Origin of the sequence: Intestinibacillus massiliensis (genome assembly GCF_900155735.1) — a bacterium.
Taxonomy (GTDB): Bacteria; Bacillota; Clostridia; order Oscillospirales; family Butyricicoccaceae; genus Intestinibacillus; species Intestinibacillus massiliensis.
On sequence record NZ_LT707057.1, the window covers coordinates 114495 to 161542 of the forward strand.

The window sequence follows — 47048 nt, forward strand, 5'->3', positions numbered from 1 at the left end:
GCGGGAGTGCCGCGCCGACGGCGCGCTGCTCGACCTGACCCAGCGGGAATTCGACCTTTTGGCCGAGTTTATCCGCAACCAGGGGCGCGTGCTGACCCGTGAAATCCTGCTCAGCCGCCTGTGGGGCTACGATTTTCTCGGCGACGAACGTATCGTGGACAGCCACATTAAAAACCTGCGCAAAAAGCTGCCGGTCGATTGTATCGAAACCATACGGGGGGTGGGCTACCGTGCTGCGAAAGAAGCTTAAAGAAAGCCTGACCGTGCGCATTTTCTGCGTCACCAGCCTCATCCTGCTCGCTGCAAGCGCGGCCACCTTCGGCTTTATCGCCTGGGCCACGCCGATCACCTATACCACGGTGCAAACCGAAGAACTGGCGCTGAAATCCGAATACCTGGTAAAAACCCTACAGGAAACCGACTATACCGACGCGGCGCCAGTCATCACGGCCTTTGCCCGGGACGAGGCCGACGTCGCCATCGTCGGCCCGGACAGCGAACTTGCCGACACGCTTTCACAGGCCGCCATGCAGGCCTCCTATGCGGACGGGACGCTGCGCGTCGTCACCACCGTGCCGGACGGCACGGACGTGGCCGCGGCGGCCGGGGCGGAAGACGCGGTGGACAGCGCGCCCGCCTATTCGGTCACGATGGGCACGCCCCTCACCTTCTCCTTTGCCGACCGCCCCGGCCGCTATACCCTCTATGTCACGCCGCGCACGCAGGACGGCATCCGCCAGGCGCTGTCAGCCCTCGGCCGGGTTGCGCCCTACCTGCTCGTCGTCATGCTGCTGTTTTCCGTGCTGGGCGCGCTGTTTTATTCCCGCTACATCACGCGGCCGATCGTCCGCCTCAGCGGCATTTCGCAAAAAATGGCCGGCCTTGATTTCAGCTTCCAATACGGCGAGCGAAGGCAGGATGAAATCGGCGTCTTAGGCCGTAACCTGAACCAGTTGTCCGACCGCCTTTCCCAGGCGCTCGGCGAACTGCGCCAGGCGAACGAAGCGCTCCAGCTTGACATCGACCGTGAACGCGAGCTGGAGCGCCAGCGCCTCGCCTTCTTTTCCGCCGTATCGCATGAGCTGAAAACGCCGGTGACGATTTTAAAGGGGCAGCTTTCCGGCATGCTGGAGGGGGTCGACGTTTACCAGGACCGCGATCAATACCTGGCCAAGTCGCTCCGGGTGACCGCCCGCATGGAAAACCTGGTGCAGGAAATCCTGACCGTTTCGCGCATGGAATCGAGCGGCTTTGCGCTGCATCCCAAGCCGGTCGACCTCGGGCGGCTTGTCGCCGCCCTGCTTGTACAGGATGAAGGCCTGTTTGCCGCCAAACCGCTCCGCTTGGAAACCACGCTCCCCGAGGGGCTTGTCGTCCCCGCCGACCCCGCGCTCCTGAAAAAGGCGGTGGACAACCTGCTGTCAAACGCCGTGTTCTATGCGCCCGCGGGCGCCGCCGTCTCGGTTGCGGTTGCGCGCGAAGCCGGCGCGGTCTCCCTGTCCGTCGAAAACAGCGGCTCCCACATCCCCGAAGACGCGCTCCCCCATGTGTTTGAAGCCTTTTACCGCGCCGAAAGCTCGCGCAACCGCCGCACAGGCGGCAGCGGCCTCGGCCTGTACATCGTCCAAATGATCCTCGACCGCCACGGCGCGGCGTACCGGATCGAAAACACGGAAACCGGCGTCCTTTTCACCATCCGCTTCCCCGTCCCCCCGGCTCTGGGGACATAACCACAAAAAAGCACCGGAACCCCATATAGAGGGGTTCCGGTGCTTTTTTGTGCGGCGGCCTCCCGGCCATTTACCCGAGCGGCTCGACCGCGCCCGCCGGGCATTGTTCGGCGCAGTACCCGCAGTGCAGGCAGTGCGCAGGTATGATGCGGTAGGGCGTGCCCGGCTCGATGCAGCCCTGCGGGCAGCAACCCGCGCACCTGCCGCATTGCACGCACGCATCCGTGATCCGGTAGCCCTTCTCCCGCCGCGCCCATTGCCCGATGGTATAGGTCTCCCGGAAGACCGGATGCTTCCCGAGGTCGAAATACTCGACCTCCGCCCGGTCGACGCAGAACGTCTCCAGGATATACCGCGCCTGCCCCGGGTACACGCCGTCCATGGACGGGTTTTCCTCGAAAATGCGGTCCACCCACTCCTTTTGCAGCGCGTCCGGCACCCTGCGCGACATACCGGCCACACGGATCATTTCCCACGCCGGGGTCAGCACGGTCATGGCAAGCCCCCGGCCGCCTTGCAGCTCGCGGTAAAACGCCTTGCCGCGCGCCGTCACAAAATAGATTTCGCCCCGCGCCGGTTCCACATGCATGACGTCGATGATGCGCACCTGCGGCGCGCCGTCCGCATCCACCGTGGCCATGGCCACGCTGCGCGCCTCCCGCAGCTTTTCTATACAGGTTTTTGCGTCCATCCCCTGCGCCCCCTTTGCCCTTTTCTGCATCATACCCCTTGCGGGACGCAATGTAAAGTACGAACTTTTGCGTGCCTTAGTTACCGGACGGATACCGCTCCACACAAAACACAAACCCGCTTCAACCGCACTCCAAACAGCCCTGTTATGATGGGGACGGGAAACAGGGGAAGGGGGCGCCGCCGGCTCCGCCCCTTTCCCATACCGCACGCGCAATATTACGGCGTACCCGCGCCAGCGGGCGCCACGGAGGAGAAACAGCCATGCATATTTCCATCGACCATCTCACCATGACCTATCCCACGGGCAAGCAGGCGCTGCGCGACATTTCGCTCAGCCTGGAAAGCCCCAGCCTGATCGGCCTGCTCGGGCCGAACGGCGCGGGCAAAAGCACGCTCATGAAACTGCTTGTGGCCGCCCTGCTGCCCACCGCGGGCACGATTTCAGTGGACGGCGCGCCGCTCTTATCGCGTGAAAAGGAACTGAAGTCCCGGCTCGGCTACCTGCCCCAGTCCTTCGGCCTGTACGAGGAACTGACCGTTTATCAGTTCCTCGATTATATGGCTGCGCTCAAAAACATCCCAAACAGCCGCGACGCCATCCGGGCGGCGATCCGTTTTGCCAATTTAGAAGAAAAGCAGAAGGCGCGCATCCGCACGCTGTCCGGCGGCCAACGCCAGCGCGTCGGCATTGCGCAGGCGCTGCTGGGCGATCCCGCATTCCTGATCTTTGACGAGCCGACGGTCGGCCTGGACCCGGAGGAGCGCATCCACTTCCGCAACCTGTTTTCCCGCGCGGCGCAGGACAGGATCGTGCTGCTGTCGACCCATATCATCGAGGACGTCCAGTCGGTCTGCAACCGGCTGATCGTGATCAGCGGCGGGCGCATCCGGTTCACCGGCACGCCCGCCGAACTGATCCGCACGGCGCAGGGGCACGTGGGCGTATTCGAGGAAAGCGGCGCGGCGGACGGGACGGGCGGCCTGCACGTCATCTCCCGCCTCAATACCGCGCATGGCATCGTCTGCCGCGCGGTGGCGGACGAGCTGCCCGCCTTCGCCCAGCCTGTCGAACCCACGCTGGAGGACGCCTACCTCTACCGTATTTCGGGGGAGGCCGCGCTATGAGGAACGCCCTGCGCCTATTCCGCCTGGAGCTTGGCCGCCTGCTCCGCGGCCGCCCCGCCCTGCTCGTCATGCTGCTCACCGTGCTGTCCCCCGTCCTGGGGCTTACATTTTACCGGCCGCTCTATTCCACCAGCCAGGCCGGTTACGCCACCACCACACTGGGCGTGCACCTTGCGAACCCCGCGCTCGCGGGCGGGCTTGCGGGCGCGGTGCTGTTCGCCCTGCTCACGGTTGCGGAGCTGGACCGCGCGCGGCGCTCCGGCATCGACGTGCTCACCGACGCCATCGTTTCGCCGCTTACCGCCGCGCCCATCCGGCTTTTTTCGCTCCTCAGCGCCGCCGCGCTAACCCAGGCCGTTACCATGCTCGCCTGGCTGCCCTATACGGCATATGCCGCGGGGGCGGTATTCGACGGCGGCGCCTATGTGCTGTCCTACCTGCTCTTCATGTTCCTGGCGCTGCCCATCGCCATCCTGTTTGCGGCCTCGGCCTATCAGTTCACCCGCCGGTTTGACCTGTCGGCCGTCCTGTTCGCCGCCTTTGCCGGCCTCAGCCTTACCGTATGGAGCCAAAACTGGCAGCTCTGCTGGCTGAACCCCTGCGTCTGGGCAATATCGGACGATTTTTCAAACTTCCGCCTGTTCCGCTCGGTGGCGTATGTCCGCCTCACCTGGCTGCTGGCGCTGGCCGGCCTTTACACGCTGTCCTATCTCTGCATCCGGCGCTACGGAAAGGGGCTGCCTGGCTCGCTCGCCCGCAGCGCCCGCCGCGTTTACCGCCCCGCGCTCGCGCTCGCGCTGCTCTGCTGCGCTGCCGCGGCGTACATCCACCAACCCTTCATCGACCACAGCAAGGAGCTGATAGACGGCTCGTACTTTGACGTGGACGCGCTGGAGGGGGTCACCTGCTCCAGCCGCTACGCGGACGTGCATCCCGACCCCAAAACCGGCCGCCTGTACGGCAAGGCGTCCTATCAAATCCAGAACAACACCGGACATAGCCAGGACGTCCGCTTTGCCACCAAACCCGGCTACCGCATCACGTCCGTGCGTGCCAACGGCGTGGACGTCCCCTTTTCCATGGACACGGAAGAGGAGCAAAACGCCGTGCGCTTCACCGTCACCCTCCCCGACGCGCCTGAAATCGACCTGCAAATCGGATACGGCGGTTTCCCGCGCGATTGGAACATCGTTTCCACCATGCAGGGCGAGCCCGAAATCAGCGCGGATTATATGAAGCTGGAAAACTACGTGCTCGCCCCTGCGCCGTACGATTTCTTTTACCGGGACGACACCCTGCCGGCCGTCATGGACCTCACGCTCCCGGGGCAGATGACGCCCATCCTTTTCGGCGACGGCAAGGCTACCCTGCACCGCGAGAACGGCGACGGCAGCAAAACCTGGCGCATGGAGGACAACGGCTATACCATGATCGTCTATGCGGGCGACTACGTGCGCGAGGAGATCGAAGCCGCCGGCCTCACCGTCCACTTCTACTATGGCCGTAAGCACCAGCCCGTCATGGAGGCCGCCGGCGCAAAGGAGGCCGTCCGCCAGGTCATCGAATACTGCACCGCGCATTACGGCCCGCTCAGCGCCTACGCGGACGGCTCATTCAACCTTATCCAAAGCCGGGTTGCGGGCGGCGGCTATGCCGGCGGGGGCGCGAGCACGCTCGATGAAATCGACTTCACCGCTGAGAACCTCGCCAATGCGGGCAAGGGCGCGGCGCCCGCCGAGGTCATGATCCACGAGCTTGTGCACCAGTGGTGGGGGCTGGGCAATATGTTTGACTCCTACCGCTCGGACGGGTCAACCGCTTGGTCCTCCGAGGGGTTGACCGTCTATACCACCTACCGCATCGTCAAGCAACTGTACGGCGAGGAGACCGCCCGCCAAAACTACGTCGACCAGTGGCGCGCCAATGTGGATGGGTACTACAAGGATTTCTATGTCCGCCATCCCGAATATCTGGACGCGCTCCCGTCCAAATTCCAGGCCGATATCGCAAACAGCCTGTCCGGCATGCGCCACTACAACGAAATGCCGCTCAAGATCCTAAAAGCCGAGCAGCTTGTGGGCGGCGAGGCCGCCATGGACCGAATCCTGTACGGCCTGTTTAACCGGGAAATTGATTCTTCCTATCCCTACCTGACCTATCAGGAATTCTTAGACGCCTGCGGGCTGACGGAGGAGGATTTACGCCTTGATTAAAATATTCCGATATGAGTTCCGGCGGCTCGTGTGCAACAAGTTCTTTTTCGGCCTGCTGGCCATCACGCTGTTTTACGGCTGGCAGGTGCTCATGGGAGACGTGATCCGCGGCGTTTCGCACACCGCGCCGTTTTCGCCGTGGGGTTTTGGCTTCTACCTTTCGCAGGTGCTGCCGCTCATCTGCCTGGGCGAGTCCTTCTTCCTCTCCTTCTTTGTTTCCAGGGCGGAGCGCCGCGTTTCCCAGCTTACGGCGGCCACGCCGGTCGACCCGCGCCGCTACCAGCTTGTACGCGCCGCCGCCGTGCTGGCGGGCACGCTGCTGCTCGCGGCCTGCGCCGTGGCGCTGTGCCTTGGGTTTTACGCCGTCTTATTCCACGTCCTGCCCCTGGGCACGCTGCTCCCGCCCGCACTGCTCCTCCTGGTCCCCGCCCTGCTGTTCTGCCTGGCCGCGGGCTTCTTTGCAAGCCGCTTCCACCCCGCGGCGCTGTTCGCCGTCGCCGCCGCGATCCTGCTGCTGACCCTCCTCCCGCTGCCCGGCTTCGCCTCCTTATCCCTTTCCGGCTTCTTCCGTTCCTACCCGCTTGCCGCGGCCGTCCTCGATCCCCCGTTTGCCGTCCCCGCCCCCCTGCTCCTCTCCCGCGGCGCCTACCTGTTCCTCGCCTTCGTCCTGCTTAAAAAGGCGGGGACCCCGCGTTAATAAACCGCAAAAGCGGGGCGGGCAGCCCATACCGGCCGCCCGCCCCGCTTCTAATTGCCCCTGTTGGATCGCGCTCCCTCCTGCCGCCGCAACGCATCCCCTCACGAATACCCCTTGGCGGCCGCGCCGCTTTTTCCCTCGCCGTAGGGATACGCAAAACCCGCCGCTGTGGTAAGCGGCGGGTTTTCCCATCAAATATGCCGGGTTGTCGACCGTACGATCAGTTCCGGATAGAGCAGCATCTTCTGCGGGCTGGCGGGATGCCCTTTGCCCTCCGCCATATCGAGGATCATCTTGGCCGCCAGCTTACCAATCTGGTCGGCCGGCTGCGCGATCGTCGTCAGGTTGATCTGCGGCAGCGACGACGACTGGTCGTTGTTGAAGCCGACGAGGCCAAGCTGCCCGGGCACGTCAAGCCCCTGCTCCGCCGCCTTCTGGTATACGCCCAGCGCGCTGTTGTCGCTGCAGCAGAACACCGCGTCCGGCGGCTCGGGCAGGGACAGCAGGTGCTCCATCGCCTGGTACCCGTTTTGCAGGGAATAGTCGCCGTACCAGATATATTCTTCGCGCATCGGCAGCCCGCGCTCCTGAAGGGTGCGTTCAAACCCGGTCAGGCGCTGGCGCACCAGTTCCTCCCGGAACCCGCCGACAAACGCCAGCCGCCGGTACCCGCATGCGATCAGGTGCTCCGCCGCCATCGCGCCCGCCGCGTCGTTCTCGATATCGATATAGCTCACCGCGCCCTTGTAGCCGTGGCTGATAAGCACCGTGGGGATGCCGGTCTCCTTGAAAAAGTCCATATTATCGCTCACTGGGCGCAGGATGATCCCATCCACACGTTTTTCCATGGCAAACAGCAGCTTCTGCCGCTCGATCTCCGGATCCCAGTACGTATTGCACAGCATAATATTGTATTTGTGCTCGAACAGCTCCTTATCCGCCGTCAGGGCGATGCTGCATTGCAGGCTTTCCGTGATATCGGGGATAATCAGCGCGATAGTGTGGGTTTGCTGCGACGCAAGGCTCTGTGCAATGGCGTTCGGGCGGTACCCGACCTCGTCCATCACCTGCAGGATCCGCTTGCGCGTTTCCGCGTTGATGCCCGGGCGGTTGTTGATTGCGCGGGATACCGTGCCCGAGGAGCAACCCACGATATTCGCAATGTCCTGGATTGTTTTAACGCCCATTTCACACTACATCCTATCTTTTTTGTTCATTGAAATTATAACTTACCTAGCAGAAAAAGTAAACCTCTCAGGGGGCTCCCATTGCCCCCGCCTACCGTTATTGTAATCGCTTACACATCATTAATCAATCTATTTGCACAATTTTGCAGTAATATACAATTTATATTGCTGCATTTTGTATACAATTTCGTGCGCACCCCCTTGAAAAACCAGATAAAGATTGTTATGCTAAATGCATATACAGAAAGCGCTTACGAAATGTTTCCAACCGGTGTTATGCAAAAAGAGAAGAAAAGGAGTGTATCCCCGTGAAACGATTCTTATCCGCATTATTAGCGGCCGCAATGGCCTCCACCCTCCTGCTTTCCGGCTGCAGTTCCGCCGACGGGCAGAAGGACAGCGGCGCGGATGCCGGCAGCAGCAAGCCCGCTGCCAGCACGCAGCAGGACAGCGGGAAAACGTACAAGATCGGCATGACGTTTTCCTACCGCGCGGAGTTCTTCACCCGCATGGAAACCGCGCAGCACAAGATGGCGGATGAACTCGGCAACGTCGAGATGACCGTGTTTGACGCGAATAACGATATCCAGCAGCAGATCAGCCACGTGCAGACCTGCGCGACCGACGGCTACGACGCGATGATCGTCAACCTCGTCGACTCCAACAGCACGCAGGAAGTCATCAACGCCGCGGGCGACATGCCGATCGTGTTCGTCAACCGCCTGCCGGACGAGTCCCTGCTCGTCGACAACCGGTACGTCTACGTCGGCTCGGACGAAAACCAGGCCGGCCAGCTCCAGGCCGAGTATATCGAAAGCATCTTCCCGGACAAAAAGGAGCTCGATGTGGTCATGCTCATGGGCGTGCTCGGCATCCCGACGCAGGTGCTGCGCACGAATTCGGTCAAGGACAAGCTGACCGAGGACGGCTGGAAGCTCAACATGGTGTTCGAGGACGCATGCGACTGGGACCGCGCCAAGGCGATGGACAAGATGCAGCAGTTCCTGGGCACCGGCAAAACCTATGACGTCATCATCGCCAACAACGACGACATGGCGCTCGGCGCGCTTGAAGCGCTGACCAGCGCGGGCACGTCGGACTACCCGCCCATCGTCTCCATCGACGCGAACCAGGAGGCGCGCACCGCCATTAAGGACGGCCAGATGGGCGCGAGCGTGTTCCAGGATGCGGACGGCCAGGGCACCGGCTCCCTGCAGTGCGCGGTCGACCTGCTGGACGGCAAGGATGTGGGCGTCTACAACTGGATCCCCTTCCAGCTCGTCACCAAGGACAATGTCGCCGACTTTGACTGACTCTCATACCTTTTTCTCTTTGCCGCGGGCGGCCTTTGTGCCGTCCGCGGCGCATTTATGCGCACAAAGCGGGCAGCCAATACGGCTGCCCGCTTTATGGGGCTTATGGTTCCTGCCGTTGTTCACAAAACGTCTGCAGCGTGCGCAGCATGGCCTGCACGTCGAGCGGCTTGACGAGATACCCGTTCATACCCGCCGCCTGCGCCGCCGCTCGGTCCTCCTCGAACGCGTTTGCCGTCATCGCCAGGATCGGCACGGCCGCGGCGTCCGGATGCTGCAAGCCGCGGATCGCGCGCGTGGCGGCAAGGCCGTCCATCACCGGCATGCGGATATCCATCAGGATGGCAAAATAATACCCCGCCGGCTTGCCCCCGAAGCGCTCGACCGCCTCCTGGCCGTTGTCCGCCGTATCGACCAGGATGCCATGCATCTCCAGCAGGGAGCGCGCGATTTCCTGGTTGAGCTGGTTATCCTCCACAAGCAGCACGCGCTGCCGGTTAAAGCAGTACTGTTGGGGCTGCTCGGCCTGGTGCGGGTGCAGGCCGAGGTGCAGGAACGTATCGTAAAGCGAGGAGCGGAACAGCGGCTTTGCGATAAAGCAGGTTGCGCCCGCCTCAATCGCTTCCGCCTTGATGGTGCTCCAGTCGTAGGCGGAAATGATGATAATCATCGTGTCCTGCCCAACCAGCTTGCGGATGCGCCGTGTGGTTTCCACGCCGTCCATATCCGGCATGCGCCAATCGATCATGGCGATATCGTAAGTGTCGCCGCGCGTAAGGCTGCGGCGCACCTCCTCGACCGCCCGCGCGCCGGAATCCACCCAGACGGTGCGCGCGCCGATCTCGCCCAGGATTGCCGCCGTCTGCGCCCCGACCACCGCGTCGTCGTCCGCGACCAGCACATGCAGGCCGCACAGCAGTTCCTTGGACTTGCGCTCCTGTTCGCGGGCGTTATCGTCTTCCAGCAGCCCAAAGGGGATGGTGAACGTAAATGTCGTGCCTTCACCCTTCTTGCTGTTCACCTCGATCGTGCCGCCCATGAGCTGCACGAGGTTATACACGATGGATAGGCCGAGGCCGCTGCCCACCTTGTTGCGCGCACTATCGGCCGCCTCCTGCTCGAAGGGGCGGAAGATGCGCTGCTGGAACTCCTCCGACATGCCGATGCCGCTGTCCGCGACAGTAAACGTCAGATAGGCAAAGCCGTTCGTGCGCCGCTGCTCCCGGATCTGCAGCAGCAGCCTGCCGCCCGCCGGGGTAAACTTGAGCGCGTTGGACAGCAGGTTCATCAGTATCTGCTTGATGCGCAGCGCGTCGCCGATGTAGTGCCGCTCGAGCGGCTCCTCATGGTACAGCTCAAATTCCAGGCCGCGCTCGAGCGTCTGCGGGTAGATGATCGTGTTGATCTCCGCAATCAGCTCGGTAAAGTCGAACGCCTCCTTGGCAACCGTCATCTTGCCGGTTTCAATCTTGGACATATCCAGGATGTCGTTGAGCAGCGCCAGCAGATAGCGCGAGGACGCGTCGATCTTGGAGAAGCAGTCCCGCACGCTGGCCGGGTCCTGGTATTTGATCTGCCCGATGGTCGTCATGCCGATGATCGCGTTCATCGGCGTGCGGATATCATGGCTCATCCGCGAGAGGAATTCGGATTTTGCACTGTTTGCCGCCTGCGCGGCGGCAAGCGCGTCGCGCAGGAGCTGTTCCTGGCGCGCCTGTTCCGCGCGCTGCGCGTCCAGCACCTTGATCAGCTCTATGGCGAGCATATCGCCGTTGATGGGATTATCCACATAGATGAGCTGTATGGAAATCCAATGGTATTTGCCGTCGTACCCCTTTTGCTGCAGCTCCATATAGATTTCGCGTTCCCCGTTTGCAAACCGCTGCATCACCTGCCTGCGGTCGAACAGCGCGGCGAAATCCTCCCGGTAAGACGGGTAGACGTCCTCCACCGCGCGGCGGGCCATCTCGTCGAAAGAGCCTTGCCGGGCGCCAAAGCCGCACTCCTGCTCGTCAATAAAGCAATTATAGGTGTCCCGCGTCAGGTTCAGGCTCATGATCAGCGGGTATGCCGTGCAGATCGCGGCGCGCAGCGAACGGTTTTCGATCAGCCGCTCGCGCTCCTGCGCCATTTGCAGGCGCTTGGTCTCCGTGATGTCGCTGAACACCGCCTGGATCACTTCCAGGCCGTTGGCGTTGATCAGCCGCTGCATCACGACGCTGATCCAGACCTGGGAGCCGTCGTGCCGGCGGCTCTCCCGCGTATAGGAAACCGGGTCGCCGTCAAGCGCCAGCGCGCTGACCAGGCCTTCGATCCACGCGCGGTCGTTTTCCAACACAAGCTGGAACGGGTTCATGACCTCCGCGCGGTATTCCGCCTCGGAACCGTACCCGTAAAACTCCCAGACCTTGCGGTTCAGGTTGATGATCCTATGGGACGGGTCGCCCGTAAACTGCAGGATGCCAAACGGCACGGTATTGTACAGCTGGGACAGAAAGCGCGCCTGGTGCTGCGCCTCGCGGCTGATCCGTTCATTCTCCAACTGGCGCTTCTTGCTCTCGCTGATATCGGAAATGAAGCAGTTAATCACGTCCTCCCCATCGGCGTCCTTCGACTGCTTGCCGAAATCTGCCACCCAGAGGATATCCCCGCCCTTCCTGCGGACGCGGTACTCGGCGTAATAGGTATCGCCCTGCGCAAGCTCACGGCTGACCTGCTCGGCCATCGCGTCGTAATCCTCCGGGAGGATGAAGCCCCTGCACGCGTTACCGGTCGCGGACTGGTACTCTTCCGGGCCGCTGAACCCCAGCAGCTTGCAAAGGTTCGTGCTGATCCATTTGGTCGGGAAGCCGTCCGCCGGATAACAGACCTGCATGCCGCCCGGAAGCTGGGACAGCATCAGGTCAATCTGGTTGTCCTGCTGGACCAGCATACGTTCCAACCGCTCGTACGCCGCCCGCGCCTCCTGCACGGGGAACAGCTCGTCGTCGGCAACGCCGGCGTACGATACGGAGTTGTGGATATAGGCGGTCTTGAGCGCGCCGCCTATCCGCTTGAAGACGAAGGTACAGCGCTGGTGGTTCTTGAAATAGGCCGCCTGGCCTTCGCAAGTCTCGATCCAGCTATCCCCCTGGCACAGGTAACACCCGTCCGCAAGCTCTCGCGTCACATACTGCCCGTCGGACATCACGCAGGGCACGAGGTCGCCCACGCCCGCGCGGAAGCAGGCCGCGACCGCCTCGTACCCCTCCGCCTTCATCTTTTCGCCGCCGCCCAGCCATACGACGTCCGGCGCGAAGGTGGATATCAGGAATTCCACATCCGAGTCGCAAAAATATCTGCGGAGGATTTTGTCCGCGTACCCCTCTACTTCCAGCCTCGTCTTTTCTTCCATTTCCGCCAACCGCTCCTTTGGGGTTGCCAAACAGCGCATCCCTTGAATTTTGCCGCATTCCTTACCACATTTGATTTATTATACCACGTCGCGCCATACTTTGGAAGCGGGCCCTGTCAAAGAGGGGACGTGCGCCGCGTAAAAATACGCGGCGCCGCCCCTCCCATGGGGGCGGCGCCGCAGCGTGCCGTGCCTAGCCCTGTATCCCGAAAAAACGCCTGCCGTTCTCGGCCGTGATGCGTACGACCTCCTCGGCCGGCAAATTGCGGATCTCCGCGATCTGCTCGGCCACACGATAGACGTATAGCGAGGAATTGCGCTTACCCCGGAAAGGCTCCGGCGAGAGGTAGGGCGCGTCCGTCTCGACCATGATGCGGTCGAGCGGCGCCATCTCGATCACCTCACGCGCCTTCCGCGCGTTTTTGTAGGTGATCACCCCGGTAAACGACAGGTAATAGCCCAGGCCAAGCAGCCGCTTGGCCATTTCCGCGCTGCCCGAATAGCAATGGAACACGCCCATCACGCCCGGGTGCTGCTCCACCACGGTCAGCGTGTCGAGGTGCGCCTCGCGGTCGTGGATGATGACCGGCAGCCCCAGCCGCTTGGCCAGGCGCATCTGCGCATGGAACACTTCCTGCTGGTACTTGCGCTTTGCCGGGTCCTTCTCCCAGTAATAATCCAGGCCGATTTCCCCGATCGCGCGCACCTTGGGGTTCTCCCGCGCGAGCGCCTCGATCGCGTCCAGGTCGACGCCGCCCTCCAGGTTCTCCGGATGGTACCCCGCCGCGGCGTATACATGCGGGTAGGCCGCGGCGTACGCGGCGGCCTTGCGGCTCGTATCGAGGTCGCACCCGGGGTTCAGGATCAGGCCGACGCCGTTTTCCGGCATCGAGGCCAGCAGCGCGTCGCGGTCGCCGTCAAACCGTTCGTCGTCGTAATGCGCATGGGTATCAAACAGCATCGCTTGCCTCCCCTGCATCCCCGGCGGGACGCTCGAACACCAGGTCGAGCGCCTTGATGCCGCCGTAGCTGGAAAACCGCGTCGGCACAAAGCCGGCGAAGCGCCAGCCGTCCCGGGCGTAAGCGTCGATGATGGCGCGGTGGCCGCAGTCCGCGTTGTCAAAGAAAAAGCCGCCGCCCGTCTCTACCGATTCGTAACGATATTCGTAACGCATAGTCCCCTGTCCTTTCCGTACAAAAAAGGCCGCCGGGCGGCGGCCTTTTCCTGTTTTAGCAAAGCTTCGCGCCCGCCGGGATGCCGTCGTCCAGCATCAGCAGGTTCAGCTTGCCGTCCTTTTCAGCCGAAATCAGCATGCCGTTCGACTCCTGCCCCATCATCTTACGGGGCGGCAGGTTGGTGACGGCGACAACCGTCTTGCCGGCCAGCTCCTCCGCCTTGTAATATTTCGCGATGCCCGACAGGATCTGGCGGGGCGTGCCCGAGCCGTCGTCGAGCTGGAACTTGAGCAGCTTTTCGCTCTTTTTGACGTTCTCACACGCCAGCACCTTGCACACGGTCATATCGACCTTGCAAAAGTCGTCGAACGGGATATCCGGCAGGAAGGTGACCGCAGGCGGGTTCTTGGCCGCGTTTTCCGCCTCGATCTCCTCGAGCTTCTTCGGGATGTCGATGCGCTCGAACAGGATGGACGCTTCGCCGACGCTGCCGCCCACCGGCATGCCGTCAAAGGAGGCGAGGCCTCCCACGCCCTTGTCCGCAACGCCGAGCTGGGCGAAAACCTTGTCCGCCGTCTCCGGCAGGTAGGGGCGCAGCTCCGTCGCCGCGAAACGGATGGACTCGAGCAGGTTGTACAGCACCGTGCCCAGGCGCGCCTTCTTACTCTCGTCCTTGGCAAGCGCCCACGGCATGGTTTCGTCGATATACTTGTTCGAGCGGCGCAGCAGGGTAAAGATTTCGTCGATCGCGTCCGCGACGTGCAGGTCCGACATGCGCTTTTCGACCGCGGCGGGCAGCGCCAGCGCGATGGCCTTCAGCTCGTCGTCGAGCGGCTCCGGCGCGTCCGGCGCGGGGATCACGCCGCCGAAATACTTTTTGGTCATGGCGATCGTGCGGTTGACTAGGTTGCCGAGCACGTTCGCCAGCTCGGAATTGACACGCTCGCAGATCAGCTCGTAAGAGATCACGCCGTCGTTTGCAAACGGCATCTCATGCAGCACATAATAACGCACCGCGTCCACGCCGAACAGGCGCACCAGATCGTCCGCGTAGATCACGTTGCCGAGGGATTTGGACATCTTGCCCTCGCCCACCAGCAGCCACGGGTGGCCGAACACCTGCTTCGGCAGTTCCTCGCCCAGCGCCATCAGGAAGATCGGCCAGTAGATCGTGTGGAAGCGGATGATATCCTTGCCGATCAGGTGCACGTCGGCCGGCCAGAACTTTTTGTAGTGGTCGTCGTGGTTGCCGTCCGGGTCGTAGCCGCAGAAGGTGATATAGTTCGTCAGCGCGTCCAGCCAGACGTAAACGACGTGGCCAGGGTCAAAGTCGACTGGGATGCCCCAGGAGAACGAGGTGCGGGAAACGCACAGGTCCTGCAGGCCGGGCTTTAAGAAATTGTTGACCATCTCGTTCTTGCGGGATTCAGGCTGGATAAACTCGGGATGCGCCTCGATATGCGCCATCAGCCGGTCGGCGTACTTGCTCATTTTAAAGAAGTACGCTTCCTCCTCCGCGTCCACGACCGGGCGGCCGCAGTCCGGGCAGCAGCCGTCCTTGAGCTGCGATTCCGTCCAGAACGACTCGCAGGGCTTGCAGTACTTGCCCTTGTAGCTGCCCTTGTAGATATCGCCCTGCTCGTACAGCTTCTTGAAGATTTTCTGCACCTTTTTCTCGTGCATCGGGTCGGTGGTGCGCACAAACTTGTCGTAGGTCGTGTTCATCAGGTCCCAGATGCGGCGCACCTCGCCCGCCACGCCGTCCACGTGCTGCTGGGGCGAAATGCCGGCGGCTTCGGCCTTTTCCTGGATCTTCTGGCCGTGCTCGTCGGTGCCGGTCTGGAAATATACGTCAAAGCCCATCATGCGCTTATAACGCGCGATCGCGTCGGCCAGCACGATTTCGTACGTGTTGCCGATGTGCGGCTTCGCCGAGGTATAGGCGATGGCTGTCGATATATAATAGGGTTTCTTGTCCATTTCTCTTCCTCCATTGCATATTTGCTGTCTAACGTCTATGATATACCAAAACCGGTGGAATAATCAATAGATTTCCGCATTTTTCCGCCGAAAAAGCGGAAGAGGGGGCGAATCTACTTCGCCCCCTCCGGTTTATTCATCGTCCGGCCGCTGTCCCCCGCCGTCCGGCGCCGCCCCTTCGCCGGGCGCATCCGGCTCTTCCGGCTGCGCGCCGTCCGGCATATCCCGCCCCGGCTGGATCGCGGGCTGCCCCGCTTCCGGCTGCGCCAGCTCTGCGGGCTGCCCCGGCTGCGGCGCAAGGTATTCATACATCGCGAAAAACGACGTCGTCTGGTACGCGCCCAGGAAGCCGCCGAAGAAGATGGAGAGCACGATCGTGACGGCATAGGTGACCGCAAATGTCGCGACCTGCGCCGTGTCGCTGGGCATCGAGGACATCGAGGCAAACGCCATGATCGCCGCGACCACGATGACCACGCCGTAAAACAGCAGGTACCACGGCAAAAAGCTCAGGAAAAAGGTGAGCATATCCTTATAGCGCCCCTTGAAAACGGCGCCCGCCCGCTTGGTCGCCTGCCACGCGCCGACCTCCCCGTCGTCGTGCATCAGCACATAGCCCGGCAGGTACGCCGCCGCGCGCACGGCGAACAGCATAATCGCGATAAAGTACAGCACAAACAGCACGATCAGCGCCACCAGGAAGCCGGTCCCCGGTTCATTGCCGTAGGCCATGCCGACCGCCATGGGTACCATGAGCACGACCGCCAGCACGACGAATACCACGTAAGGCCCGATCAGCCACAGCAGCGTGCGGAACATTGTGCAGCACAGCATGCGGATGCTGCGCCAGATCGTGCGGATGGACGCAAACGGGTGGAACAGCAGGCCGATGCCCGGCCGCTCCCCGCGCTGTATGGCAATGTAAAAATTCATCAGCCCCAGCGTCAGCGGGCCTGCCACGGCGATTTCCAGCAGGATGATGATGACGTACCCGTTCATCATGCTGTTGGACAGGTGCTGCGACGCGGTATACGGGTCGTACAGCGCAAATGCGTTTGCCTGCGATAAGACGGTCAGCGTCATGATCCCCGCGCCCAGCAGGCCGATCAGGAAAACCGGCAGGATCATCAGCGCGGTCGCGCCAAAGCAGCGCCCGAGGTTTGCCATGACGTTCGCCTTCTGCTCCGCCTTGATGGCCTTGCGGATTTGTGCATTGTATTCCATTTAAGATATGTCCCCCTTAAAAACTCATTGAACCGGCGTGCCTTCCCCGCCCTTTTCATATTCCTGCTTCCAGAAATCGCGCAGGGCTTCCACATAGCCCATGAACGCCGCGCCGCGGTAGGCCACGACGAACAGCCCCAGCACGAAATCCACCACCGTGCCGAGCAGGCCAAACCCCAAATAGGTGAGCAGGTAGCCCGGCAGGCCGCATACGGCAATCCAGCCGAGGAAGCTGAAAATGAACACGAACAGCTCCCACAGGCGGCCGCGGAACATCTCCGACATGATGCGGATCGCCTGCCGCGGCTGCATACCGGGATCTTCGCAGAGAAGGTTATAGGCGCCGTCGAAAGTCTGCAGCTTGGTCATCACCCACGCGGCCAGGAAAATATACCCCGCCGCGCCCAGCAGGGCGAACAGGATGTTGAGCATCGACAGCACCAGCATGACGAGCGCGCCCGGGATCAGCAGCAGCCCCCACAGCAGGGAGTACAGCCAGACCCACAGGTTCGCCTTGAACGACCGCCAATAGGCCGCGCCGCCCGAAAAGCAATACATGGTCTCGGAAAGCTCCGGCTGCCCGCCGCGGTACAGCGCAAGCAGGTAGCGCTTGAGCCCCATATACAGCGGGCCCGTCAGCAGCAGGTCGATCACGGCCATGAGCAGCAGCACAAGGCCGAAACGTGCCATAAAAGTGTTATAGAGCGCCTCCACCTGCGGCATGGACGCGCCGGCGTCGGATACCATCGCGGCGATCTGGCCGGATAGCGCATCCAGCCCGGCAAGCGGGAAAATGAGCGCGGACAACAGCTTCGGCAGCGTACAGGCCGCGCAGGCCAGCATCGCCGGCCAGAACCTGCCGCTAACCCGCGCCTTTGCCGTCCCCTTGATTTCCCGCCGGGCCTCCGGATTATAATACATCAGTTTTTATCCCCTTCCCTATTCGGGGTCGCCTTCGCCCTGCTGCGCGCCGTCCCCGCCGCCGGACGCCGGCTGCTGCGCGGGGGGCGTTTCGGCCTGCGCCGGGGGCGCAGCCTGCACGGGCTTGGTGCCCACCAGGACAATCTTATCCTTTTTCTTATACGTCGAGGTGTTAGCCTTGACCGTCGTGGTTTTGCCGTTCTCGGTGATAACCTTGTAGGTTTCGACCTTGTATCCGGTCTGCCCCCCCTGCTTGACCTCGGTCTTGCCGGCGTCGATCGAAGCGTCCTTCTGCTCGACCGTCTCCGGCTCATAGGTCTTGACCACCTTGCGGTCGGTCGTGACGCTCTTATCGGTCGTCTTGGTGCCGATAATCGTCATGCGGAGCGTGCCGCCGGAGGAATCCGCAACGAGCTTGATCGGGTAGTCGGTGCTGTTTTTAAACCGGAAATCCAGCGAGCCGTAGGATACGGTCGCGTCCTCGCCCAGCGGGGTATAGGCCACGGTAAAGCCGTGGTTCGTGCGCTCGGTCACCGCCAGGTCGGCGCGCAGCACCGCCATGTACAGCGTCGAGGAGGGCTGGCACACGCCGCCGCCGACCTCGTCGACCAGCTGGCCTGCGACATACGCGCCCGCGGGCTTAAAGCCGCGCGCCGTCGTGCGCTCGCCGACCACGCCGTTATACGAGAACTCCTCGCCCGGGTTCAGGATGGTGCCGTTAATATACGAGGACGCGAGGCGCACGTTGTTCGCGCGCGCGGCGCCCGAGGAGGCGAAGCTCGTTTTGGAGGTCGCAAGCGTGTCGCGGAACAGCACCTGCCGCAGCGTATCGGCATTTACCGCCGCCGGGGTGCGCTTGATCGTGACGGAAACGCTGCGTTCGCCCGCGCCCGCCGCGTCCAGCGCCTTCTGCGCGGCGTCCAGGTCGACCTCGACGCCGTCGACCGCGTCGATGACGGTCTTGCCGTCGGACTTGTCGACGGTGGCGTTCTTGGCCTGCGCGTCGGCCGCCGCCTTGATCGCTTCCAGGTCGACGGGCTTTTGCGCCTCGGCCCGCACTTCCACTTCATACGGCTCGAAATCCATGGCGCGGATGCGCTCGGTCACCGCCCTGTCGACGGTGGCGCGGTCAAAGTCCACGCCCGGCTCGCCGCGGTCGATCACAAGCTGGTCGCCCGCAATGCTCCAGGTCGGGTCGACCGGCGCGGTCAGCGCCTCGGCGGAAATCTCGTCCAGCCGGGCGGTCAGCGCCCCGTGGTCGACCGCGACCGCGAGCGGCACTTCATGCCGCCCAAACAGCGCGGACAGCACATGGCCGACACGGGTGAAAAAGCCGCCCTCATGCGTATAGGCGTAGGCTTCCGCTGCGGTGCCCGCGCTGTCCATGCCCGTCGTAACCGCGCCGATCTCGACCGGGTATTCCTTGCCGTAGATCGACAGGGTGACCGTCTTGCCCGCGATAAGCGGCGCGCAGCCCTCGTCGATCGCGCGCGCGGCGGCGGCCTCGTCCATGCCGCCGATCGGCACGCTGCCCGCCTTTATCCCGTAATGGATATCCGGGTACAGATATGTATAGCCCGTCACGGCGGCAAGCAACGCCACCACGGCCGCCGCCGCGATGATGCCGGCCANCTTCATACCCCTATCTGCGGCCATCGGCCCAAAAACACAATACTACATTTACGATTGTATGACAAATTCCCCCCGATTACAACAACAAATCAGATACACATTTTCCCACTGTGCGCAAAAAAACGGGATGCATTCCCAAACTATGCATCCCGTCCTTTTATTATACGTTGAAGCGGAACAGCACGACGTCGCCGTCCTGCATGACATACTCCTTGCCCTCCGACCGCACAAGCCCTTTTTCACGCGCCGCAGCAAGCGAGCCGCAGGCCAACAGGTCGTCATAGCTGATGACCTCCGCGCGGATGAAGCCGCGTTCAAAATCGGTGTGGATCTTGCCGGCCGCCTGCGGCGCCTTGGTGCCCTTCTGGATCGTCCAGGCGCGCACCTCCTGCTCGCCCGCGGTCAGGTAGCTCATCAGCCCCAGCAGGTCGTAGCACACGCGGATCAGGCGGTCAAGGCCGGATTCCGCAAGCCCAAGCTCGGAAAGGAACATCTCCCGCTCGTCCGGCTCCAGGCTGGCGATATCCTGCTCCAGCTTCGCGCAGATCGGCAGCACCATCGCGCCCTCTTCCTCGGCGATCTTGCGCACGGCCTCAAAGCGCGCGGACTCCGCGGCGTCGCCGGTGAAGCCCGCCTCGTCCATGTTGGCGGCGAAGATCACGGGCTTTGCACTCAGCAGGTCGCTTTCCGCCAGCACGCGCCGCACGTCCTCGTCGTCCTCAAAGCCCGGGAAGGTGCGGGCGGTCTTGCCCTCCTCCAGGTGCGCCCGGAGCCGTTCCAGGACCTCCACGTCCGCGGCCAGCTTCTTGTCGGCCTTGGCGGCTTTCTTCGCGCGCTCGATGCGGCGCTCCAGGTGCTCCACGTCGGACAGGATCAGCTCCAGGTTGATCGTCTCGATGTCGCGCGCCGGGTCGACGCTGCCCTCGACGTGCACGATGTTTTCGTCCTCAAAGCAGCGCACGACGTGCACCACGGCGTCGACCTCGCGGATATGGGACAGGAACTTGTTGCCCAGCCCCTCGCCCTTGGACGCGCCGCGCACCAGCCCCGCGATGTCGACGAACTCGACGACGGCGGGCGTGGTCTTCTTCGCGTGGTACAGGTCGGTCAGCGGCTGCAGGCGGTAATCCGGCACTGCGACCATGCCCACGTTGGGGTCGATCGTGCAGAACGGGTAGTTGGCGCTCTCCGCGCCCGCGTCGGTAATCGCGTTAAACAGGGTGGATTTGCCGACGTTCGGCAAACCTACAATTCCCAGCTTCATGATAATGCCCTCCGGTTATATAATGGATTTATTTTGAACGAATTGGACCTGCGGCCTTGTAAAAGGCCAGGCGCTCCGTGCCGTCCGAAGCAAAAATGCGCCCGCACGGGGAAAACCCGCACTTTTGCAGCAGGGCGCGCATCGGCGCGTTGTTTTCGTGCGTATCGATGCGCAGGCTGCCGCACTGCGCAAACGCCCAGTCCAGGCAGAAGGCCGCGGCGCCGCGCGCCACGCCCGCGGAAACCAGGCGGTGCACCACGCCGTAGGGGCCGTCGTCCGGCCAGGCGCCGTCCCAGATTTCCGCATAGGTCGGGTCGTCCCCCAGGCGGAAGGCGAACGCCGCGGCGATGCGCCCGCCCTGCTCGCAGACGTAGCTTTCGCCCGCGCGCACATCCTGCGCGACCGTGCCGTCCGATGGGCGCGCCGCGCCCCACTGCGTCGGGTTGCCGTTTTCCGCCATAAAGCGGCGGGCGGCGGCGTACAGCCCGAGCAGCTCCCCTATTTCCTCTTCACGGGTTTTGCGTATCAGCATCGTGCCCCAAACCGTCCCCCAGCTAAAAATCCGGCTTTTCGCGTCCGCAAAAAGCCGTCTGTATTTTCCCACAGATAAGTATAGCGTTTTCTCTGGCTTTTTGCAAGAAGGAACGGTATAATGTTGCTTAGATACTGGAAGTTTCCTGTAAGGAGGTGTCCCCCTTGCCGTCCCTCGTCACCCACCACCATTTTGCCGTCATGGTGGAGCACGCCGCAGAGCCCGACCTCGCGCGTGCCTGCCACCTGTCCCCCATCGCTTACCGCTGGGGCGCACAGGGGCCCGATATCCTTTTTTACCATAACGCGCCCTTCGGCAGCCGCACCGCGCTGCTCGGCCACCGCATGCACCGGGAGCACATCGCCCCGGCCTTCCTCGCGCTCGTGCGCGCCGCCGCGCGGCTCAAGGACCCGGCGGCGCTCAGCTATGCCCTCGGCTTCTGCACGCATTACTGCCTGGACCGGCGTACCCATCCTTATATCCAAGACACGATCGAGACGCTGCTGATGCCGCATTACCAGTACGACGAGGACGCCTGCCACCGCCTGTGCGAGGCCGACCTGGACGCGCAGGTGATCGAGAACTACATCTCCGCCGAACAGGAGCGCTTCGAGGCGTTCCGCCTGCTCGACCCGCAGCCCATCACCTGCCGCCTGGTGGGCAAGATGCTCACCGAGGCCGGGGATGCGGTTTTCCGCATCCAGACGTCGCCCGCCAAGGTCGAGGCCGCCATGCGCTCCATGCGCACAGTCTACACCCTGCTGCACGGCGGCTCGGACGCGGCGCGCGCGCAGATCAAGGCGGTCGAGCGCCTGATCGGCAAGCCCGGGCTGCTCTCCACCATGCTGCGCCCGCGCCAGCCGCTGCCCGAGGACTGCGCCAACCTGTCCCACCGCGCGTGGCACAAGCCGCACGTCCCCGAAGTCACGCGCTACGACAGCTTCTTTGAACTGATGGAGGACGCCGTCCCCGCCGCGCTGTCGCTGCAGCGCGCGGTCTTCACGGCGTACCACCGCGGCACGCCGCTAAACCCCCTGTTCTTCCCCGCGGATTACAGCGGGAACCCGCTGGTCAACGATATCCTGTAAGGCAGGCGGCAAATTTGTAGTAATTGTGAACAAACTGCGACCATTCCGCGCTTTTACTTGACAAACGTTGGAATCCGTAGTATCATGTTTCCTGTTACCGATTTGTAACTAAGTCTGTCCAACAGGAAAGGAGCGGTCTGCCAACGTACGGAAACCGGCGGACATTTGATATGAAACAGCACAATCAAACCCCGCACCGCCATCCCATCCGGGAACGGCTCGCAGCACTGGCGTCGCCCCTGCTGCTCGTAGTTTCCCTGCTGATCATCCTGGCCATCAACCTGGCGCATGCGGCTTCCTTCCGCATCCGCGGTTTTTATTACGACCACCTATACCGCAGGCTGCGCGGCCTGCGGTCGGCCTTTGCCAGCATCCGCGCGCACCGCACGCAGTCGCTCGCGCTCATCATGACCCTCGTGCTCTTTGTGCCGATGGCCTCCATGATGCGCCCGGCGGTCGCCGTCAAGGTCGACGGCCGCGTGCTCGGCTTCGTCAGCGACGAGTCCGAGGTCTCCGCCGCCTGCCGTGAAATCGAGCAGGCTTCCTCCGAGGTCCTCGGCGAGCCCTTCCGGCTCGACGCGGACATTTCCTATGAGGTCGCGGTGACCACCCCCGGCCACCTGCTGGAGGCCGAGGATTTAAGCGACGCGATCGCAGGCTCGGTCGACAGCCTTTCCACCCTGGCGGTCGTCAAGGTCAACGGCGATACGGTCGGCGCGGTGCAAGACGCCGACGAGGTGCAGTCCGTGCTCGGCAAGCTCGAGCAGCAGTACCAGGACGGCGACAGCGAAGCCAAGGTCACCCTGCTCGACGACGTATCCGTCGAAACCATGCAGGCCCCGACGAAGCTCCTGCAGACCGGGGATGAACTCTTCAAGACGCTGACCGAGACCTCCATCCAGCCCGAAACCGTGGAGGCGGGCGAGGACGACACGCTCACCTCGATCGCCCAGGCGCACGGCATGCTGGTCGACGAAATCTTGGCGCTCAACCCGGACATCATCCCCGAGCGCATGGCGCCGGGCACCGAAGTGACCATCACGGCGGCCAAGCCGCTCGTATCCGTCGAGGTCGCCAAAAAGATCGACTACACCGAATCCATCCCGTACGATACGGTCACCCGCCGCAGCGACGACCTCGCCCAGGACAAGACCCAGGTGATCCAGCAGGGCGTGCCCGGCGAGGCCGCGATCGAGGCCGAGGTGGTCATGGTCAACGGCGTGGAAAAGGAACGCACCATCCTCAGCCGCACCGTGCTGTCCGACGCGACCGATAAGATCGTCGCGGTCGGCACCAAGAACACCGGCGTCGGCACCGGCTCGCTGCGCCGCCCCATTTCCGGCGGCACCATCACGTCGGGCTTCAAGTGGCGCTGGGGGCGCCTGCACAAGGGCGTGGACATCGCCGTCTCCACCGGCACGCCTGTCATGGCGGCCGATAACGGCAAGGTCATCGTCGCGGGCTATTCCAAGAGCGGCTACGGCAATTATGTCATCATCAACCACGGCAACGGCATGAAGACGCTATACGGGCACAATTCCGTGCTCAAGGTCAATGTCGGCGATACGGTTACAAAAGGCCAGACGATCGCGCTTTCCGGCAACACCGGCAATTCCACCGGCCCGCACTGCCATTTTGAAGTGATGATCGACGACGTGAACGTCGACCCCATGAAATATATCGGCTAAAAAATCCCCCTCCGCCGCGTTTGCCGGCGGAAGGGGATTTTTTCACACAGATTCCATGTAAATTCCCCCATTTGTTCACAAAACGCACACATTGCCGCTCTATACTGGATACATAAAGCAAAGGGGCGCCGGGAACGGCCCCCATCCCCTCCCCCTTATTTATTTTGCGTCCCCAAACTTTCCTATATATCATCCCTATCCCTTTAAAAAGGGAACCGGCTGCCCGCATCGAAAGCGGGCAGCCGGTTTTCTTTTGTATTTTGATAACCCAGAGCAATATCAGTTTCTATTATATCACTCCGTAATAATCCGCGCCATGCGCACGCCCATGATGGAAGCCATCATCAGGCCGCGCGTCCAGCCGGAGGAGTCCCCGAGGCAGTGCAGGTTGCGGACGCTGGTCTCAAAGCGGTCGTTCATGCGGACGCGGTTGGAATAGAACTTGAGCTCCGGCGCGTAGAGCAGCGTCTCGTCGGCCGCGAAGCCCGGGACGACCTGGTCGACCGCGCGGATGAAGCTGATGATATTGACCATCGTGCGGTAGGGCATGGCGCTCGTAATATCGCCGGCGACCGCATCGGGCAGGGTGGGGCGCACGTTGGAGCGCTCCAGCTCGTCCTGCCAGGTGCGTTTGCCCTCCAGGATGTCGCCGTACCGCTGCACCAGCAGGTGCCCCGCGCCCAGCATATTGGTCAGCTCGCCGATCTTTTTGGCATAGGCGATCGGCTGGTCGAACGGGTGCTGGAAGTGGTGGGAACACAGGATCGCGAGGTTCGTGTTCTGGCTCTTCAGGTTCTTATAGCTGTGGCCGTTGACCACGGCCAGGCCGTCGTCATAGTTCTCCTGGCTGACAAAGCCGCCCGGGTTCTGGCAGAAGGTGCGCACCTTGTTGCCGAAGGGCTTGGGGTAGCCGATCAGCTTGGATTCATACAGGAGGTTGTTTACCTCCTCCATCACCTCGTTGCGCACCTCGACGCGCACGCCGATATCGACCGGCCCGGCCTCGTGCGAGATGCCGTGCGCGCGGCACAGCCCCTCGAGCCAGTCCGCGCCCTTGCGCCCGGTCGCGATGACGATGCGCCCGCCTGCCACAGCCTCCTGCGCGCCGGTGCGCGCGTCTTCCAGCACCGCGCCCGTGCAAATTTCGTCCTGGATGACGAGGTCGCGGCAGATCGTGCCGAAGCGGATCTCGACCCCGTGCGCAAGCAGCCACCCCTGGATATCGCCGTAAACCTGCTGCGCCATCTCGGTGCCCAGGTGGCGGATCGGGCAGTCCACCAGCTTCAGCCCGGCCTGGATCGCGCGGCGGCGCACCCCCTTGACCTCCTCGTTGACGCCCGCGCCCTCGACATGGTCGTCCGCGCCGAACTCCAGGTAAATCGCGTCGGTCTCATGGATCAGCTCCTGCGCATATTCCGCGCCGATCAGCTCCGGCAGGTCGCCGCCGACCTCATAGGAGAGCGACAGCTTGCCGTCCGAAAAGGCGCCCGCCCCGGAAAACCCCGAAGTGATGTGGCAGAACGGCTTGCAGTGGACGCATTCCCGCGTCTTGGACTTGGGGCAGCCGCGTTTTTCAATCGGAGCGCCCTGCTCGGCCATCAGGATGCTGCCCGCGAACCCGCGGCGGCGCAGCTCCAGCGCGGTGAAAATACCGGCAGGCCCCGCGCCGATGATCACAATATCGTATTTTTGCATGATTTTTCCTCCCTTTTCGTGCTGTGGGCATGAAAAAAGCCACCAGAAACAGCCTCCGGCGTATAGGTTACCCACGATCGGGGTAACTCATAGCCTCGCTGTTCCGGCAGCGTCGTAGAAACGCCCGGACCGATTTCCGGGCTTATATCAGTTACGATTCCTTGAAGATCATAACGCATTTCATGCCGAAAGTCAAGCGGAACCGCCATTTTCGGCATGCCCGCCCGTCTTCCATGCCCAGCTTTGGAGCGCAAACACCGCCGCGCCGATCATGTCGAAGACAAACAGGAACTGCGCGGCGATATGCAGCACGCAGGCGGCCGTCCCGATCCGTTTTTCCCGCCGCGCCGCGAGCGCCAGCGGGACGAGATAGCATGACGAGGACAGCAGCACCGCGCAGGCGGTCACAACAGTGAGCAACGCAAGCGGCAGCGTAACGGCAAAAAACATGCCGAACACCGTGCATATCACGCCAAAATAGGCATTGATGCAGAACATGGGGATCGCGAGCACCTTGAGTACCAGCGCCGCGGGCAGGCTGCCACCGCGCTTGAGCCCGCACGCGATATTCCCCGCCGCAAACGCGATATTGAGCAGCCCGGCCAGCGCCAGCACCGTGAACCCGCGCCCCTCCATGGCCACCAGCAGCGGCTCCCCGGAAAGCAGCGGCAATAGGATTGTAAAGAAATACAGATAGATACTGGCAAGCTGCCCTGCGACCAGAAGTTTCATCGTCCCGCCCCCTATAGGGATAGTTTAGCATGCCCGCCCGCGCGGCGCAAGCGCAAGCGCAAAAAGGGCGGGGACGCCTGCGCGTCCCCGCCCTTTCCCCTGTGGCCTTTTACTGCTTGAGGTAGCAGCACTTCTTATACTTTTTGCCGCTGCCGCACGGGCAGGGGTCGTTCATGCCGACCTTTTTGCCGGCGCGCACCGGCTGCTTCTTGACCGTGCCATCGTCCGCGCCCGCCGCCGCGGTCTCCTTGGCGACCTGCTCGCGCTTGGGCTCCTCCTGCGTGCGGATGCGCGCAAGGTAGATCATGCGCACCGTATCCTCACGGATCGCGTCGATCATGCCGTCGAACATATCGAAGCCTTCGCGCTTGTACTCGACGACCGGGTCGTGCTGGCCGTAGGCGCGCAGGCCGATGCCGTTGCGCAGCTCCTGCATCGCGTCGATGTGATCCATCCACTTCTCATCGACGTTGCGCAGCAGGATCACGCGTTCCAGCTCGCGCATGATCTGGGGCGTGATCTCCCCTTCCTTCTTCTCGTACACCTCGTGCGCGCGGTCCTTGAGCATATTCTTGATCGAATCCGCCGTCAGGTCGTCGCACTCCTGCGCCGTATAGCGCAGGTCGGTGGGCAGCAAGAAGATGCCGAGGAAGCGGTTGCGTACCTGGTCGAGCATCGGGGGTTCGATATACTTCTGCTCGCCGACCGCGCCGTCGACCGCGCGGTCGATCGTGTCGTCGACCATGGACAGGATGTTCTCCTTGACGTCCTCGCCCGACAGCACCTTGAGGCGCTGGCCGTAAATAATCTCGCGCTGCTTATTCATGACGTCGTCGTACTCGAGGACGTTTTTACGCACCTGGAAGTTGCGGCTCTCAACCTTCTTCTGCGCCGACTCGATCGCGCCGGACAGGATCTTCTGGTCGATCGGCTCGTCCTCCTCGATGCCGAGCGTCTCCATCATGTTCTGGATGCGTTCGGAACCGAACAGGCGCATCAGGTCGTCCTCCAGCGAGATATAGAAGGAGGATTCGCCCGGGTCGCCCTGGCGCCCCGCACGGCCGCGGAGCTGGTTGTCGATACGGCGGGACTCGTGGCGCTCGGTGCCCAGGATATACAGGCCGCCCGCCGCCCGCACCTTTTCGGCGTCCGCGTCGGTCTCGCCCTTATACTTTTCGTATAATTCGTTAAACTTATTACGCGCTTCGAGGATTTCCTCGTTGTCGGTGTCCGCATGGCCGGTCGCCTCGACAATGACCTCCTCGGAATAGCCCGCCTTTTTCAGGTCGTCCTTCGCCATGGTCTCGGCGTTGCCGCCGAGCATGATATCGGTACCGCGGCCCGCCATGTTGGTCGCGATCGTGACCGCGCCGAACTTGCCGGCCTGCGCGACGATATCCGCTTCCATCTCATGGTACTTCGCATTGAGGACGGTGTGCTTGATGCCCATCTTCTTGAGCTCTTTGGAAAGCTCCTCGGACTTCTCGATCGACACGGTGCCGACCAGGATCGGCTGCCCCTTCCCGTGGCACTCCTCGATCTTGCGGATGACCGCGTGCAGCTTGCCGCGCTCGTTCTTGTATACCGCGTCCGGGTTGTCCTTACGGGCGATCGCGCGGTTGGTCGGGATCTCGACCACGTCCAGGTTATAGATGTGGCGGAACTCCTCCTCCTCGGTCAGCGCCGTACCGGTCATGCCGGACAGCTTGCCGTACAGGCGGAAGAAGTTCTGGAAGGTGATGGTCGCCAGCGTCTTGGACTCGTGCGCGACCTTTACGCCCTCCTTGGCCTCGATGGCCTGGTGCAGCCCCTCGTTATAGCGGCGGCCGAACATGAGGCGGCCGGTGAACTCATCGACGATGATGACCTGGCCGTCGCGCACGACGTAGTCTACGTCGCGCTGCATCACGCCGCGCGCCTTGATCGCCTGGTTGATGTGGTGCTGGAGGGTGGTGTTTTCCGGGTCGGACAGGTTCTCTACCTTAAAGTAGGCCTCGGCGCGCGCCTGCCCCTTGGGGGTCAGGGTCGCGGTGCGTGCCTTTTCGTCGACGATATAGTCGGCGTCGATATCGTCCTGCTCCTCCTTGGCGTCGACCTCCTTGACGCGCAGCGCCTTGAGGTTCGCCGCGAACTGGTCGGCGATCTTGTAAAGCTCAGTGGACTGCTCGCCCTGGCCGGAGATGATCAGCGGGGTACGCGCCTCGTCGATCAAAATGGAGTCGACCTCGTCGACGATGGCGAAGTTATGGCCGCGCTGCACCATGGCTTCCTTATAGATTGCCATGTTGTCGCGGAGGTAATCGAAGCCGAACTCGTTGTTGGTGCCGTAGGTGATATCGGCCTCGTACATCTTCTTGCGTTGGTCGGCCGCGACGTCGTGGATGATCAGGCCGACCTTGAGGCCGAGGAAGCGGTATACCTTGCCCATCCATTCGGAGTCGCGCTTTGCCAGGTAATCGTTGACCGTGACGATGTGCACGCCCTTGCCGGAAATCGCGTTGAGGTAGGCGGGCAGGGTCGCGACGAGCGTCTTGCCTTCGCCGGTCTTCATTTCCGCGATGCGCCCCTGGTGCAGCACGATGCCGCCGATGACCTGCACGCGGTAATGGCGCAGGCCGAGCACGCGGTCGGCCGCCTCGCGCACGGTCGCGAACGCCTCGGGCAGCAGGTCGTCGAGCGTCTCGCCCTTTTCCAGGCGCTCCCTGAATTCCGCGGTCTTGCCGCGCAGCTCCGCATCGCTCAGCTTGCGGAAATCGTCCTCCAGCGCATCTACCTTGTCCGCGATCGGCGCAATGCGCTTGAGCTCGCGGCTGGAATAGGTGCCGAAGATCTTGTCAAAAATTTTAGCCATAGGTCTCTGCCTTTCAAAATGATTCCTTATATTCATGGGCCGGCACGGCGGGGGGATCGCGGCCCGTGCGGGGGACCGCCCCGCAATTGCCGGCGGGCACATGCCCTTATGCCGACATCATATCAGTTTATTATATCACAAACACACGCCACCGCAATATCAAAAAGCTGATTTTCCCCTATTTTGCATCACTTCCAGCGGCGCGTTTGCGTCCATTATAACACATCGGCGGCTTTTACAAAACAAAAAGTTTTAAATTTCAAATATCCTTTACATTCCGCCCCATTATGCATTATACTATACTGGAATAAGAATGGGTAAAAAGGAGCTCTGCTATGCTTGAATTCGAAGAATACAAGGTAAAACTGAACAATATGGCGCCCGCGCTGCAAGAGCTGCGCGAAAACCTCGCGCTGGAGGCCGCGGCGCGCGAGGTGGAGGAGCTGGAGATGAAATCGTCCCAGCCCGGCTTCTGGGACGACCCGGAGGCCAGCCAGAAGGTCGTTTCCCGCATGGGCGCGCTCAAGGGCAAGATCGAAGCCTTTGAAAAGCTGTCCACCCTGCGCGAGGACCTGCTCACGCTGTGCGAAATGGCGATCGAGGAAAACGACGCCTCCATGCTCGAAGAGCTCCAGGCCGGCTACCAGGAGCTGGAGGACGGCATGGCCGCGCAAAAGCTCTCCACCCTGCTGACCGGGGAATACGATAAAAACAACGTCATCATGTCCTTCCACGCGGGCGCGGGCGGCACCGAGGCGCAGGACTGGTGCGAAATGCTCTACCGCATGTACACCCGCTGGGCGGAGCGCCATGGCTTCAACTACAAAATCATGGATTACCAGGACGGCGAGGAAGCCGGGCTGAAGTCCGCGGAAATCATCATCGAGGGCGAAAACGCCTACGGCTACCTCAAGGGCGAGAGCGGCGTGCACCGCCTGGTGCGCATCTCCCCGTTCGACGCCTCCGGCCGCCGCCACACCTCCTTCTCCGCCGTCGAGGTCATCCCGGAAATCCCGGACGACGTCGAGGTGGAAATCCGGCCGGACGATATCGAGATGCAGGTGTTCCGCTCCTCCGGCGCGGGCGGCCAGCACATCAACAAGACCTCCTCGGCCGTGCGCCTGATCCACAAGCCCACCGGCATCGTCGTTTCCTGCCAGACCGAACGCAGCCAGTTCCAGAACAAGGACAACTGTATGAAAATGCTGCGCTCCAAGCTGGTCGAGATCAAGGAGCGCGAGCACCTGGACAAGATCTCCGACATCAAGGGCGACCAGAAGAAGATCGAATGGGGCAGCCAGATCCGCTCCTACGTCTTCATGCCGTACACCCTTGCCAAGGATACCCGCACCGCCTTCGAAAACAGCAACATCAACGCCGTGATGGACGGCGATATCGACGGCTTTATCAACGCTTACCTTACCGCCCTGGCCACCGGCAACTGGGCGACCAAATCCTAATCTTATAAAGTAGCGGGCGGCGGTTTTTTAACCGCCGCCCTTTCCCATTCCCGTGGGCATATAGGGGCGTCCCCCGCCCCCCTAAAACGCCTATGCATGTTGCATAAACGAACATACCCTTTAAAGACCATTTTCATCATATTTTTACATTTATGTATTTGAATTGTTTTTATCGTGGTGCTATACTAAAGCCAATGATATAAGGTACCTATTATACCAGGAGCAAGGCCGATTCCGGCCGTTAGGAAAGGGGGCAATACGAATGAAAAAGCAGCTTTTGAAAGGCCTTTGCGCCGTGATGGTGCTGTCCGCCATGGCGTTTTCGATGGCGGCCTGCTCGTCGTCCGACGCGGGCACCGGCGACGCCGGCACCCCTGACGCCGGCACGTCCGATACGGGCGCGGCGGATACCGGCACCGCGGGCTAAGGGAAACATACCAGGCAGACGGAAGGAGGGGATCCCCTCCTTCCGCCTTTTCCATTTTTACACATTCATTTGCAAAACCCATCACAAACGCGCAGGATCAGCAATATATAGGAACTTTTATCCGCCATATCCCTTGTCGCAAATTGCCTAATCCAGCCAAGGTTTTTTGTGCACTTTGTCAGGCGCAGTCCCATATTTCATGCACAAAACCGTTATGTTTTTGTGCAAATTAGTTTGTGTTCAGCGTTTTTGTCTGCTATACTTGTGTCTGTCAACTGAAGATGACAACCCAGAATTGGGAAACAACGGAAAGAATTGAGGATGAATCAAATGAAGAAGCACATGTTAAAGAGCATTTTTGCTGCTCTGCTCGTCGCCTCCCTGGCGTTCTCCATGACTGCCTGCGGCAGCGACAAGAAGCCGGCTGACAATGCCAGCGTTTCTGACAGCGCGGACGCGGCTGCCCCCGCCCTGACCGACGAAGAGTACGAAGAGGCTGTTGCAGGCCTGGCCACCGAGATGCAGGACGTACAGACCAAGCTGTCCGGCGTTGACCAGACCGACGCCGAGGCTGTAAAGGCCGCGATCGAAGAGGTCAAGAAGCCCTTCGCGGACCTGGCTGCCGTAACCCCCCCGGAGAAGTACGCCGATGCGCACGCCAAGATCAAGTCCGGCTGCGAAGCGATGATCGCTTACATGGACGGCGCGATCGCCCTCACCGAGAACGCGAGCCCGTCTGAGGACGACGTCAAGGCGCTGACCGACAGCCTGACCACCGCTGCAACCGACCTGGCCGAGGGCCAGCAGCTGATGGCTGACGCGGCTGCCAAGTAATTCCAGGCAATAAAAAGAGAAGGCGTAATGCCTTCTCTTTTTTTATGCCATTTTTAATGCCGCACTATTATTTTTCCGGCTCCGGCTCAATCCCATGCTTGCGCAGCAAATCGGCAATCGCCTCGTCGAGCAGCCGCGATTTTGGGATACGGGTGTCCTTGGCAAGCTGATTCCAAAGCGGCACCAATTCGTTTTTCAGCGACGAGGTAAAGCGTGTTCGGTTTTTCAAATACGGTTCCGCCATGTCATCCTCCCTCCCAGTTGGGTTCATTTTATAATAGACATCACCTTAAAGCAATTGGTTGCACATAGTCACTATATAGTGTATAATTACCGCAGGAGGTAATTGCTATGCAGACCAAAAATACCCCGAGACGCTGTGCCGATTGTCTATGGTATCAGGCGCTATACGTGCGGTCCCGCGGTGAAAACTGCAATTTCACGCCGACGCGTTTTGGCCTTTGCAGCGCTTTACCCCCAGGGCATGTGGCCGACCGCACGGCGCCCGCCTGCCTGCACTTCCTCCCTGAAACCGCCACCAATGCATAAACCGCGCCCCTCCGGCACAACCTACCGCCGGAGGGGATTTTTTGTGATTTTCATCAGCCGCAAGGCAAAGTATCTTGTAACCGGCGCGTTCGCCGGGCTGGCAAACGGCTTTTTCGGCTCGGGCGGCGGCCTCTTCATCGTCCCGCTGCTGACGCGCTGGGTGAAGCTCGGCCAGCGGCGCGCGTTCGCGACCTCGGTCGCCGTCATCCTGCCGCTTTCCGTCGTGTCCGCGGCGGTCTATTTCTGGAAGGGCGCGCTCGACCTGTCCTTTGCCTGGCCGTTCCTGCTCGGCGGCGCGGCGGGCGGGCTGATTTCAGGGCGCATCTTTCAGAAAATCCCCCTGACCATCCTGCGGCGCATTTTCGGCGCGCTGATCCTGTACGGCGGCGTCCGTGCGCTGCTGCTGCTTTAAGGGGGGCGTTCCATGCTGTTAAACTTCCTTGTCGGCCTGGCGACCGGCGTGCTGTCCGGCTTCGGCATCGGCGGCGGCTCGCTGCTCATCCTATGGCTGACCGGCGTCGCGGGCGTGCCGCAATTCCGCGCAGGCGGGCTGAACCTGCTGTATTTCATCTGCTGCGCGCCCACTGCGCTCCTGTCCCACATCAAGAACAAGCTGGTGGAATGGCGCGCCGTCTTGTGGTGCACGGCCGCGGGCGTGCCCACCTCGGTGCTGGCGGCTGTGCTCGCTTCCTGGGTGGATACCGATTGGCTGCGGCGCGGCTTCGGCGTGCTGCTGCTCTATATCGGCCTGCGCGAGCTGTTCTGTAAGAAGCCAAAAACCGGGGATGCCCCCTCATAAAAAGCAGCGGGAACCGGCCTCGACCCGGTTCCCGCTTTTTCGCGCCCCGGGGGTGCGGCAAATTTTGAATGGTCTGTTAATTCTGACCAGGCGCATCCAATCCCTATTGTATCTTTGCACAAGCTGTGCTATAATACTTAGCAAATCAAATAGTTTTACTAACTATCTAATCTGCAGGCGTACCTGCCTCCCGCTTGGCGCGCCTGCCTGGAATCTATATTTGACTTCTAAACTATATGATAAGCGAGGTGTGCCTTTGCAAAACACAATGCGCCGCATTACGGCGGTTACCGGCCATTACGGCTGCGGGAAGACCAACCTGGCGGTCAACCTGGCGCTGGGCCGCCGCGCCCAGGGTCGCCGCGTCGCGCTGGCCGACCTTGACCTGGTGAACCCCTATTTCCGGTGCGCGGATTTCGCCCCCCTGCTGCAAGCGCGCGGCGTGGAGCTTGTCGCCCCGGTCTACGCAAATACCAACCTGGACATCCCCGCGCTGACCGGCCGCCTGGACGGCCTGCTGNCTTGGGAGTGACGCCCGCGCGGCGTCCCCCTGCACCAAAGGAGGTATACGTTTATGGCACAGGCAATCATAGACCCGGAAACCTGCAAGGGCTGCGGCCTCTGCGTCTCGGTCTGCCCCAGGCAGATCCTCGCGCTGGACGGCGCGGCGCTGAACGCCAAGGGCTACCACCCCTCGGCCGTTTCCGACATGGCGCGCTGTATCGGCTGCGCGATGTGCGCGGAAATCTGCCCCGACTGCGCAATCACCGTTTATAAATAGAAAGGCTGTGAACCCCTTTGACCGAAAAAGTACTGATGAAGGGCAATGAGGCGATGGCGGAAGCCGCGATCCGCGCGGGCTGCCGCCATTTCTTCGGCTATCCCATCACCCCCCAGACCGAAATCGCGGCCTACATGGCAAAGCAGATGCCGGGCCGCGGCGGTACCTACCTGCAGGCGGAAAGCGAAGTCGCCGCCATCAATATGGTGTATGGCGCGGCGGCCGCTGGCGCGCGGGCGATGACCTCGTCCTCCTCGCCCGGCATCTCGCTCAAGAGCGAGGGCATCTCCTACCTGGCGGCTTCCGACCTGCCCTGCCTGATCGTGAACGTCCAGCGCGGCTCGCCCGGCCTCGGCGGCATCCAGCCTTCCCAGGCGGATTACTGGCAGGCCACCCGCGCCCCCGGGCACGGCGACCTGCATATCCTGGTCTTTGCGCCCTCCACCGTGCAGGAAATGGTCGATATGGTATATGAGGCTTTTGACCTTGCCGACGCGTACCGCATCCCGGCCATGATCCTGGCGGACGGCCTGCTCGGCCAGATGATGGAACCCGTCCGCTTCCCGGATACCGCCGCCCCCGCCCCGGACAAATTCTCCTGGGCCGCCTGCGGGCACCGCGGGGAACGCCCGCACAACATCGTCAATTCCCTGATTTTACAGCCTGAGGACCTGGAAGCCCTGGTGCGCCGGCGCTTTGACCGGTATGAAGCCATCCGGCAGAAGCATACCCGGTGCGAATGCTACCGCACGGACGATGCGGAATTTGTCGTCGTCGCCTTCGGCGCGACGGCGCGTATCGCGCGCAGCGCGGTCGACCAGGCGCGCACCGCAGGCCTCCGCGCNAGCCGGTGCGCTTCTTCGGGCACACCGGCGGCGTGATCCCGACCCCGGCCGAGGTGCTGCACGAAATTGAAACGCTTGCAGGAGGTGCATCCGTATGACAACCGTTTATGAGCGCCCGCGCGCGCTGACCCCCGCGCAGACGCACTACTGCCCCGGCTGCACGCACGGCATCGTGCACAAGCTGGTCGCGCAGGCGATCGACGCGCTGGGCGTGGAGGGCCGCACGGTCGGCATCTGCCCGGTCGGCTGCGCCGTCATGGCGTATGATTATTTTGCCTGCGATATGGTCGAGGCCGCGCATGGCCGCGCGCCCGCCGTGGCCTCCGGCATCAAGCGCGCCCTGCCCGACAGCGTAGTCTTCACCTACCAGGGCGACGGCGACCTCGCCGCAATCGGCACGGCGGAAACCGTGCACGCCGCCGCGCGCGGCGAAAACGTAACCGTGATTTTCATCAACAACGGCATCTACGGCATGACGGGCGGGCAGATGGCGCCCACCACCCTGCCGGGCATGGTCACGCAGACCACGCCGCGCGGCCGCGACGTGGCCGACGCCGGCTTCCCGATCCGCGTGTGCGAGCTGCTCAGCACGCTGGACGGCGTGGCCTATGCCGAGCGCGTGTCGGTCGACAGCGTCCCGAACATCAAAAAGGCGCGCGCCGCGATCCAGAAGGCGTTCACCTGCCAGATGGAAAAGAAGGGCTTTTCGATCGTCGAGGTCTTGTCCACCTGCCCGACAAACTGGGGGCTCACGCCGGTAGAGGCCATGCAGTGGCTGCGCGACAACATGGTGCCCTATTACCCCACCGGCGTATACGTCGACCGCACGGAAAAGGGGGTGCGCCCATGAACATCGTACTCGCCGGTTTCGGCGGACAGGGCGTGCTCTTCGCGGGCAAGGTCATCGCCCATGCGGGGCTGCTGGAGGGGCGCGAAGTCTCCTGGCTGCCGTCCTACGGGCCGGAAATGCGCGGCGGCACGGCGAACTGCTCCGTCTGCCTGTCGGACGAGGCGGTCGGCTGCCCGCTCGTGCTGCACCCCGACCTGCTGATCGCCATGAACCGCCCCTCGCTGGAGAAGTTTGCGGCGGATACCGCGCCGGGCGGCGTGATCGTGTACGACAGCGCGCTCGCAGCGGCCGCGCCCGTGCCGGGGGACGGCGTGCGCCTCGCCCCGGTCGCCGCCGCGCCGATGGCCGAAACGGAAGGCCTCGGCGGCCTCGCCAATATGATCCTGCTCGGCCGCGCGCTGGCCGAGACCGGCTTTGCCGCCCTGGACATGGTAGAAGCCGCGATCCGTAAATGTATCCCGCCCAAAAAGCAGCACCTCGCAGAGCCTAACCTGCGCGCGCTGCACCTTGGGATGTCGGTTTAGGAAACAATAAGGGCTACCGGCGGTTCCGCCGGGAGCCCTTGCTTTTTGCCTATTTCCTGTTTTTCCAGTCGCAGAAGATAAACCACATGCGCATAACCACAAAAATGCCGGCTAAGCCTAACAGTATTTTCAAGGCTAAAAGAAAAATATCCATCATTTCCCTTGCTACTTCCTTCTTTCTATTGTACTCTAAAATCAAGCCCGGTGGCGGCTATCCTATCGCCGCCGCCCTGTACCGCGGTTGCCCGCCCTGCAATTTATTATTTTTAAAGCCCCGCCTGCAAGAAACATTTCCCTGTTTTTATCGTCTAAGAAGACAGTAAACCCTACAATGATTGAAATGGAGGGGATCAAAATGAAAAAACGTACCATCAGCGTGGCCCTTTCCCTGTTCGTTATCCTCAGCCTGTTCACCGGCTGCGGCGGGGGCGCCATGTCCGCAACCGACAACGCGGCCATGGACACGGCCGCGGCGCCCGCGCAAGGCTGGGATGGCGGCGAATACAGCAGCGAGGCTGCGGCAACGGGCGAGGCCGCCGCTTCCGCGGTACAGCCCTCCGCCATCCGGCAAAACGCAAAGCTCATCCTGACGGCGGACGTGTACGCGGAGACCCGGGACTTCCCCACCGCCGACCAGGCGGTGCAGGACCTGACCGCGCAGTACGGCGGCTACCTCGAGTCCCGCGCGGTCGCGGGCAACGAGGGCGACCGCAGCGCGAGCTACACCGTGCGCGTGCCGCAGGAGCGGTTTGAGGCCTTCCTCGGCGCTTTCGGCAACACCTGCAACATCGTGCGGCAGTCCCAGAACGCGGAGGACGTCGGCCAGGCCTATTTCGACGCGGAAACGCACCTCAAGACGCTCAAGACCAAGCATGAGAGGTTGCTCGCCCTGCTGGACAAGTCCGAAAAGATGGAGGACATCATCCAGCTCGAAACCGCGCTGAGCGAGACCGAATATGAAATCGAGCAGTATGCCGGCACGCTGCGCCGGTACGACGACCTGGTCGGCTTTTCCACCATCTCCATCCAGCTCGGCGAGGTGCGCGACCTGACGGCGGTCAGCCAGGGCAACACCTTCCTGTCCGACATGCAGAAGGCCGCGGCTTCCGGCACGCGCGGCGTGACGGTCTTCATTAAAACGCTGATCCTGTTCATGATCATCATCTGGCCGCTGCTCGCCGTGGCGGTGATTGTGCTCGCGGTGCTGCTGGCCATCCGCCGCAGGCGCAAGGCGCGCAAGGCCGGCGACCCCGCCAAGGGTCCCCAGTCGCCCGGCGGCCCGCCGGACGGCACGCCTAAAACGTAACCCTCCCGGCAATAAAGGGCGGCGGCTATGTGCCGCCGCCCTTTTATTGCCCGCGCAGCCTTTTGGCGTCCAGGTAGCCCTGCAGGATCAGCGTCGCCGCGACGGCGTCCACCGTCTGGCGGTGCTTTTTCTGCTTTTTGCCGGTTTCGTGCAAAATCGCGTGCGCCGCGACCGTGGTGCGCCGCTCGTCCCAGAGGATGACCGGCAGCCCGGTTTCCGCCTCCAGGATGGCGCCCAACTCCGCGCATTTTTCCGCGCGCGGGCCGACGGTGCCGTCCATATTCTTCGGGTAGCCCAGCACGACCTCCTCGATCCGGTTGTCCCGGATGAACTGTACGAGCTTCTGCACAAGCTTGTCGCGGTTCCATTCGGCGATCACCTGCGGGCTGCCCGCCAGCATGCCGGTCGCGTCGGATACCGAAAGGCCGGTGCGCGCGTCGCCGTAATCCAAACCTAAAACCTTCATTTTCTTCCCTCCCTGCACAAGGATGCAGCATATTATATCATAAAGCGACGCAAAATTGTAGAAAAAAACGAAAAATTAACGTTGACCCTAAATTGCCCCCATGCTATAATAGTAACACCTATGCAGGTTCTTTTTTTATGCCCGATTTTCAAAAGCCGGGCTAGATGGACGGAATACTGCAAAGGGAGGCAATTGTTTCCCGCGCAACAAGGCGCGGCGAAGGTATAATAAGGAGGTGCCGTTATGCGCGTTAAGGTAACGCTCGCCTGCACGGAGTGCAAGCAAAGGAATTACAACACGAAGAAGAACAAGAAGAACGATCCCGACCGCCTCGAGATGAACAAGTATTGCAAGTTCTGCAAGAAGCATACTTTGCATCGCGAGACCAAGTAATCCGGAGAAAGGAAGTCGCTTCATGGCAGATCAGGAAAAGGGCAACACGCCCGCTGAGAAGAAGCAGGCCGACAAGCCGGTAAAGGCGAAGAAGCCCTCGGTCTTTTCCCGCATCGGGAAGTGGTTCCGCGAACTGAAGAGCGAGATCCACAAGATCGTCTGGCCGACCCGCAAGCAGACCGTTAACAACACCATTGTCGTCATCGCGGCAATCCTGGTGGTCGGCGTCTTTATCTGGGTACTCGACGCAATCTTCAATTTTGGCATTCAGGCGCTTTTGCAGGGCTTTGCATAAGGCGCGGAGAGGGGCGAACGTATGTCAGAGCAAGCGAAGTGGTATGTGGTCCACACGTACTCGGGCTATGAAAACAAAGTAGCCTCGTCTATTGAGAAGGCGGTCGAGAACCGCAAGCTCCATGACCTTATCACCGCGGTGAACATCCCGGTCGAGCGGGTCACGGAAGTCAAGGACGGCAAGACCCGCGAGGTCGAGCGCAAGCTCTTCCCGGGCTATGTCCTTGTCAAAATGATTATGACAGACGAGAGCTGGTATCTCGTGCGCAATACCCGCGGCTGCACGGGCTTTGTCGGGCCTGATTCGAACAAGCCCCTCCCCCTCACCGACGAGGAGGTCGCCGCGATGGGCGTTGAAAAGCGCGAAATCGAGATTAGCTATGCCCTCGGCGACAGCGTCCGCGTCATCGACGGCCCGCTCGCGGGCTTCATCGGCGTGGTCGACGAACTCGAGCCGGACAAGAACAAGGTACGCGTCGTCGTATCCATGTTCGGCCGCGAGACCCCTGTCGAGCTTGAGCTCGACCAGGTGGAAACGCTGGACGAGTAAACCGGCGCGCCCGGCGCCGTCCAGCAGGGGCGTAACGCCCCCAACCAGGCAAGTGGGAGAGTTTGCCGCATGGCAAGACTCGCCAGCCACCACATTTTTTTAAGGAGGATACCTCAACCATGGCACAGAAAGTAGTAGGTTATATCAAGCTCCAGATTCCTGCGGGCAAGGCGACCCCTGCTCCCCCGGTCGGCCCCGCACTGGGCCAGCACGGCGTGAACATCATGGCCTTCACCAAGGAATTCAACGAGCGCACCAAGAACGACGCCGGCATGGTCATCCCGGTTGTCATCACGGTCTATGCCGACCGTTCCTTCTCCTTCATCACCAAGACGCCCCCGGCGCCGGTGCTGATCAAGAAGGCGTGCAAGATCGAGAGCGGCTCCGCCGTCCCGAACAAGACCAAGGTTGCACAGCTCTCCAAGGCCGACCTGCAGAAGATCGCGGAGATCAAGATGCCCGACCTGAACGCCGCTTCCCTGGAAGCTGCGATGAGCATGATCGCGGGCACCGCCCGTTCCATGGGTATTACCGTCGAGGAGTAATCCGGCACGCCGGGTTGCCGCTTACGGCAAATCCAATTTTAATCTAGTTTTTTGCATGGCGGCACCCGCCGCCGAGTGGGAGGGTAAGGTTTAGCCTGTTCCCGCATTGACCACTAAAGGAGGATAATAATAGTGCGCAAGGGTAAAAAGTATGTAGACAGCGCCAAGCTGGTCGACCGCACCAAGCTGTACGACCCCGCTGAGGCGCTCCAGACCGTAGTTTCCACCGCGAAGGCCAAGTTCGACGAGACTGTCGAGCTGCACGTCAAGCTGGGCGTTGACTCCCGCCACGCAGACCAGCAGGTCCGCGGCGCGATCGTCCTGCCGCACGGCACGGGCAAGCAGGTCCGCGTCCTGGTGTTCGCCAAGGGGCCGAAGGCCGCCGAGGCCGAGGCCGCCGGCGCTGATTTCGTAGGCGCCGAGGATATGGTAGAGCGTATCCAGAAGGAGAACTTCTTCGATTACGACGTCGTCATCGCGACGCCGGATATGATGGGCCTGGTCGGCCGTCTTGGTAAGGTCCTGGGCCCGAAGGGCCTGATGCCGAACCCGAAGGCCGGCACCGTTTCCATGGACGTCGCCAAGGCTGTCCAGGAGTCCAAGGCCGGTAAGATCGAGTACCGCCTCGACAAGACCAACATCATCCACTGCCCGATCGGCAAGGCTTCCTTCGGCGCGGAGAAGCTGCAGGACAACTTCAGCGCGCTGATGGGCGCAATCATCAAGGCGAAGCCGTCCGCCGCGAAGGGCCAGTATATCAAGTCCTGCGTGGTCGCTTCCACGATGGGCCCCGGCGTAAAGATCAACGGTGCAAAGCTGACCGACTAATCAGCATTTTTTGTGTTGACAAAACACAGCCCACCTGCTATAATTTAATAGCTTGGTCAAAGACAGCAGGCAGCCGCAAGGCTTGAAAGGCGATCCCGCCGCCCGCCGAGGTCAACACAAAACTGTTTATGCTTTTTTGTGCCCTCCTGTCTTTGGCAGGAGGGCATTTTTAATGCGCTGTCGCATTACCATACAGGAGGTGAAATACGATGCCTAACGCAAAGGTTCTGGAAGAAAAGAAAGCACTGGTTACTTCCCTGGTCGAAAAGATCAAGAACTCCCCCGCTGGCGTTCTGGTCGACTACAAGGGCATCAACGTAGAGGATGACACCAAGCTCCGCCGTGAGCTGCGTGCCGCCGGCGTTGATTATGCCGTCGTCAAGAATACCCTGATCCGTTTCGCGGCCAAGGAGCTTGGCTTCGACGGGTTTGAAGAGCACCTGAGCGGCACGACCGCGGTCGCCATCAGCACGACGGAGGACGTCATCGCCCCGGCGAAGATCCTGTGCGATTACGCGAAGACCCACGAGAACTTCAACGTCAAGGTTGGTTTCCTCGAGGGCGCGGTAATCCCGGCCGAAGAGGTCAAGGCCCTGGCCGCGATGCCGAGCAAGGAAGTCCTTATCGCGCAGACCCTGTACTCTTTCAACTTCCCCATCATGCAGCTCGCAATTGCGCTTGACGCGATCGCCAAGAAGTCTGAGGATGGCGAAGCCCTGGTCAGCACCCTGGTTGCTGCCAAGGAAGAAGCAGCCCCGGCTGAGGAAGCCGCTGCCGAATAAGCCCGCGGCCTAACACCGCAGGCGCCACACTTTTTCGTTTGTTCATAAACGGAATATAAATTCAAAATTATTGGAGGTAAAATACCATGTCTAAGGTTACCGAGATTATGGAAGCCGTAAAAGAGCTTAAGGTTCTTGAGCTTTCCGAGCTGGTAAAGGCTCTTGAAGAAGAATTTGGCGTTTCCGCTACCCCCGTCGCGATTGCTGGCGGCGCTGCTGCAGGCGGCGACGCGGGCGCGGCTGCTGCTGAGCAGACCGAGTTCGACGTTGAGCTGACCGACGCCGGCTCTTCCAAGATCAACGTCATCAAGGTTGTCCGTGCGATCACCGGCCTGGGCCTGAAGGAGGCCAAGGAGAAGGTTGACGGCGCTCCGGCTGTGATCAAGGAGCAGGCTTCCAAGGAAGAGGCCGAGTCCATCAAGGCTCAGCTCGAGGAAGCTGGCGCAAAGGTTACCCTGAAGTAATCTGTACCCTTTTTAGAAGCCCCTGCTGGAAAGCGGGGGCTTCTTTTTTTGCCTGCCGCCGGCAAGCCGTTACATTTCTTTTTCATTTCCAAGCCCTATGCATGTGATGTAACCGTGAGTTACGTTTTCGCCATTTTTCTTGAGTTTTATTTGAAATTTGTATCTTTCTTCCTTTGCATTTCCCCGCCCGTCTGCTATACTGTAAACACAAAGAAAAGTTACAAAGAGATTGAAAGGATGAATGATTATGGCTAAATTGTTACAGCGGATCCATAACCGCAAAGGTTTCACCCTTGTTGAGGTTATTGTAGTCCTCGTAATCCTCGCGATCCTGGCGGCACTGCTCGTCCCGAAGCTCACCGGCTGGATCGACCAGGCAAAGGAAAAGGCAGTTGTTGGGGAAGCGCATCTGGTATTAAGCGCAGCACAGGCAGCCGCTTCTGAAAAATATGCAAAAGCAAGTGGAAAAGGTAGCGTAAGCAAAGATGATATCACGGGTTTTGTCACTGGCGATGTCAACGAAAGCGGCATTCCAGCTTCGATTTCTTATGATGTAAATGGCAAAGTCGAATCTTTTTCGTATACGGGCAGTAACGGCATTACTGTAGTATATACGCCTGGAAGCGGTAACACCTCTGCATCTTTTGATAAGCAGAAAACAACATAAAACAGATATAGCGCCGGGAGCCGTAAGTGGCGCTCCCGGCGCTTTTCTCACCCTGAAAGGAGGGGCGCCCCATGGCACGGCTGCAAAGTAAATTACAGGGCCGCCGCGGCTTTACGCTCGTCGAGGCCATCGTCGTACTGGTTGTGCTCGCGATCCTGGCGGCGCTGCTTGTCCCGAAGCTGACCGGCTGGATCAGCCAAGCGCGGGAAAAGTCCGCGCTGGGGGAAGCGCACCTCGTCCTGAGCGCCGCGCAAGCCTACTGCGCGGAAGAATATGCGGCCAATCAAACCGTCCCGGCCATCAAGCCCAACCTGCTCAAGCCCTATCTGGAGGGCGACGTCAACCAAAATTACCTGGATTCCAACCTTGCAAACAGCACACCTGTGATTTCCTTCAAGGACGGCAAGGTCGATTCGTTTACGTACACGGCACAAAACGGCTGCGAAGTCGCATATGATGGTGGCACAGGCGCTTTTACTGTGGTAAAATAATAATGAACCCCGAATCCCCCCGCCGCCATCGGCCTGGGGGATTTCTTCTATACAGCCTGAAAGGACGCAAATCATGTATTATCTTGCGGTTTTTGCGCTATATGCCTTTGTTTTTGCCTTTGGTTCCATCATCGGCAGTTTCCTCAACGTGGTGGTTTACCGCGTGCCGAACGGCCTGTCCGTGGCCGAGGGGCGCTCCTTTTGCCCGCGCTGTCACGCAAAAATCCGCCCCTATGATTTGATTCCGGTACTCAGCTGGTTTATACTGAAAGGGAAATGCCGGGACTGCGGCCAGCCGATCGCGGCGCGTTACCCGCTGGTCGAAGCCGCGGGCGGCGCGCTCGCCGTGCTGTGCTGTGCGGTTTACGGCTTCCATTTGCAGGCGCTTACCGCCTTTGCCGTGGCCGCGGTGCTGCTCCCGCTGTCCCTGATCGATGCGGACACCATGACCATCCCGGACGGGCTGCTCGTTGCGCTCGCGGTACCTGCCGTCGCGTCCTATTTCGTCATGCCCGGCCCCGGCCTCGCCGCGCGCGCCATCGGCTTTTTTGCCGTCAGCCTGCCCATGCTGCTACTCACGCTGCTGATCCCCGACTGCTTCGGCGGCGGCGATATCAAGCTGATGGCGGTCTGCGGCCTGCTGCTCGGCTGGCAGCGCATCTTGCTCGCCGGGTTCCTCGGCCTGCTCTTCGGCCTGGCGGCCGCGGTACGGCTCCTGGTGCGCCGCCGTGGCGACCGGCACAGCCACTTCCCCTTCGGCCCCTGCCTTTCCGGCGGCGTGTTCCTCTCCCTGCTGTGGGGCGACGTGATGATCCGGTGGTACCTCGCCTTTTGCGGAATCCTGTAAAGAAAGGACCTGGCCTATGCCAACTTATCGCTATACTGCCAGAAATACGGCCGGCAAGGCCGTGCGCGGCGCGGCGGACGCGCCCGACGAGCGCCAGCTCGTCACACGCCTGCGCGCGGAGGGGCTGTTCCTGATGTCCTGCCGCGAAGCCGAGCGCGACCATGGCCGCACGCACCTCAACGCGCTGCAGCTCTCCGAGTTCTGCCGGCAGATCGGCATGATGCTGTCCTCCGGCGTCACGCTGCTGCGCGCCGTGGGCATCCTGCTCCAGCGCGACCAAAAAAAGCGCATCAAGCGCGTCTACCAAGGCCTTTATGACGCGCTCCAGCGCGGCCGCTCCCTGTCCGAGGCGATGCGCGGGCAGCACGGCGCGTTCCCGGAACTGCTGATCGGCATGGTCTACGCGGGCGAGTCCAGCGGCACGCTGGATTCCGTCACGCTCAAAATGGCGACGTTCTACGAAAAGGAACACCGCCTGCACAACCGCATCATCAGCGCGGTCATCTACCCGGTGATCCTGCTGTGCATCACCGTGCTGGTCGTGATCGGCATCTTCACCTTCGTCCTGCCGAACTTTTTCGACATGTTCCAGGACATGGTGCTCCCGGTGCCGACGCAGGTCGTCATGGCCATCAGCACCGGGCTGACACAGCACTGGGGCGCGGTGCTGATCGGCGTGCTCGCCTTTATCGGCGTGCTCGCCATTGCGCTGACCATGCCCGCCGTGCGCTACGGGATCGACCGCACCAAGCTCCATATGCCGGTGATCGGCAAGCTGATGCGCACGATCTATACCGCCCGCTTCTCGCGGACGCTCAGCTCGCTCTACTCCAGCGGCCTGCCCATGATCGACGCGATCGCCATGAGCCGCGACACGGTCGGCAACCGCTATCTGGCCGCGCAGTTCGATATCGTGCTGCGCCAGGTGCGCGAGGGCATGTCGCTTTCCTACGCCATTGCGCCGCTCGACGGCTTTGATCCCAAGCTTGCCGCGACCATCCAGGTCGGCGAGGAGACCGGCCGCCTGGACGCGATGCTCGAATCGACCGCGGACTCCTTCGATTACGAGGGCGAAATGGCAACCCAGAAGCTCACAACGTTTATCGAGCCTATTTTGATCGTCTTCATGGCGATTGTGGTCGGCGCCATCATGATTTCCGTCATGCTGCCGATCTTCGATATTTACAACACCATCGGTTGACAGGGGGTACATATGCAAACATCGGTCTATCTTTCGGCGGACGCCGTGCAGGTCGTGCGCGGCACGGTGCGCGGCAAAGGCGTCCGCATCGCCTCCTGCGCCCGCGCCCCCCTGCCCGAGGGCGCCATGATCAACGGCGTTATCACGAACGACGCGGCGCTCGCGGACGTCCTCAGCAGCCTGGCCGAGAGCGGCAGCCTGCCGGACAAGGACGTCGACCTGGTGGTCGATTCCGGCTCGATCCTCGTCAAGCGCATCGCCGTGCCCCCGCTGCGGCGGCGGCAGATGCTGCACCTGATCCACGGCGAGTTCATTGAATACAGCGATACCTACGAGGACCTGCTGTACGATTACAGCGTCATTTCCCGCCGCAACCCGGAAGGCCCAGGCGGCATCATCCTGTGCAGCGCGATGGAGCGCCGCATGGCGCAGAATTACACCGAACTGTTTGAGCGCTGCGGCATCCGCCTGCAGTCGATCGACATTTCGCTGAGTACGGTCGTCCACCTGGCGCAGTACCTGCCCGCGCTCGCGGGGAAGACCTTCGTCATCAGCGTGCTGGACGGCAGCAGCCTGGTGTCCTCCCTGTTCGCAGAGGGGCACTACGCGCTGACCAACCGTACCCGCCTGCTCGCGGAGCGCGGCACGCCGGAAGCGGCCATGGAGGTCACGAACATGATCTCCTCGATGATCCAGTTCAACCGCGCGCAGCAGCGCGATACCGCGCTCTCCGCGATCTACCTGTGCGGCCTGGGCGAGGCCGACGGCGCGCTGTGCGACATGATCTCCTCCGCGCTGAACGCGCCGGTCGCCCCGCTGCCGGATTTCCCGGAAATCCAGGCCGACTGCAACGGGTACCATCTCGGCGCCCTGCTTTACCCGACCGGCAACCTATTGCGGAAAGGGGGCGGCCGCCGTGGCTAAACGCCTCAAACACAAGGATATCAACTTCCTGCAAGTGCTGCACGAACGGCCGGAGGGGCAGCAGGGGCCGGGCAAAAAGCGCGCCCTGATCGCGCTGCCCATCGTGCTGGCCGTTGCGGTCGCGCTGGCCTACGGCGGGATGGCCTTCCGCCTGTACCAGCAGGGGGCGGCGCTCTCCGCGGCCAGCAGCTACCTGGAGGATCCGCAGAACCTGCTTTCGCAGCAGCAGTCCCGCCAGTGGCTCGCCAAGACCCAGGCCGCACCCGTCTCTTTTACCCATCTNAGGCCGAGCTGCGCCGCCTGGACGACACGCGGGACGCGCTCGCCACCCTGCCCGTCTTCGATACCGGGGCCTTCGCCCACCTGTACGCCGCGGCGTCGGGCGGCGTGACCATCCTGCATATGGAATATACGGAGGATACCGGGGTGCTGACCGTCAGCGCGCAGTCCGCCAACGTCACGGACGCGCCGGTTTTTGTGCAGCGCCTGCGCGGTACCGGCCTGTTCAGCGACATCAGCTATACCGGCTACCTGTCCGATACCGACGGGATGTATTACTTCAGCGCAAGCTGCTTGCGGAAGGGCGGTGACGCATCATGAGCTACCAGTTTACCCGGCGCGAAAAAACCCTGCTCTACGTCCTGCTGTGCTGCGTGATCGTCGTCGCGGGGCTGATGCTGCTGATCTTCCCCGCCCTGACCCAACTGAATGATGTGGAAATGCAGCTCCAGGACAAACGCTTCTCGCAGGAGCAGATGTCCCAGGAGATCGCGCAGGCCGAGGCCTACCATACGGCGCTGCAAAGCGGGCGGGAATCGCTCGCGTCCAGCGCGCTCAGCTTTTACGCCCCCATGACGGCCGACCAGGCCGACCAGCTCGTCACCGGCATGCTGCTTAAGCACGGCCTTACGCCGGTCAGCCTGTCCATTTCCGCGGCGGAGGACGCGGCGGTCTACCCGTACCTGACCGAGCCGCCCGAACCCGCCGCGCAGGAGGATATGGCAAACACGGAGGAAATCCCCTCCGAAGCCGCCGCTGCCGGTACGGCGGCGGATGGCACAGGCGCGGCGGACGGCGGCACGGCCG

The 47048-nt window shown here is 61.8% G+C and carries 47 protein-coding genes, 1 pseudogene, 1 riboswitch and 1 other annotated feature; of the genes and pseudogenes, 32 read left to right on the forward strand and 16 right to left on the reverse strand.

Annotation, left to right across the window (positions count from 1 at the left end; all coding sequences use genetic code 11):
* Both CZ203_RS06515 and CZ203_RS06520 read left to right on the forward strand, forming a co-directional pair.
* Positions 1 to 250: winged helix-turn-helix domain-containing protein (locus CZ203_RS06515; protein ID WP_143436159.1), on the forward strand; the 250-nt coding region annotated here is incomplete at its 5' end.
* Positions 231 to 1730 (forward strand): sensor histidine kinase, encoded by a 1500-nt coding sequence (locus tag CZ203_RS06520; protein WP_087065327.1) that lies wholly within the window; start codon positions 231 to 233, stop codon positions 1728 to 1730. The genes CZ203_RS06515 and CZ203_RS06520, both read left to right, overlap by 20 nt.
* A gap of 70 nt (positions 1731 to 1800) precedes the next feature.
* Here CZ203_RS06520 and CZ203_RS06525 read toward each other — a convergent pair whose 3' ends face one another.
* Positions 1801 to 2421, reverse strand: a complete 621-nt coding sequence (locus CZ203_RS06525) for a pyridoxamine 5'-phosphate oxidase family protein (RefSeq protein WP_235847473.1) — start codon at positions 2419 to 2421, stop codon at positions 1801 to 1803.
* A 263-nt stretch (positions 2422 to 2684) separates the two neighbouring features.
* Here CZ203_RS06525 and CZ203_RS06530 point away from each other — a divergent pair, with 263 nt between their 5' ends.
* The 3 genes from CZ203_RS06530 to CZ203_RS06540 are packed head-to-tail and all read left to right on the forward strand — an operon-like array spanning position 2685 to position 6458.
* Complete coding sequence (locus tag CZ203_RS06530; protein WP_087065329.1) at positions 2685 to 3548, forward strand: ATP-binding cassette domain-containing protein; 864 nt, start codon at positions 2685 to 2687, stop codon at positions 3546 to 3548.
* A complete protein-coding gene (locus CZ203_RS06535; RefSeq protein ID WP_087065330.1) occupies positions 3545 to 5761 on the forward strand; it encodes a hypothetical protein in 2217 nt (738 codons plus the stop codon). Before CZ203_RS06530 ends, CZ203_RS06535 begins: the two co-directional genes overlap by 4 nt.
* Positions 5754 to 6458: a hypothetical protein gene (locus tag CZ203_RS06540; protein WP_087065331.1), complete on the forward strand. Its 705-nt coding sequence runs from the start codon at positions 5754 to 5756 to the stop codon at positions 6456 to 6458. Before CZ203_RS06535 ends, CZ203_RS06540 begins: the two co-directional genes overlap by 8 nt.
* Before the next feature lie 191 nt (positions 6459 to 6649).
* On the opposite strand, the gene CZ203_RS06545 is transcribed toward CZ203_RS06540, so the two are convergent.
* Positions 6650 to 7645 (reverse strand): LacI family DNA-binding transcriptional regulator, encoded by a 996-nt coding sequence (locus tag CZ203_RS06545; protein WP_087065332.1) that lies wholly within the window; start codon positions 7643 to 7645, stop codon positions 6650 to 6652.
* A gap of 308 nt (positions 7646 to 7953) precedes the next feature.
* Between CZ203_RS06545 and CZ203_RS06550 the strand changes: the two genes are divergently transcribed.
* Positions 7954 to 8958, forward strand: a complete 1005-nt coding sequence (locus tag CZ203_RS06550) for a substrate-binding domain-containing protein (RefSeq protein WP_143436151.1) — start codon at positions 7954 to 7956, stop codon at positions 8956 to 8958.
* A gap of 103 nt (positions 8959 to 9061) precedes the next feature.
* On the opposite strand, the gene CZ203_RS06555 is transcribed toward CZ203_RS06550, so the two are convergent.
* The 9 genes from CZ203_RS06555 to CZ203_RS06595 all read right to left on the reverse strand — a co-directional run bounded on the left by CZ203_RS06555 (position 9062) and on the right by CZ203_RS06595 (position 21081).
* Positions 9062 to 12352, reverse strand: coding sequence for a response regulator (locus CZ203_RS06555; protein WP_087065334.1), 3291 nt, complete (start codon positions 12350 to 12352; stop codon positions 9062 to 9064).
* 193 nt (positions 12353 to 12545) lie between these two features.
* The gene (locus tag CZ203_RS06560) at positions 12546 to 13313 is read right to left on the reverse strand and encodes a TatD family hydrolase (protein WP_087065335.1); all 768 of its coding nucleotides are present in this window, start codon (positions 13311 to 13313) and stop codon (positions 12546 to 12548) included.
* A complete protein-coding gene (locus CZ203_RS06565) occupies positions 13303 to 13527 on the reverse strand; it encodes a DUF4177 domain-containing protein (RefSeq protein ID WP_087065336.1) in 225 nt (74 codons plus the stop codon). The genes CZ203_RS06560 and CZ203_RS06565 overlap by 11 nt, the downstream gene beginning before the upstream one ends.
* A gap of 55 nt (positions 13528 to 13582) precedes the next feature.
* Positions 13583 to 15508: a methionine--tRNA ligase gene (gene metG, locus CZ203_RS06570; protein WP_235847474.1), complete on the reverse strand. Its 1926-nt coding sequence runs from the start codon at positions 15506 to 15508 to the stop codon at positions 13583 to 13585.
* Positions 15509 to 15640: 132 nt separating this feature from the next.
* Positions 15641 to 16732, reverse strand: coding sequence for a DUF975 family protein (locus CZ203_RS06575; RefSeq protein WP_087065338.1), 1092 nt, complete (start codon positions 16730 to 16732; stop codon positions 15641 to 15643).
* 24 nt (positions 16733 to 16756) lie between these two features.
* On the reverse strand, positions 16757 to 17653 hold the full coding sequence (locus tag CZ203_RS06580; RefSeq protein ID WP_087065339.1) for a DUF975 family protein: 897 nt from the start codon (positions 17651 to 17653) through the stop codon (positions 16757 to 16759).
* An 18-nt stretch (positions 17654 to 17671) separates the two neighbouring features.
* The gene (locus CZ203_RS06585) at positions 17672 to 19309 is read right to left on the reverse strand and encodes a VanW family protein (protein ID WP_087065340.1); all 1638 of its coding nucleotides are present in this window, start codon (positions 19307 to 19309) and stop codon (positions 17672 to 17674) included.
* A 136-nt stretch (positions 19310 to 19445) separates the two neighbouring features.
* A complete protein-coding gene (gene ychF, locus CZ203_RS06590) occupies positions 19446 to 20549 on the reverse strand; it encodes a redox-regulated ATPase YchF (RefSeq protein WP_087065341.1) in 1104 nt (367 codons plus the stop codon).
* Between the two features lie 28 nt (positions 20550 to 20577).
* On the reverse strand, positions 20578 to 21081 hold the full coding sequence (locus CZ203_RS06595) for a GNAT family N-acetyltransferase (RefSeq protein ID WP_087065342.1): 504 nt from the start codon (positions 21079 to 21081) through the stop codon (positions 20578 to 20580).
* Between the two features lie 164 nt (positions 21082 to 21245).
* On the opposite strand from CZ203_RS06595, the gene CZ203_RS06600 reads away from it, so the two are divergent.
* On the forward strand, positions 21246 to 22169 hold the full coding sequence (locus CZ203_RS06600) for a zinc dependent phospholipase C family protein (RefSeq protein WP_087065343.1): 924 nt from the start codon (positions 21246 to 21248) through the stop codon (positions 22167 to 22169).
* A gap of 170 nt (positions 22170 to 22339) precedes the next feature.
* Entirely contained in the window at positions 22340 to 23857 is a 1518-nt protein-coding gene (locus CZ203_RS06605) for a peptidoglycan DD-metalloendopeptidase family protein (protein ID WP_087065344.1), read from the forward strand.
* A gap of 294 nt (positions 23858 to 24151) precedes the next feature.
* Here CZ203_RS06605 and CZ203_RS06610 read toward each other — a convergent pair whose 3' ends face one another.
* The 3 genes from CZ203_RS06610 to secA form a co-directional block, all read right to left on the reverse strand.
* A complete protein-coding gene (locus CZ203_RS06610; RefSeq protein ID WP_087065345.1) occupies positions 24152 to 25552 on the reverse strand; it encodes an NAD(P)/FAD-dependent oxidoreductase in 1401 nt (466 codons plus the stop codon).
* Between the two features lie 70 nt (positions 25553 to 25622).
* Positions 25623 to 25722: riboswitch (purine riboswitch) on the reverse strand.
* A gap of 22 nt (positions 25723 to 25744) precedes the next feature.
* On the reverse strand, positions 25745 to 26284 hold the full coding sequence (locus CZ203_RS06615; RefSeq protein WP_087065346.1) for a hypothetical protein: 540 nt from the start codon (positions 26282 to 26284) through the stop codon (positions 25745 to 25747).
* Between the two features lie 109 nt (positions 26285 to 26393).
* Positions 26394 to 29135: a preprotein translocase subunit SecA gene (gene secA / locus CZ203_RS06620; RefSeq protein WP_087065347.1), complete on the reverse strand. Its 2742-nt coding sequence runs from the start codon at positions 29133 to 29135 to the stop codon at positions 26394 to 26396.
* Between the two features lie 335 nt (positions 29136 to 29470).
* On the opposite strand from secA, the gene prfB reads away from it, so the two are divergent.
* From prfB to CZ203_RS06630, 3 genes are all read left to right on the forward strand, one after another.
* Complete coding sequence (gene prfB, locus CZ203_RS06625) at positions 29471 to 30595, forward strand: peptide chain release factor 2 (protein WP_087065348.1); 1125 nt, start codon at positions 29471 to 29473, stop codon at positions 30593 to 30595.
* A 262-nt stretch (positions 30596 to 30857) separates the two neighbouring features.
* Positions 30858 to 31022: a hypothetical protein gene (locus CZ203_RS14635; RefSeq protein ID WP_159456393.1), complete on the forward strand. Its 165-nt coding sequence runs from the start codon at positions 30858 to 30860 to the stop codon at positions 31020 to 31022.
* A gap of 330 nt (positions 31023 to 31352) precedes the next feature.
* Positions 31353 to 31856, forward strand: coding sequence for a hypothetical protein (locus CZ203_RS06630; RefSeq protein ID WP_087065349.1), 504 nt, complete (start codon positions 31353 to 31355; stop codon positions 31854 to 31856).
* A 67-nt stretch (positions 31857 to 31923) separates the two neighbouring features.
* On the opposite strand, the gene CZ203_RS06635 is transcribed toward CZ203_RS06630, so the two are convergent.
* Positions 31924 to 32100, reverse strand: a complete 177-nt coding sequence (locus CZ203_RS06635) for a ribbon-helix-helix domain-containing protein (protein WP_087065350.1) — start codon at positions 32098 to 32100, stop codon at positions 31924 to 31926.
* 348 nt (positions 32101 to 32448) lie between these two features.
* Here CZ203_RS06635 and CZ203_RS06640 point away from each other — a divergent pair, with 348 nt between their 5' ends.
* The 7 genes and pseudogenes from CZ203_RS06640 to CZ203_RS06675 all read left to right on the forward strand — a co-directional run bounded on the left by CZ203_RS06640 (position 32449) and on the right by CZ203_RS06675 (position 37510).
* Positions 32449 to 32817, forward strand: coding sequence for a TSUP family transporter (locus CZ203_RS06640; RefSeq protein WP_235847475.1), 369 nt, complete (start codon positions 32449 to 32451; stop codon positions 32815 to 32817).
* A 12-nt stretch (positions 32818 to 32829) separates the two neighbouring features.
* Complete coding sequence (locus tag CZ203_RS06645) at positions 32830 to 33204, forward strand: sulfite exporter TauE/SafE family protein (protein ID WP_087065352.1); 375 nt, start codon at positions 32830 to 32832, stop codon at positions 33202 to 33204.
* Between the two features lie 574 nt (positions 33205 to 33778).
* On the forward strand, positions 33779 to 33985 hold the full coding sequence (locus CZ203_RS06655; protein ID WP_087065354.1) for a 4Fe-4S dicluster domain-containing protein: 207 nt from the start codon (positions 33779 to 33781) through the stop codon (positions 33983 to 33985).
* A 17-nt stretch (positions 33986 to 34002) separates the two neighbouring features.
* Positions 34003 to 34928: pseudogene (gene vorB / locus CZ203_RS06660) on the forward strand (3-methyl-2-oxobutanoate dehydrogenase subunit VorB).
* A complete protein-coding gene (locus tag CZ203_RS06665; RefSeq protein WP_087065355.1) occupies positions 34925 to 35680 on the forward strand; it encodes a thiamine pyrophosphate-dependent enzyme in 756 nt (251 codons plus the stop codon). The pseudogene vorB and the gene CZ203_RS06665 overlap by 4 nt, the downstream one beginning before the upstream one ends.
* Positions 35677 to 36204, forward strand: coding sequence for a 2-oxoacid:acceptor oxidoreductase family protein (locus CZ203_RS06670; RefSeq protein WP_087065356.1), 528 nt, complete (start codon positions 35677 to 35679; stop codon positions 36202 to 36204). The genes CZ203_RS06665 and CZ203_RS06670 overlap by 4 nt, the downstream gene beginning before the upstream one ends.
* Positions 36205 to 36559: 355 nt before the next feature.
* On the forward strand, positions 36560 to 37510 hold the full coding sequence (locus CZ203_RS06675; protein ID WP_159456395.1) for a DUF4349 domain-containing protein: 951 nt from the start codon (positions 36560 to 36562) through the stop codon (positions 37508 to 37510).
* Positions 37511 to 37553: 43 nt separating this feature from the next.
* Here CZ203_RS06675 and ruvX read toward each other — a convergent pair whose 3' ends face one another.
* A complete protein-coding gene (ruvX, locus tag CZ203_RS06680) occupies positions 37554 to 37976 on the reverse strand; it encodes a Holliday junction resolvase RuvX (protein WP_087065358.1) in 423 nt (140 codons plus the stop codon).
* A gap of 243 nt (positions 37977 to 38219) precedes the next feature.
* On the opposite strand from ruvX, the gene rpmG reads away from it, so the two are divergent.
* The 14 genes from rpmG to gspM form a co-directional block, all read left to right on the forward strand.
* Positions 38220 to 38369, forward strand: coding sequence for a 50S ribosomal protein L33 (gene rpmG, locus CZ203_RS06685; protein ID WP_022473984.1), 150 nt, complete (start codon positions 38220 to 38222; stop codon positions 38367 to 38369).
* A gap of 22 nt (positions 38370 to 38391) precedes the next feature.
* Positions 38392 to 38664 (forward strand): preprotein translocase subunit SecE, encoded by a 273-nt coding sequence (secE, locus tag CZ203_RS06690; RefSeq protein WP_087065359.1) that lies wholly within the window; start codon positions 38392 to 38394, stop codon positions 38662 to 38664.
* A 21-nt stretch (positions 38665 to 38685) separates the two neighbouring features.
* A complete protein-coding gene (nusG, locus tag CZ203_RS06695) occupies positions 38686 to 39213 on the forward strand; it encodes a transcription termination/antitermination protein NusG (protein ID WP_087065360.1) in 528 nt (175 codons plus the stop codon).
* A 119-nt stretch (positions 39214 to 39332) separates the two neighbouring features.
* On the forward strand, positions 39333 to 39758 hold the full coding sequence (rplK, locus tag CZ203_RS06700; protein WP_087065361.1) for a 50S ribosomal protein L11: 426 nt from the start codon (positions 39333 to 39335) through the stop codon (positions 39756 to 39758).
* A 132-nt stretch (positions 39759 to 39890) separates the two neighbouring features.
* The gene (gene rplA / locus CZ203_RS06705) at positions 39891 to 40586 is read left to right on the forward strand and encodes a 50S ribosomal protein L1 (protein WP_087065362.1); all 696 of its coding nucleotides are present in this window, start codon (positions 39891 to 39893) and stop codon (positions 40584 to 40586) included.
* Positions 40587 to 40624: 38 nt separating this feature from the next.
* Positions 40625 to 40766 (forward strand) — a sequence feature (ribosomal protein L10 leader region).
* 29 nt (positions 40767 to 40795) lie between these two features.
* Positions 40796 to 41368: a 50S ribosomal protein L10 gene (rplJ, locus tag CZ203_RS06710; protein WP_087065363.1), complete on the forward strand. Its 573-nt coding sequence runs from the start codon at positions 40796 to 40798 to the stop codon at positions 41366 to 41368.
* Between the two features lie 86 nt (positions 41369 to 41454).
* A complete protein-coding gene (rplL, locus tag CZ203_RS06715) occupies positions 41455 to 41832 on the forward strand; it encodes a 50S ribosomal protein L7/L12 (RefSeq protein ID WP_087065364.1) in 378 nt (125 codons plus the stop codon).
* 247 nt (positions 41833 to 42079) lie between these two features.
* Complete coding sequence (locus CZ203_RS06725; protein WP_159456396.1) at positions 42080 to 42499, forward strand: prepilin-type N-terminal cleavage/methylation domain-containing protein; 420 nt, start codon at positions 42080 to 42082, stop codon at positions 42497 to 42499.
* A gap of 71 nt (positions 42500 to 42570) precedes the next feature.
* On the forward strand, positions 42571 to 42990 hold the full coding sequence (locus CZ203_RS06730; protein ID WP_087065367.1) for a type II secretion system protein: 420 nt from the start codon (positions 42571 to 42573) through the stop codon (positions 42988 to 42990).
* Positions 42991 to 43063: 73 nt separating this feature from the next.
* The gene (locus CZ203_RS06735; protein WP_087065368.1) at positions 43064 to 43837 is read left to right on the forward strand and encodes a prepilin peptidase; all 774 of its coding nucleotides are present in this window, start codon (positions 43064 to 43066) and stop codon (positions 43835 to 43837) included.
* A gap of 16 nt (positions 43838 to 43853) precedes the next feature.
* Positions 43854 to 45038 carry a type II secretion system F family protein gene (locus CZ203_RS06740; protein WP_087065369.1) on the forward strand — a complete coding sequence of 395 codons (1185 nt, stop codon included), beginning with the start codon at positions 43854 to 43856 and terminating at the stop codon, positions 45036 to 45038.
* 12 nt (positions 45039 to 45050) lie between these two features.
* Complete coding sequence (pilM, locus tag CZ203_RS06745; RefSeq protein WP_087065370.1) at positions 45051 to 45962, forward strand: type IV pilus biogenesis protein PilM; 912 nt, start codon at positions 45051 to 45053, stop codon at positions 45960 to 45962.
* 387 nt (positions 45963 to 46349) lie between these two features.
* The gene (locus CZ203_RS06755; protein ID WP_087065372.1) at positions 46350 to 46562 is read left to right on the forward strand and encodes a hypothetical protein; all 213 of its coding nucleotides are present in this window, start codon (positions 46350 to 46352) and stop codon (positions 46560 to 46562) included.
* Positions 46559 to 47048: type II secretion system protein GspM (gene gspM, locus CZ203_RS14640; RefSeq protein WP_159456398.1), on the forward strand; the 490-nt coding region annotated here is incomplete at its 3' end. The genes CZ203_RS06755 and gspM, both read left to right, overlap by 4 nt.

Excerpts from the sequence above, each read along its gene's own strand:
- CZ203_RS14635 (WP_159456393.1), top strand. The coding sequence starts at position 30,858 with ATGAAAAAGCAGCTTTTGAAAGGCCTTTGCGCCGTGATGGTGCTGTCC.
- CZ203_RS06525 (WP_235847473.1), bottom strand. The coding sequence starts at position 2,421 with ATGGACGCAAAAACCTGTATAGAAAAGCTGCGGGAGGCGCGCAGCGTG.
- ychF (WP_087065341.1), bottom strand. The coding sequence starts at position 20,549 with ATGAAGCTGGGAATTGTAGGTTTGCCGAACGTCGGCAAATCCACCCTG.
- CZ203_RS06630 (WP_087065349.1), top strand. The coding sequence starts at position 31,353 with ATGAAGAAGCACATGTTAAAGAGCATTTTTGCTGCTCTGCTCGTCGCC.
- CZ203_RS06545 (WP_087065332.1), bottom strand. The coding sequence starts at position 7,645 with ATGGGCGTTAAAACAATCCAGGACATTGCGAATATCGTGGGTTGCTCC.
- CZ203_RS06610 (WP_087065345.1), bottom strand. The coding sequence starts at position 25,552 with ATGCAAAAATACGATATTGTGATCATCGGCGCGGGGCCTGCCGGTATT.
- secA (WP_087065347.1), bottom strand. The coding sequence starts at position 29,135 with ATGGCTAAAATTTTTGACAAGATCTTCGGCACCTATTCCAGCCGCGAG.
- prfB (WP_087065348.1), top strand. The coding sequence starts at position 29,471 with ATGCTTGAATTCGAAGAATACAAGGTAAAACTGAACAATATGGCGCCC.
- CZ203_RS06725 (WP_159456396.1), top strand. The coding sequence starts at position 42,080 with ATGGCTAAATTGTTACAGCGGATCCATAACCGCAAAGGTTTCACCCTT.
- CZ203_RS06740 (WP_087065369.1), top strand. The coding sequence starts at position 43,854 with ATGCCAACTTATCGCTATACTGCCAGAAATACGGCCGGCAAGGCCGTG.
- CZ203_RS06645 (WP_087065352.1), top strand. The coding sequence starts at position 32,830 with ATGCTGTTAAACTTCCTTGTCGGCCTGGCGACCGGCGTGCTGTCCGGC.
- CZ203_RS06635 (WP_087065350.1), bottom strand. The coding sequence starts at position 32,100 with ATGGCGGAACCGTATTTGAAAAACCGAACACGCTTTACCTCGTCGCTG.
- CZ203_RS06575 (WP_087065338.1), bottom strand. The coding sequence starts at position 16,732 with ATGGAATACAATGCACAAATCCGCAAGGCCATCAAGGCGGAGCAGAAG.
- CZ203_RS06730 (WP_087065367.1), top strand. The coding sequence starts at position 42,571 with ATGGCACGGCTGCAAAGTAAATTACAGGGCCGCCGCGGCTTTACGCTC.
- rplK (WP_087065361.1), top strand. The coding sequence starts at position 39,333 with ATGGCACAGAAAGTAGTAGGTTATATCAAGCTCCAGATTCCTGCGGGC.
- ruvX (WP_087065358.1), bottom strand. The coding sequence starts at position 37,976 with ATGAAGGTTTTAGGTTTGGATTACGGCGACGCGCGCACCGGCCTTTCG.
- CZ203_RS06580 (WP_087065339.1), bottom strand. The coding sequence starts at position 17,653 with ATGTATTATAATCCGGAGGCCCGGCGGGAAATCAAGGGGACGGCAAAG.
- CZ203_RS06530 (WP_087065329.1), top strand. The coding sequence starts at position 2,685 with ATGCATATTTCCATCGACCATCTCACCATGACCTATCCCACGGGCAAG.
- CZ203_RS06655 (WP_087065354.1), top strand. The coding sequence starts at position 33,779 with ATGGCACAGGCAATCATAGACCCGGAAACCTGCAAGGGCTGCGGCCTC.
- rplJ (WP_087065363.1), top strand. The coding sequence starts at position 40,796 with ATGCCTAACGCAAAGGTTCTGGAAGAAAAGAAAGCACTGGTTACTTCC.
- CZ203_RS06565 (WP_087065336.1), bottom strand. The coding sequence starts at position 13,527 with ATGCGTTACGAATATCGTTACGAATCGGTAGAGACGGGCGGCGGCTTT.
- CZ203_RS06675 (WP_159456395.1), top strand. The coding sequence starts at position 36,560 with ATGAAAAAACGTACCATCAGCGTGGCCCTTTCCCTGTTCGTTATCCTC.
- CZ203_RS06605 (WP_087065344.1), top strand. The coding sequence starts at position 22,340 with ATGAAACAGCACAATCAAACCCCGCACCGCCATCCCATCCGGGAACGG.
- rpmG (WP_022473984.1), top strand. The coding sequence starts at position 38,220 with ATGCGCGTTAAGGTAACGCTCGCCTGCACGGAGTGCAAGCAAAGGAAT.
- CZ203_RS06735 (WP_087065368.1), top strand. The coding sequence starts at position 43,064 with ATGTATTATCTTGCGGTTTTTGCGCTATATGCCTTTGTTTTTGCCTTT.
- CZ203_RS06595 (WP_087065342.1), bottom strand. The coding sequence starts at position 21,081 with ATGCTGATACGCAAAACCCGTGAAGAGGAAATAGGGGAGCTGCTCGGG.
- nusG (WP_087065360.1), top strand. The coding sequence starts at position 38,686 with ATGTCAGAGCAAGCGAAGTGGTATGTGGTCCACACGTACTCGGGCTAT.
- CZ203_RS06670 (WP_087065356.1), top strand. The coding sequence starts at position 35,677 with ATGAACATCGTACTCGCCGGTTTCGGCGGACAGGGCGTGCTCTTCGCG.
- CZ203_RS06665 (WP_087065355.1), top strand. The coding sequence starts at position 34,925 with ATGACAACCGTTTATGAGCGCCCGCGCGCGCTGACCCCCGCGCAGACG.
- CZ203_RS06535 (WP_087065330.1), top strand. The coding sequence starts at position 3,545 with ATGAGGAACGCCCTGCGCCTATTCCGCCTGGAGCTTGGCCGCCTGCTC.
- metG (WP_235847474.1), bottom strand. The coding sequence starts at position 15,508 with ATGGACAAGAAACCCTATTATATATCGACAGCCATCGCCTATACCTCG.
- pilM (WP_087065370.1), top strand. The coding sequence starts at position 45,051 with ATGCAAACATCGGTCTATCTTTCGGCGGACGCCGTGCAGGTCGTGCGC.
- CZ203_RS06615 (WP_087065346.1), bottom strand. The coding sequence starts at position 26,284 with ATGAAACTTCTGGTCGCAGGGCAGCTTGCCAGTATCTATCTGTATTTC.
- CZ203_RS06555 (WP_087065334.1), bottom strand. The coding sequence starts at position 12,352 with ATGGAAGAAAAGACGAGGCTGGAAGTAGAGGGGTACGCGGACAAAATC.
- CZ203_RS06560 (WP_087065335.1), bottom strand. The coding sequence starts at position 13,313 with ATGCTGTTTGATACCCATGCGCATTACGACGACGAACGGTTTGACGGC.
- secE (WP_087065359.1), top strand. The coding sequence starts at position 38,392 with ATGGCAGATCAGGAAAAGGGCAACACGCCCGCTGAGAAGAAGCAGGCC.
- rplL (WP_087065364.1), top strand. The coding sequence starts at position 41,455 with ATGTCTAAGGTTACCGAGATTATGGAAGCCGTAAAAGAGCTTAAGGTT.